Below are 56651 nucleotides of genomic sequence, written 5' to 3'. Positions count from 1 at the left end.
ATGCGGAAATTTCGATATATTCGCGGTCATGGTGATATCCGAAGGGAAATTCATCGAGTCCGGGAAAGTAGCGTTGTGGACCGAGCGGTTCGGCGACCCGGAGGACCCGGCGGTGCTGCTCGTCATGGGCACCTCCACCCCGGGCCTCGGCTGGCCGGACGAGCTGGTCGACACCCTCGTGACCGGCGGCAGGCAGGTGATCCGCTTCGACCACCGCGACACCGGCCGCTCCGGCTGCGTCGACTTCGCCACCGACCCGTACACGCTCGCGGACCTGGCCGCCGACGCCCTCGCCGTGCTCGACGCGTACGGCGTGCGCACCGCCCACCTCGCGGGCGCCTCGCTCGGCGGCGCGGTCGTCCAGTGGCTGGCCGTGCACCGCCCGGAACGCGTGACCACGCTGACCGTGATCATGTCGGGCCCGATGGGCGCGGACGCCGGCCCGGCCTGGGCACGCGCCCTGTCGGGCCAGGAGCCGGACCCGGACGACCTGCCCCCGCCCGCACCGCGCTTCCTGGAGCACGTCATGCGCATGGCGAGCGTGCCGCGCGGCACCCGCGAGGAGGCCGTCGCGGCGAACCTGGAGACCTGGCGGGTGCTGAGCGGCGAGGCGCTGCCGTTCGACGAGCAGGCGGCGCGGCGGCTGGTCGAGCAGTCCTACGACCTCGCGGCGGATCCGGCGGCGGCGCTCAACCACGACCTGGCCGGGCGGGTGATGACCGCCGACCGCCAGGTCCCGCTGTCCTCGATCAAGGTCCCCACGCTGGTCGTGCACGGCACGGAGGACCCGCTGCGCCCGCTGCCGCACGGCGAGGCAGTGGCCGCGCAGATCCCGGGCGCCCGGCTGGAGGCGATCCCGGGCATGGGCCATTCGCTCCTGTCGCCGGGCCTGCCGCAGCGGGTGGCCGGGCTGGTGCTCCGGCACACGGCCGGCTGACCCTACGATGGGGCGTTTATGGGCAAGATGCACGCCGACGAGGCGGATATCGACGTTTCTCTGGTACGCCGCCTGCTGGCCGCACAATTCCCGCAATGGGCGGAGCTGCCTATCGAGCCGTTCCCGTCCTCCGGGACGGTCAACGCGGTCTACCGGCTGGGCGACCACCTGTCCGTACGCCTGCCGCGCATCGAGAACGGCGTCGGCGACATCGAGAAGGAGCACCGCTGGCTGCCGCGGCTGGCCCCGCTGCTGCCCGTGGCCATCCCCGACGTGCTCGGCAGGGGCGCGCCGGCCGAGGGCTTCCCCTGGCCGTGGTCGGTCAGCCGGTGGATCGACGGCGAGAACCCGCGCGAGGGTCACGAGGACGGGCTGCTCGCCAAGGACCTGGCCGCATTCGCCGGGGCGTTCCGGCGGATCGACCTGCCGGGCGGGCCCGCGGCGTACCGGGCGGGGCCCCTGTCGGAGGTGGACGCGGCGACCAGGCACGCGATCGGCGAGCTGGACGGCCTGATCGACACCGGCGCGGCCACCGCCGCGTGGGACGCGGCCGTCCGCGCGCCCGAGTGGGCGGGACGGCCCGTGTGGGTGCACTCCGACCTGATGCCGGGCAACCTCCTGGTCCAGGACGGCCGGCTCACCGGAGTGATCGACTTCGCGACCATGGGCGTGGGCGACCCGGCCATCGACCTGATCCCGGCCTGGAACCTGCTCACCCCCGCCTCCCGCGAGGTCTTCCGCGCCACGCTCGGCGCCGACGACGCGACGTGGGCGCGCGGCAGGGGCTGGGCGCTGTCGATGGCGCTCATCCAGCTCCCCTACTACCTGTACACGAACCCGGCCATCGCGGCCAACGCCCGGTTCGTGATCGGCCAGGTGCTGGCCGATGGGATCGGCGATCGCTCCCTGGGGTAACGTCCCTCCCGTCGCGCCGTCCGCACGAGGAGAGACCATGATCCGCAAGGCCGTGATCCCGGTGGCCGGGCTGGGCACCCGGCTGCTGCCCCTGACGAAGGCGCTGCCCAAGGAGATGTTGCCGATCGGCGACAAGCCGGTCATCGAGCACACCATCCGCGAGCTCGTGGACTCCGGCATCGACGAGATCACCATCGTGACCTCGGCCCGCAAGGAGCTCGTCCAGCGGCACTTCGCCCCGGACGGCGACCTGGAGCGGGAGCTGCGCGCGGCCGGCAAGGACGACCTGGCCGGCGCGGTGGCCGAGCTGTCGTCGCTGGCCCACATCACGTACCTGTACCAGCGCGGCCCGTACGGCAACGGCACGCCGGTGCTGAACGCCGCCCGGGTCATCGGCGACGAGCCGTTCATGGTGTTGTGGGCCGACGACGTGTTCGTGGCCGAGGTGCCCCGCGCCAGGCAGCTCAAGTCCGCCTACGAGGCCACCGGCGCGCCGGTGCTGGCGCTGATGCCGATGGAGGTCGAGGACGCCGCCAAGTACGGCGTGCCGATCGTCGAGGAGGACCTCGGCGGCGGCCGCCTGCGCATCTCCGGGCTGGTGGAGAAGCCGCGCCCGGAGGAGGCCCCCTCGCGCTACGCCGCCATCGGCGGTTACGTCGTCACCCCCGGGGTGGTCGCCGAGCTGGAGGCGGCCACGCGCCGCTGGTACGAGCGTCCCGAGGGCGAGATCTACCTCACCGACGCCCTGCACCGCCACGCCGCGGCCAACCCGGTGTACGGCCAGGTCATCGACGGCACCTGGTGGGACACCGGCTCGCCGCTCAACTACCTGCGGGCACAGTTCGCCGCCGCGCTGGCCGATCCGGTCCACGGGCCGGAGCTGCGCAAACTGGCGCGGGAGAGCTAGCGTCTACGAAAGAACTTACGAGGAGGGCACCGGTGAGCCGACAAATCGTTTCCATCGTGGGCGGCAAGGACGTGGCGGCCGCGAGCACGTACGAGTCGATCAATCCCGCCCGCACGGGCGAGGTCGTGGCGCGGGTCGGCCTGGCGGACGCGGAGACGTTCGCCGCGGCCTGCCGCACCGCCAGGGAGGCGCAGCGCGAGTGGGCGAAGGTGCCCGCGCCGGTGCGCGGCCGGGTGATCGCCTCGATCGGGCGGCTGGTGGAGGCCAACACCGAGCGGCTGGCCAGGCTGGTGACCGAGGAGATCGGCAAGCCGTACGCCGAGGCGCTGGGCGAGGTCAGGGAGATCGTGGACACCTGCGACTTCTTCCTCGGCGAGGGCCGCAGGCTGTACGGGCAGACCGTCCCGTCGGAGATGCCGGACAAGAACCTGTTCACCTTCCGCAACCCGATCGGCGTGGCGGCGGTCGTGACAGCGGGCAACTTCCCGGTGGCGGTCCCGTCGTGGTACCTGGTCCCGGCGCTGCTGTGCGGCAACGCCGTGGTGTGGAAGCCCGCCGAGTACGCCGCCGCCTCCGCGCACGCCCTGTTCACCCTGTTCACGGCGGCGGGCCTGCCCGACGGCGTGCTGAACATCGTCTTCGCCGACGGCGCGGCCACGTTCGGGGGCCTGGAGCGGGCCCTGGACGAGGGCACCGTGCAGAAGGTGGGCTTCACCGGCTCCAGCGAGGTGGGCAGGAAGATCGGCGAGCTGACGGGCCGCCACCTGCAGTCGGCCTGCCTGGAGCTGGGCGGCAAGAACCCGATGGTGATCATGCCGGACGCCGATCTGGACCTGGCCGTCGAGGGCGCGCTGTTCTCCGGCTTCGGCACCGCCGGCCAGCGCTGCACCAGCCTGGGCACGGTGATCGTGCACGAGAGCGTGCACGACGCGTTCGTGGAGCGGTTCGCGCGCGCGGTGGAGACGGCCAGGATCGGCGACCCCGGGCAGGACGTGCTGGCGGGGCCCCTGCTGGACGGCAAGTTCGCCGACCGGTACGAGGAGTACCTGACCTGGATCGAGCCGCACCACCGGGTCGTCACCGGCGCGACCGGCCGGATCACGAAGGACAACCCGCGCGACGGCTTCGACGGCGGCGACGGGCTCTACTACCACCCGGTCGTGGTGGACGGCGTGCGGCCGGGCGACCGGCTGTTCATGGAGGAGACGTTCGGCCCGATCGTGGGCGTGACCGCGTTCTCCACCATGGAGGAGGCGCTCGACCTGGCCAACCTGCCCGGTTACGGCCTGTCGAGCTCCATCTACACCACGAACCCGCAGCACGCCTTCCGCTTCAGGGAGGGCATCTCGGCGGGCATGGTCAGCGTCAACAACTCCACCTCGGGCGCCGAGGCGCACCTGCCGTTCGGCGGCAACGGCAAGTCGGGCAACGGCAGCCGCCAGTCGGGCATGTGGGTGCTCGACCAGTTCACCCGCTGGCAGGCGATGAACTGGGACCACTCGGGGCGCCTGCAGAAGGCGCAGATGGACGTCGCGGACATCGTCCCCGACCTGGACTTCCGCCTGGCATGAGAAAGCGGGCCCCCTTCCTGCGAAGGGGGCCCGCTCACTTTCGCACGATCAGACCTGGCCGGCCTTCTCCAGGGCCGCGCAGCAGGTGTTCACCAGCAGGCGGGTGACCACGTACGGGTCCACGTTGGCGTTCGGGCGGCGGTCCTCGATGTAGCCCTTCTTGTCCACCTCGACCTGCCACGGGATGCGCACGGAGGCGCCGCGGTTGGAGACGCCGTAGCTGTACTTGTTCCACGGGGCGGTCTCGTGGTGGCCGGTGAGGCGCAGCTCGATGTCGGCGCCGTACTGGGTGACGTGCTCCATCGGCTTGTCACCCTCGCCGAGCGCCTCGCAGGCGGTGATGATGGCCTCGTAGCTCTCGCGCATGGCCTTGGTGGAGAAGTTGGTGTGGGCGCCGGCGCCGTTCCAGTCGCCGCGGGCGGGCTTGGGGTCGAGGGTGGCCTCGACGCCGTACTCCTCGGCGGTCCGGTAGAGCAGGTAGCGGGCGACCCACATGTGGTCGGAGACCTCGAGCGGGCCCGCCGGGCCGACCTGGAACTCCCACTGGCCGGGCATGACCTCGGCGTTGATGCCGGAGATCGCGAGGCCGGCGGCGAGGCAGCGGTCGAGGTGCAGCTCGACGATCTCGCGGCCGAACACGGCCTCGGCGCCGACACCGCAGTAGTAGTGACCCTGCGGGGCGGGGAAGCCGCCCTCGGGGAAGCCTAGCGGGCGGCTGCCCTTGAAGAAGGTGTACTCCTGCTCGATGCCGAACCAGGACTCCTGGGCGGCGTACTGCTCGGCGACCGGGCGCAGCAGGGCGCGGGTGTTGCTGACGTGCGGGTCGCCGTTGATCTCCTCGACCTCGCACAGGACGAGCTTGTTGTCGCCGCCGCGGATCGGGTCCGGGCAGACGAACACGGGGCGGAGCACGCGGTCCGACGAGTGGCCTTCGGCCTGGTTGGTGCTGGAGCCGTCGAAGCCCCAGACCGGAGGCTCGGCTCCGTCGGCAAGGATCTTGGTCTTCGAGCGCATCAGAGCCGTGGGCTCGGTGCCGTCGATCCAGATGTACTCAGCCTTGTAGCTCACGGCGGTCCTTTCGGGGTTTCTCTCAGCCACGCCGAGTCTTACGGATGGCCGTTTCCCAGTTTTTGCCCGAATGTGAACGCCGTGTTAATCGGGAAGCTTTACCAGCCGCGAGGTCAGCCCTCTCTCACGGTGCCGTCGGCCGCCACGGTGAGCTTCACCTGGGGAGCGCCCTCGCCACAGTCGGGCCCGTTGGGGAAGGTGGCCTTCGGCGTCACCCTGATCGTACGGGCCGGCACCGGCTCCGAGCCGCCGGCGCCTGAGAGCGTCAGCCGCACCTCGACCGGCCGCTTCGGCAGCCCGCTGACCGTGCCGAACCCGAACTTCGCGCCCGTGCGGACCGCCGTCACCGAGCAGGTGTCACCGGAGCAGGTCTGCTCGCCCTGCCGCGTGGCCGGCATCAGCTCGCCGCTCGACCGCCGGCACGCGCCGTCCCAGCACACCTCGATCGCCAGGTGCTCGGCCCGGGCCGCGACCGCCTGGTCGACGTCGACGTGCACGCCCTCCAGGCTGGCCATCATCGTGCAGGGCCGCTCGCCGGACGAGCAGGCGGTCAGGGTGGCGAGCAGGAGGAGGGTGAGTCTGAGCACACCCCTAAGACGCGGCGCGCCAGTCTCCGGTTCAGGCGGTTCAGGCGGTTCAGGGGGCGAACGCGGCCAGTTCGGGCACCGTCGTCCCGTCCAGGATCGAGCGGGCCAGCGCGTCGCCCGTGAACGGCGCCATCGTCAGCCCCGCCGCGCCGAACCCCGTCACCACGTGCAGCCCTTCCTCCCCCGGCAGCGGCCCGGCGATCGGCACCTGCTCCGACGGCAGCGGCCGCAGCCCGACGCGCGTCTCGATGAGCGTCGCGTCCGCCAGCCCCGGCGCGATCCGCAGCGCGTCGGACAGCACCTCCCACTGCCCGCGAGCCGTCACCCTCGCGTCGAACCCGCTGCCCGTCTCCCTGGTCGCGCCCACCGCCACCCGCGAGTCGTCGAAGGCCACCATGTAGTGGTGCGACAGCGGGTGCACCGACGGCCAGCCGCTGGTGTCGACGCCGTCGAGGCGCAGGTGGGAGATCTGGCCGCGCTGCGGCTCGACCGCCAGGCGCAGCCCGCGCGGCTCCAGCAGCTCGTTGGCCCACGCACCCGAGGCCACGAGTACGGCGTCGGCCTCCAGCAGGTCCGGGCCCACCTCCACCGCCGGCGTGCCCTGGGGGCGCAGCCTGGCCCGCCCGCGCACCTGCCGGGCGCCGTGGTGCGCCGCGCCCTGGAGCAGCGCGTCGCGCATGGTGCGCCCGTCCACCCGGCCGCCGCCGGAGACGAACACGCCCTCCAGGGTCTCGGCCAGCACCGGGAACAGCGCGCGTACCTCGTCGTTGCCGATGCGCCGCACCTCGCCGACGATCGCGCCGGCGTCGCGGGCGCGGGCCTCGACGAGGGCCTGCGCCGCGTCCAGCCGCGCCGGGTCCTCGTGCACGAGCAGCTCGCCGTTGCGGCGGTAGTCGGTACGCTCCACGCCCGCCTCCGCCAGCAGCCCGATGACCTCGGGGTAGTAGGCGGCGCCCGCCGCGTACAGGTCGTAGAAGGGGCCCTCCACGGCGGAGGCCCACGGCGCGATGATGCCGGCGCTGGCCGCCGTGGCCTGCCCGGCCTCGCCCGAGTCGACGACCGTGACGGCCGCGCCCCTGCGCGCCAGCGCGAACGCGGCGCTCGCGCCCGCGATCCCGCCGCCGATGACGATCACATGCATGATCTCCTTCCTACCGTACGGCGCATGGCCTCCTGCCCACCGGGTAGCACCAGCGACGACACGCGTTCACATGCGCCTCCCCCACGACAGACGGCACACAGGGAGCATTGGTGCACGTTTCCGCCGCGGTGTGGTGGCTGACGATCCTGGGGATCGTCGGGTTGCTGCTGTTCGACTTCTTCTTCCACGTCCGCAAGTCGCACGTGCCCACGCTGCGCGAGGCGTCGGTCTGGTCGGCCCTGTACGTCGGCATCGCCCTGCTGTTCGGCGCCGGGATCTGGATCTTCGGCGGCTCGGATCCCGGGGCGGAGTACTTCGCCGGTTACGTGACCGAGAAGGCGCTGTCGGTCGACAACCTGTTCGTCTTCCTCGTCATCATGTCGAGCTTCAAGGTGCCGCGCGCCGATCAGCAGAAGGCTCTGCTGTTCGGCATCGTCTTCTCGCTGCTGGCCAGGAGCGGGTTCATCCTGGTCGGGGCGGCGCTGATCAACATTTTCGCCTGGGTGTTCTACCTGTTCGGGCTCATCCTGCTGCTCACGGCGGGCAACCTGCTCAGGCCGGAGGGCGAGGAGAGCCACTCCCCCGACAACCTCATGGTGCGCGTGGCCCGGCGGGTGCTGCGTACCAGTGACACCTACGACGGCGACAGGCTGTTCACCGTCCAGGACGGCAGGCGGGTCATGACGCCGATGTTGCTCGTCATGATCGCCATCGGCGGGACCGACATCCTGTTCGCGCTGGACTCGATCCCGGCCATCTTCGGCCTCACCCAGAACGTCTACCTCGTCTTCACCGCCACCGCCTTCTCCCTGCTGGGGCTGCGGCAGCTCTACTTCCTCATCGACGGGCTGCTGGACCGGCTGATCTACCTCTCCTACGGCCTGGCCTTCATCCTCGCCTTCATCGGCGTGAAGCTGGTCCTGCACGCGCTGCACGAGAACAACGTGCCGTTCATCAACGACGGCGAGCCGGTGCCGGTGGCGGAGATCAGCACGGGGCTGTCCCTGTCGGTGATCATCGGCGTGCTGGCGATCACCGTGATCGCCTCGCTGGCCAGCGCCAAGGGCCGGGCGCAGAACACGGTGTCGATGGTGCGCAGGCACGCCCAGCAGTACCTGGACGTCGAGCACGACCCCGAGCTGCGCGCGGAGCTGTTCGCCAAGCTGCTGGCCGAGGAGGAGCAGCTCAGGCGGCTGCCGGAGAAGTTCAGGCGGCAGATCCGCGACGAGGACAAGCTGATGGCGCTGCTGCGCCGCGCCCACGAGGAACACGACCGCCGATGAGGCGCGCCGGCCGAGCGGGCCGGGGCGCTCGCTGGAACGCCCCGGCCCGCACGCGGCCCTTCCGGTCAGGCACGGCGGTCAGGTACGGCGGTCACGGTGGGTCACGTACGGCCGGACACGTACGCGGTCAGGGGCGGCGATCCGTGCCGTTGCCGTCGTAACCCAGCAGGCGCATGGCCGTGTCCGGGTCCATGGCCGCGGCCAGGAGCTGGGCGCGGGCGTGGGCCTGGTCACGTTCCTGCTCCGCCTTGGCCTGCGCCTTGCGGATGCCCTTGATCGCGACGAAGGCCAGCCCCGCGCCCACGATGCCCGCGACGACCACCACGAACAGCAGGAGCAGCAGCCCCGGCGAGGCCACGCCGGACGCCGCGTTGCCCGAGCCGTTGCCGCCCGCCACCGTACCCGTCACCGCGAGCGCCGCGATGATCGACAGCACCACGAGCCCGAGCAGGCTGGCGACGACCAGCCAGATCCGGCCTGCGGCCCGCCGCTGCGGGGGCGGCGGGGTGGCGGGGGTGCCCACGACGACGGGCACCGGCTGCGCCGCCGGCGCCGGCGGCTGGGCGGTGCCGGCCCACGGCACGAACTCCGGCCGTTCGGACTGCTCGCCGGACGCGCCGGAAGCGGCGGCGGGATCCGACCCGGCCACCGAACCCGACCCGGCTGGCGGACCCGAGGCGGCAGGCGGGCCCGAGCCTGCGGGCGGTTGCTGCACGAAGGGCATGGGCGGCCCCACAGGCGGGGCCATGGACAGCGGCGTGCCCGCGGGAGGTGATGCGGGCGCCTGCGCCACCGCCGACGAACCCGGCGCGGGCGCCTGCATCACGGGCGGCGAGCCGGGCGGAGGCGCCTGCATCACGGGCGGCGAGCCGGGCGGAGGCGCCTGGAGGAGCGGGGCCGTCCCGGGCGGGCCGGTCTGGACGATCACGGCGCCGAAGGCGGCTGGCACGGCCTCGACCGGCTCCTGGTGCCCGGGCAGGTCGCGGTCGATCCGGCTGTGCTCCTTGTGCGCCCTGACCGCGTCCCTGTGGTACTCCTCCAGCTCCTGGTAGAGCTCCTCGGAGGCGTAGATGCTGCCGTCGAGCAGCGGCCCCGGCTCCCTGCGGATGATCGCGACCACGTCGTCGCCGTTGAGCGTCTTGTGCGTCTCCAGCGCGTGCGCCAGGCAGAGCACCTCCCTGCGGTGCTCCTGCAGCAGCTCCTCGGTCATCTCCAGCAGCCGCACCAGGTTGAACTCGATGCGCTCGCCCAGCACGTCGGGTGTCAGGTCCTGCTGCCGCCTGGTCGGCTCCCTGTCGGTGATGCCGATGGAGCCGCCGCCCCCGGCCTTGCGCACGGCCTTGCCGCCCATGATCTCCAGCTCCTGGAGCGCGGGCAGCGACGTGACGCCCGAGCCCATGCCCCAGTACGACTCCATCATCGCCGTCAGGTACGTCGCCGAGTACAGGTCGCCGGAGACGCCCGAGGAGTTGTCCTCGCCGAAGAACATGCGCTCGCCCGCCAGCGAGGCCAGGGAGACCATGATGTCCGCCTCGTGCTCGGACTTCCATCGGGTGAACTGGTCCTCGGGCTTGATCGAGGCGACCATGCCCAGGTAGTCGGCGCCCTTCTCGATGGTGGCGATGTCGATCTCGAGGTGGAAGCGGGTGACGTACGCGACGACGGCGTGGCAGGCCTCGTGCACGGCCACGGCGTGCCGCTCGCGCTCGATGTACTCGACGTCCTCGGGCGGGCCGAGCTGCTTGAGCCGCTTGGCGCGCAGCACGTCCGACCAGGTGATGACCTCGCGCCCGTCCCTGATGGCGGTGATGAGCGACTCGTTGACCAGGTCCTTGATGGTGGCGCCGGTCGCGTACGGGGTGATGGTGGCGAGCTTGTCGACCTGCTCGGCGGTCAGCTCGTGCGAGACCTTGTCGAAGTAGCCCTGGTAGGTGCGCACGCGCCCGGCCTTGGACGGGTAGCCGACCTTGTAGATGCGGTCGATGCGGCCCGGCCGCAGCAGCGCCTCGTCCAGCGCGTCGGGCCGGTTGGTGGCCATCATGACGAGGATGCGGTACTTGGGCGGCGGTTTGGGCCGCATGCCGAGCAGCCGGCGCACCAGCCGGTTGAAGAACCCGCGCGGCTTCTTGAGCCCGGACAGCTCGGTGAGCAGCGCCTGCAGCGTGCCGGGGTCGCCGCTGTTCATCATGCCGCCGCCCATCATGAAGCGGTTGCGGCGGCCCGGCTCGTCCTCCTCGCCGCGCCCGCCGCGGAAGGCGAGCAGCTGCCGGGTGGCCTCGGACATGTAGTTCATGCCGTGGCAGCCGTCGAAGCCGGACGAGTGCCCGGCGAAGCCGCCGCCCTGTCCGGGCGGTCCCTGCTGGGCCAGCCTGCCGCGCTTGCCGAGGGAGTCGGCCTCGTCGAAGAAGACGATCACGCCGCCGTACCGGAGCGCCAGCTTGCGCAGCTTCCTGAACAGCGACTTGACCTTGAGGATGCCGATGCCCATGAACATGTTCGTGAACGCGCCCGGATCCACGAACACGTACGGCTTGCCGGTCTCACCGGCCACGGCCTCGGCCATCAGGGTCTTGCCGGTCCCGGGTGGCCCCCACAGCAGCAGGCCGCTGGGGACGTACCCGCCGCGCCGCTCGATCTCGTCGGGCCGCTCCAGGAAGACGATGTTCTCCTGGACGCGCTCGACCACGTGGTCCTGCCCCCACACGTCGTGGAAGCGGGTCTTGATGTCGTCGGGGAAGTACGTCTCGACGCCGCCCCTGGACAGGAACCAGAACAGGCCGACGAACTGGATGATGACGAAGAAGAACAGGAAGACGATCTGCAGGAAGAACGGCAGCGCCTGCCAGATCAGCGCCGGCGCCTGGAGCAGCGCGGTGAACGGGCTGACGTCCAGCACCGCCCCCAGCACCAGGGCGATCAGCGTGATGAAGAAGAGGATCTTCAGCGCGCGGGCGAGCCGGAAGCGCGTCCAGTCGTCGAAGCGGCGGTGCGTCCAGCGCTCGAACCCGCCGAAGACCTTCTGGCTCCAGAAGCGGTGGTAGGCCGACCAGTGCTCGCTGACGAAGAAGTGCAGCTGCCTGGTGATCTCCACGCCGAGAAGCCAGAAGATCCACTGGTAGTCGATCGCGATCTGCTGCGCGCCCTCGTAGAAACTCATGATGCCCTCGTGGTCCGCCATCACCTTCCAGGTGAGGACGAGATAGGCGAGCACGAGGGCGATGAGGAACTTGCTCCGGTCCCAGAACTGCATCTTCTTCCTGGTCACGGATTCGGGATCGATGGGCCCGCTGCCGGGGGCGCGCAGCCCTTCATGGTGAATGGTCAATGATGCTCCCTCATCCGGGCAGCCGGAGCAGCTTGAAAGAACTCGCGATCTTGTCGAACTCCGCGGCGCGCTTGGCGTAGCAGACCGACTGGCAGCCGATGAGCATGACGGAGACCTTGGTGCCCTTCGCGTCGAGCAGGGCGGTGTGGTCGAAGGTCTGGATCTCGTTGCCGATCTGGTAGTTGAAGCGGACGCGAACTCCCTTCGCGCCGCCGTCCAGGGCCAGCACCTCATCCTTGATCAGCTCGAAGCGGCCGAACATGGGCGGCTGGTTCGACTGGATGGCCTGCTGCAGATACGCCGTGCGCATCTCCTCCGTCACCGGCAGGATGAAGTCCCGCAGCCTGTTCAGGGAGACGGCGTCCCGTTGCTCCTCGGTGAGCTGGTGCACGGTGGCGTAGACGAACGGCTCCGTCGAGCCGAGCAGGTGATTGACCGACGGATCGGCTGACTGGTCGAAGGCCGTCGACCAGACCCGCTGCGCCCGCAGGACCGCCGCCTGCGAGCCGGGGTGGTCGCCCGACAGGTACAGCTCGATGGGGTAGGCGTCGAGCTGGGTGAAGGAGGCGGGCACCTTGAAGTAGGTGGTCCCGTCCTTGTCACGTACGTAGGTGAACTCCGGCTGCCCGCAGGCGGACAGCGTCAGGACCGCGACCATGAGCGCGATCAAAGCCCGTGTCTTTTTCACCAGGGCTTACCTCCGCATGACGGACCAACGGAGTTGTTGTGCCCGCTTTGGAGTGAAATCAGCTCACCGAGCGGTGAGAAATCTTGACCAAATCTTGGCTGTCCATTGGCTTTACTTGTTACAGAGCCAAGCAGCCCTCCGCACTGGTCCCGCGGCGCCGCGCTACAACGTTCATGCAACCCCCATTGGTTCATCCCGGTAAGTAGCGAAAGATATGAGGATCTCGTATCGACAACCCTGGAGCGGACCATGACAGAACCCGCGATGGAGACCGTCGACTCCTTCGGCATGACCGCCGAGCGTCAGTTCGCCGACCTGTGGTCACGGACGGTGCTGACGGTACGGGAGCGCCGCCTGCTCCTCCTCGGGCTGCTCGTCGGCCAGGGGCTGCACGAGATGACCGACGTCCAGCTCGACGTGGCGCTACGGGCCGGCGAGCTGAGCGACACGGAGCTGCGGGAGGTGGCGGTCTTCCTCACCCACTACGCGGGCTGGGCCAGGGGCGCCAAGCTGAACGACCAGGTGGAGTCGCTGATCGAGCGGGTCACGCGGGCTCGATCCGATAGATCGGACCCTGCAGGCTGAGCGCGTACAGCTCGCCGTCGGGGCCCTGCCCGAACGACGACAGCTGCTCCACCCTCCCCACCTCGGCCGAGTCCGCGGGATCTGCGGCGGGCGCGGCCCTGACCCATCCGGCGCAGAAGTCGCCGTACAGGAACTGCCCCTTCAGCCACGGGATCTTCTCGCCGCGGTAGACGTACCCGGCGATCAACGAGCAGTTGCCGCCCTCGTTCAGCGGGTAGACGATCACCGGCTCGACCAGGTCGCGGGCCTGGCCGTCGCGGAAGCGCGCCTTGCCCTCGCGCAGGTTCCAGCCGTAGTTCTCGCCGCCCTTGGAGCTCGCGGGCTGGTGGTCGACCTCCTCCCACGCGTTCTGGCCGACGTCGCCGATCCACAGGTCGCCGGTGCCGCGGTCGAAGCTGAACCGCCAGGGGTTGCGCAGGCCGTAGGCCCAGATCTCGCCGCGCGCGCCCCGCCGGCCGGCGAACGGGTTGTCCTCGGGGATCTCGTACGGGTCACCGCGCGGGTCGATGCGTACGATCTTGCCGAGCAGCGTGCCCAGGTCCTGGCCGTTGCCCTCGGGGTCGCCCGCGCTGCCGCCGTCGCCGAAGGCGATGTAGAGGTGGCCGTCGGGGCCGAAGGCGAGCTGGCCGCCGTTGTGGTTGGCGAACGGCTGGTCCTGCGTGAGCACGTCGCGCCTGCCGGTGGCGCGCTCGCCGTCGTAGGCCCACTCGGTGATGTGGGTGTGGCCCCGCGCGTCGGTCCAGTCGAGGTAGACCCAGCGGCCCGTGGGGTGGAACGCGACGCCGAGCAGCCCCTGCTCGTTGCCCGTGCTCACCTCGCCGGACAGGTCGATCACCGTCTTGCCGTCGGTGGTGCGCAGCCGGCCCGTCTGTTCGGCCACGTAGAGCCGGTCGTCGCCCTCGCGTACGGCGAACGCCACCGGCTGCTCCAGCGTGGCGATCTCGGTGAAGCGCAGCTCGCCCCGCTCGGTCGCGGGCGTGCTCGTCTGCGGCTCGGGCAGGCTGGTGCGCGGCGAGGGGACGGGCGAGGCGCCGGTGGTGGCGGGGGTGCGGGCGGCCGACCCGGCGGGCTGCCCGGGCGTGCAGGCGGTGAGGGCCATGAGGAGGATCCCGGCCACGACGAGGCGCACGTTCCCCATCCTGCCATGACCGTTAAGGTGCAGGCATGCCAACCGCACTGATCACGGGCGCGACCGCCGGCCTCGGCGCCGCCTTCGCCCGCCACCTGGCCGCCGAGGCCTACTCGCTCGTCCTCGTGGCCCGCGACGAGCTCCGCCTCGCCAAGACCGCCGACCAGCTCAAGCTCAGGTACGGCGTGAGCGTCGAGGTGCTGCCCGCCGACCTGTCGACCGAGGAGGGCCTGGCCAGGGTCGAGTCGAGACTGCGTGAGGGCGTCGATCTGCTGGTCAACAACGCCGGCTTCGGCAACGCGGGGCACTTCCCCGACGTGCCGGTCGCCAACGAGGTCCGCATGCTGAAGGTGCACTGCGAGGCGGTGCTGCGGCTGACGCTGGCGGCGCTGCCCGGCATGCGCGAGCGCGACCGGGGCGCGATCGTGAACGTGGCGTCGGTGGCGGCGTTCTTCACGCGCGGCACCTACAGCGCCTCCAAGGCGTGGGTGGTGAACTTCAGCGAGTCGGCCGCGACCACGGTCGGCCCGCGCATCAGGGTCATGGCGCTGTGCCCCGGCTTCGTCCGCACCGAGTTCCACCAGCGGGCCTCGATGGACAGCTCGGGCATCCCCTGGTTCCTGTGGCTGAAGGCCGACGACGTGGTGCGCGCGGCGATGCGGGACCTGGCGGTGGGGCGGCGGGTCTCGATCCCCGGCCTGCGCTACAAGCTCATCGTGGCGATCGGGCGGCTCGTCCCGCGTGGCCTGCAGGCCATGGTGTCGCAGCGGATCGGCCGCTGACCGCCGTACGGAAAAGAGACGGGCCCCCGCCGCGGGAGGGGGTCGCGGTGGGGGCCCAGGCGGTCGCGGGCTACGCCCGCGGCCGGGAATGTGGGGTCAGCGGTTGGCCTCGTGGCCGATCGACAGGCCGGAGGCCGGGTCGAAGAAGTGCAGGTTGTGCGTGTCGACGACCAGGTCGATGCTCTGGCCGGGGCGCACGTGGCTGCGGGCGTTGACGCGGGCGGTCCACAGGGACTTGTCGCCCGACAGCGGCAGCGTGGCGTCCTCGTCGTCACCCGCGTCGGCGGCGGCGACGGTGTCCTTGTGCTCGACCGGCGGGGCGTCGATCAGGAACAGCACGTTGATCTCGGAGCCCAGCTCCTCGGTGACCTCCGCCTTGACGGGCAGCGTGGCCCAGCCGTTGGCGTGGTTGCCGGCGGAGGCGGCGTCCTCGAAGTCGGAGGGGCGGATGCCGAGGATGATCTTCTTGCCGATGTACTGGTCGAGGCCCGGCTTCTCGGAGAAGGTCGCCTCGGGGATCGACAGCCTGATGTCGGCGAAGGTCACGGCGGCGCCGCCGTCGCCGCGGACCAGCTCGGCGGTGACGAAGTTCATCGACGGCGAGCCCATGAAGCCGGCGACGAACAGGTTGACCGGCTTGTCGAACAGGTTCTGCGGGGTGTCGACCTGCTGCAGCAGACCGTCGCGCAGCACGCACACGCGGTCGCCGAGGGTCATGGCCTCGACCTGGTCGTGCGTGACGTAGACGGTGGTGACGCCGAGGCGCTCGTGCATCTGGTTGAGCGAGGCGCGCATGGAGACGCGGAGCTTGGCGTCCAGGTTGGACAGCGGCTCGTCCATGAGGAAGGCCTGCGGCTCACGGACGATGGCGCGGCCCATGGCGACACGCTGGCGCTGACCACCGGACAGGGCGGCCGGCTTGCGCTTGAGGTAGGTCTCCAGGCCGAGCATCTTGGCGGCCTCGTTGACCCGCTTCTGGATCTCCGGCTTGGGCATCTTGCGGAGCTTGAGGCCGAAGGCGAGGTTCTCCTCGACCGTCATGTGCGGGTAGAGGGCGTAGTTCTGGAAGACCATCGCGATGTCGCGGTCCTTCGGCGGCAGGTGGTTGACCACCTTGTCGCCGATGGCGATCTCGCCACCACTGATGTCCTCCAGGCCGGCGATCATCCGGAGCGCGGTCGACTTACCGCAACCGGACGGGCCGACCAGCACCATGAACTCGCCATCCTTGATCTCAAGGTTGAGCCCGTTCACGGCCTTAACGCCACCGGCGTAGATCTTGTCGACGTTCGTCAGAACGATGGATGCCATGACATTCCTTCGCGCTCCAGGGCGGATGGCCCGGATGGTCCCGTCAGATTCGCTCGCGCGGAGCGAATCCCCCACTCGGCGTGGATACGTTTTCAAGCATCTCACCCGAAACGGACATCGGTGTCAAGGGTTACGGTGTGACCAGCCTTTGCGCTCACGGGTACTTCCGGTTTGCGGGAAACCATGATGGAATCGTTTCCATGGAGAAGCGGGCGACGATCAAGGATGTGGCCGAGGCGGCCGGCGTGGGCGTCGCCACCGTCTCCCGGGTGCTGTCGGGCGGCTCGGCCAGCCCGCAGACCAGGGAGCGGGTCCTGGCCGTGGCCGCCCAGCTCGACTACCGCCCCAGCGCCCTCGGCCGCAACCTGCGCCAGCGCCGCACCGGCGGCATCGGCCTGCTCGTCCCCGACCTGACCGACACCTTCTTCGCGCAGTTCGCCGAGGGCGTGCTCGCCTGCGCCCGCTCGGCCGGCGAGCCCGTCGTGCTCGGCTCCACGGCCGGCGACCCCGAGCAGGAGGCCGAGCTGATCGGCATGCTGCTGGAGCAGAGCGTCGACCGCCTCATCGCCGTCCCCTCGGGCGAGGAGGACACCTGGGCCCCGGCCATCCGCGCGGGCATGACGGTGGTCTTCGCCGACCGCCTCCCGGCCCGGCCGTCCCCCGAGGAGGAGGACCCCGCCGCCGCGGCCGTCGGCGACCTCATGCTCCTGGACGGGGTCGCCGCTCCCCTGCCCGCTCATGGGCGGGCGCCCGAGCTGCCCGCGGCGCCGTCCGTGCTGGCCGACGACCGGGCGGGCATCCGCACGGCGGTGCGCTACCTGCGCGGCCTGGGCCACAGGCGCATCGCCTTCCTCGGCGGGCCGGGCCACGACCGGCGCGTGTCGGCGTTCAGGGAGGCGGTGGGCTCGCCGGTGGACGAGGAACTGGTCGTGTTCGGCACGGGCAGCCGCGACTCGGCCTACGCCGCCGCCTCGGGCCTGTTCCAGAGCCGCCCAGACCTGTCGGCGGTGGTCGCCGGGGGGAACGTGCTCGGCGAGGCCGCGGTGCTGGCGGCCAGGGAGCTGGACCTGCGGGTGCCGCGCGACGTGTCCCTCGTCATGTACGACGACGTGCCGTGGGCCGAGCTGTGCTCCCCGCCGCTGACCGTGATCGCCCAGCCGGGCCGCGACATGGGCTACCGGGCGGCCGAGCTGGTGCTGCGCTCCGGCGGCCGCAGGCCGCGCTCCGTCGTGCTGCCCACGGAGCTCATCGTCAGGGGAAGCTGCGGCCCCCACCGCTAGCCGGCCATCCGGAGAAGCCGCGGTCCCGCTAATCGAGGTCCAGGATCGCGCCCGCACCCCGGAGGAGCTCGGCCCGCAGGTCGGCGGCCGGGACGTCGGGAAGCTGCCCGATGGGGTCGGCGACGGCGGCCAGCGCCTGGGCGGCGCGCACCCGCCGCCGCCAGTCCGGGTCCGGCCCCGCCAGCAGGTCCACGGCCCGGTTGATCACCCCCACCACCCGCGACATGATCCCGGCCGTCTCGTCCCCGTAGACGGAGGCGTCGCGCAGCAGCAGGGCCATGGTCGCCCGGTGCGCCAACATCACGTCGAGGCAGCCCTCCAGCACCGCCCGCCGCGCCGCCGCCGGCTCCGCGCCGGCCGAGGCGCGCTCGACCACCGCCTCCAGCTCGCCGATCGGCGGCCCCACCAGGCTCGCCAGCAGCTCGCTCTTGCTGCGGAAGTGGTGGTACAGCGACGGCTTGGTGATCCCGACGCGCTCGGCGATGTCCCGCATGGAGGCGGCCCGGTACGTCTGCGCGGTGAACAGCTCCCGCGCCGTCTCGATGATCCGCGACCTGGTGTCGTCCCCGGCCAAGAGTGCCCCTTCCGCTCGCGAGAGCCGTCAGCTTAGCAGCGGTTGCCTACCTTCCGGTCGGTAGGCTACGGTCGGGCCTGCCCTACCGACCGGAAGGTAGGGAGAAGGGAGAACGGGAAAGTGACGACCATCGACGGCACGGTGGCGCCCGGCTTCGAGCCGGTGCGCGAGGCGTTCGAGCGCAACTTCACCGGCGGCGGCGAGGTGGGCGCGGGGCTCACCGTCTACCGGGACGGCGAGCCGGTGGTGGACCTCTGGGGCGGCCTCGCCGACCCCGCCACCCGCCGCCCCTGGCGGCGCGACACCATCGCGCCCCTCGCCTCCACCTGCAAGGTCTTCGCCTCGGGAGCGCTCCTCCTGCTGGCCGAGCGCGGCGAGGTCGACCTGGAGGCGCCGGTGGCGCGTTACTGGCCGGAGTTCGCGCAGCGGGGCAAGGGCGGGATCAGCGTACGCACGCTGCTCGCTCACCGCGCCGGCCTGCCGAGCCTGCACATGCGGCCCCTCACCTGGGAGGACCTGCGGGACTGGACGCCGATCACCGACGCGCTCGCCGCCGCGGCCCCCGAGTGGCCGCCGGGCACCGCGCACGGCTACCACGGGGTCAGCATCGGCCACCTCGCGGGCGAGCTGGTGCGCAGGGTGTCGGGGGTGACGCTGAGCGAGTTCCTGGCGCGGGAGATCACGGGGCCGCTCGGGCTCGACTGCTACGTACGGGTGCCCGCCGCCGCGATGCCGCGCCTGGCCACGGTGGTGGTGCCCGACGCCGAGTCCGTACGCCTGGGCATGGAGGTGCCGGAGCTGGCCGGGTTCGTGGCGGCGCTGAACGACCCCGGGTCGCTGTCGTACCGTGCCCTGTACGGCAGCGTCGCCATCGGCTGGGACGCGGCGAACGAGCGGCGCACGTACGAGGTGGAGAGCCCCTCCATGGACGGCGTCGCCTCCGCCCACTCCCTTGCCCGCTACCTCGCCGCGCTGATCGGCCCGGTCGGCGGCGTGCGGCTGCTGGGCCCCGACCTGCTCGACCGGGTGCGCACGCCCCAGGCCGACGGCCTCGACCAGGTGCTGCGCGTACGCACCGCCTGGGGCATCGGCTTCGCCGTGCCCGGCGGCCCGTTCTGGCCCGCGCCCGGGCACCTCACCGGCCTGTTCGGGCAGAGCGGCGCGACCGGCTCGTTCGCCTTCGCCGACCCCGCGCGCGGCCTGGCCTTCGCGTACGTGCCCAACCGCGGCTCCGAGCTGCTGGAGGGCGGCGACTTCCGGGTGCGCTCGCTGGCCGAGGCCCTCTACCGGAGCCCGGTGTAACGGCGGGGCAGGATCATCACGGGGTTGTCGTCGAGGATCACCTCCGGCGGCCCGTACCGCGCCGCCACCTCCCTGATCTCCGGCTCGTCGAGCAGCAGCAGCCGCCCCCGCTCCACGAACGTCTCCCCGTCCACGACCACGGTCGGCCGGTCCACCTGGCAGTCGCAGTGCGCGAAGCCCGGCCCCGTGGTGACCGGCACGCCGTCGGTCAGGCCGTCGAGGCCGCAGTAGAAGGCTCCGGCGTGTTTCTCCCGCTCGAACTGCGTGCCGCCCGCGACGCGCACCTTCGGGTTCAGCCCGAACAGGGCGTGGCGCATGTAGAAGCCGCCGGGCGCGTAGCGGCGCAGCTGCCCGGCGGCGGCCCCGCCCTCGATCTTGCGGACCAGGTTGCCCTCCAGCGTGACGCGCAGCGGCTCCTCCGGCACGCCGGTGACGGTGCTGTCCTCGACGACGAGCACGCCCTCGGTCTCGGCGGGCCAGAAGTTGACGCCGCCGTACGGGAACGGCCGCCAGTCGCCCGGCCGCAGCCCCCCGGGCCCCGGGTCCTCGAAGGTGAGGCCCGAGAACGTCAGGTCCGTGCCCCGCGCCGAGGTCACCCTGATCGAGGAGGCCGTGCGGAGCTGGCGCAGCGCCCTGGCCACCAGCGCGTGGAAGACCTCCACGGGCAGCCGCGCGCCGGTCAGCAGCGCGCCTGCCGTGGCCGTCATGTGCAGGGACAGGAACCGCGCCGAGCGGGCCCTGATCTGGTCGAAGAACAGCGGCGCCGTGTGCACCTCGCCCCACCAGGTACCGCTGATCACGACGTCCGCCTCGTGGAAGGCGGCCGTCTCGATCGGCAGCGGCGCCTCACGGTCCCACCCGCCCGCGCTGAACGGCGGCACCGACAGGATGCGCACGTCCGCGTCGCGCAGCGCCGCCGCCGCGGCGATGGCCTGCACGACGACCGGGTCCACGGTGTGCTCCATCATCAGCAGCACCCGGTCGCCCGCGGCCAGCCGGACGTACTCGCACAGGTTGCGCACGCCGGGCATCAGCTCGACGATCGAGTACGGGGCCGCGGCCGGCTCGGCGACATAGCTGAAGGGTGAGGTCGCGTACGGATTGGTGGTCATGCCCGGGACTCCTTCGGCCTTGCGCTTCTCGGCCCTTAGATACCCATCGTGACTACTCACGTACCGTTCGTGTCCGGATGGGCGGTCTTCGTCCCCGGCCCTAAAGTGGGCGTTTGTGCTGTTCGGAAGATCGGCGGAGATCGCCGCCATCGAGGACGTGATCGGCCGGGCCCGCGGCGGGGTGGGTACCGCGCTCGTGCTGCGCGGCGAGGCGGGCGTGGGCAAGACGGCCCTGCTGGACCTGGCGGCCTCCCGGGGCGGGGACATGCGGGTGCTGCGCACGACCGGCGTCGAACCCGAGTCGGACCTGGCCTTCGCCGCCCTGCACCAGCTGCTGCGGCCGGTGGTGGGGCTGCTGGACGCGCTGCCGGAGCCGCAGCGCGACGCCGTGCGCGGGGTGCTCGGGCTGGGCGGGGGCGCCTCGGGGGATCGGTTCCTGCTGGCGGCGGGGGTTTTGTCGCTGCTGGCCGAGGCCGGTGCGGAGAGCGGGCTGGTGTGCGTGGTGGACGACTTCCAGTGGATGGACCGGGCCTCGGCGGACGCCCTGCTCTTCGCCGCCCGGCGGCTCGGCCCGGAGCGGATCGCGATGTTGCTGGCGGTGCGCGCGGACGCCCCGCCGGTCAAGGGCGTGCCGTCCCTGCCGGTCACCGGCCTCCCTGAGCCCGCGGCAACCGAACTCCTGGACGCCACCGCCCTGCGGCCCGCCCCCGGGACCTGGGACACCGCCGCGGGGGCCGGCGGCACGATCGTGCCTGGCGTCAAGCGGGCGCTGGTGGCGCTGACCGGGGGCAACCCGCTGGCCCTGCGCGAGACCGTACGGAGGCTGAGTCCCGGGCAGCTCGCCGGCCGCGAGCCGCTGCCCGACCCGCTCCCCGGCGGGACGCACCTGTTCGGCGAGCAGGTGGCGGCGCTGCCCGAGGACGCCCGGCTGGTGGCCCTGCTGGCGTCCGTCGAGGGCGACCTCGCCCTGGTACTGCGCGCCGCCGGCCGGATGGGCGCGGGCCGGGACGCGCTGCACGAGCTGGAGGCGACCGGCCTGGCGCGGATCGAGGGGACGTCCGTACGATTCCGCCACCCCCTCATCCGCTCGGCCGTCCACGAGGCCGCGACCCCGGCGGACCGCCGCGAGGCGCACCGGGTGCTGGCCGGGGAGGCCGACGGGGACCGCCGCGCCTGGCACCTGGCGGCGGCGGCGCTGGGCCAGGACGAGGCCGTCGCCGCCGCGCTCGCCGAGACGGCCGCACGAGCCCGCGACCGCGGCGGCTACGGCGACGCCGCCACCGCCCTGAGCAGGGCCGCCGAGCTGACCCCCGATCCGGCGGCGAGGGCCGCCCGGCTCAAGGACGCCGCGGTGGCCGCCTGGCTGGGCGGCCGTCCCGGGCAGGCGGAGTCGCTGCTGGCGGAGGCCAGGGAGCACGCGGGCGGCGATGCGGTGCTGGGCATGGAGCTGGCCCAGTTGCGCGGCCGGTTCGAGCTGAACTCCGGCAGCGCCACCGAGGCCGTGCGGATCCTGGCCGCGGGTGACAGCCTGGACATGCTGGCCGACGCCGCCGAGGCGGCCTCGTACGCGGGCGACATCGCCGCCATCGTCGAGATCGGCCGCCGCGCGGCGACCCACCCGGAGGGTTTCCTGCGCGATGTCCTGACCGGCATCGGCCTGACCCTCTCCGCCGGCACCTCCGGCGGGCACGCAGACGCCGAGCGCGAGCACACACGGGCCCAGCGCGAGCACGCACAGGCCGAGGGCGCCCACGAGCCCGCACATCCTCCCAGCGCCGCACACGCCCTCCTGAGGCGGGCGCTGGCGAGGACCGGGGAGCTGACGGACGCCGCCGGGTTCCTGTGGGCGACGGCGGCGGCCAGTTACCTGGGCGAGGCCGACCTGTCGGCCGAGCTGGCCGCGCGGGCCGGCCGGGTGGCGAGGGTGTCGGGCATGGTGGGGCAGCTGCCGGTGGTGCTGGAGTTCGTGGCCACCGCCGAACGGGTCGCCGGCCGGCTGGCGGAGAGCCAGGCCGTCTCCGAGGAGGGCCTGGAGCTGGCCCGCGAGGCCGGTTACAGCAACACGGTGGCCGCGCACCTGGCCAACCTGGCGGTGCTGGCGGCGCTGCGCGGCGAGGAGGACGAGTGCCGCCGGCTGGCCCGGGAGGCGCTGGCCATCGCGCTGCCCCACCGCGTGGGACTGCGGGCGGGCGTGGCCGCGTACGCGCTGGCCATGCTGGACCTGGGGGCGGGCCGGTTCGCCGCCGCGCACGACCGGTTCAGCGCGATCGTGGCGGCGGGACCGGGCGCGGGGCATCCGACCGTGGTGTGGCGTTCGACGCCGGACCGGATCGAGGCCGCGGTGGGCGCGGGCGACCTGGAGGCGGCGGGGGCGGCGCTGGAGGCGTACGAGCGCTGGTCGGCGCACGCGGCCACGGCCGAGTCGCGTGCCCTGCTGGCCAGGTGCCGGGCCCAGGTCACGGGCGGTCACGAGGGTTTCGAGGAGGCGCTGCGGCTGCACGCGAACCCGTACGAGGCGGCCAGGACCGCGCTGCTGCTGGGTGAGCGGCTGCGCCGGGCGCACCGTCCGGGCGAGGCGCGCCCGCACCTGCGCGCGGCGCTGGAGACGTTCCAGCGCTCGGGCGCGCACCCGTGGGCCCGCCGCGCGCACGGCGAACTCCGCGCGGCGGGCGAGGGCTGGACAGGTCAGAGCGGGACGGACGAGAACAGCGGGCCTGCCCCCGGCCCGGAGCTGGACGTGCTGACCCCGCAGGAGCTGCGCATCGCCGGCCTGGTCGCCGACGGCCTGTCCAGCAAGGAGATCGCCGCGCAGCTCTTCCTCAGCGCGCGTACGGTCGAGTACCACCTGTACAAGATCTACCCGAAGCTCGGCATCGGCACCCGTACTGAACTGGCGCGGCTAGTAGTTCTACGGAAGGCACCCGCAACCGGGCAGGACATGCTTTGAGCATGCAAAACGACATCTGGAGTGAAGAGTTCGGCGACACCGCCGACGAGCCGATCCTGCTGGTCATGGGTTCGATGTCGCAGGGGATCCTGTGGCCGGACGAGTTCGTGGGCAGGCTGACCGCCGGCGGGCGGCGGGTGATCCGGTACGACCACCGCGACACGGGCCGCTCCCGCACCGTGGACTTCGAGCAGGAGCCGTACACCTGGGAGGACATCAAGGACGACGTCCTGCGGGTGATGGACGCGCACGGCCTGGAGAGCGCCCACCTGGTCTGCCATTCGGCGGGCGGCCTGCTCGGCCAGCTGATCGCGGTGGAGCGGCCCGAGCGGGTGCGTACGCTCACCGTAATCGGCTCCTCGCCGCTGGGCGAGCGCGAGGGCATGGTGATCATGCGGGCGCTGATGGGCGAGCCGCAGCCGGAGGGCAGCCTGCCGGAGCCCGCGCCGGAGTTCGTGGCCTTCTACCGCGAGCTCATCACGGCCCCGCCGCCCGCGGGCCGGCGCGAGCGGATCGAGTCGATGATCGCCGAGCAGCGGGTGCTGCACGGCACGGCGCTGCCGTTCGACGAGGACGCGGCCCGCCGCCTGCAGGAGCGCGTCTACGACCGGGCCCGCGACCTGGACGCCGTGGTCAACCACCGGCTGGCGGCGGCGGCCGGCCCCGACTTCGAGCCGGTGGGCGTGCTGCACCGGGTCAAGGCGCCGACCCTGGTCGTCGAGGGCACCCACGAGCCGGCCAAGCCCGGCCACGGCGCGATCATCGCCGACCGGATCCCGGGCGCGCGGCTGCTGATGATCGAGGGCATGGGGCACACGCTGCCGCCTGAGGTGCACGAGGAGCTGGCGCGGGCCGTCCTCGCGCACACGTCGGCGGCGAACGGCTAGAGCAGCTGCTCGATCGCCGAGGTGATCGCCGGGTCCTCCGGGGCGGTGCGGGGGCGGAAGCGGGCCACGACGCGGCCCTGGCCGTCCACGAGGAACTTCTCGAAGTTCCACTGGACGTCGCCCGCCTCTCCCTGCTCGTCGGGCGTCCGGGTGAGCTCGGCGTACAGTGGGTGGCGGCCGGGGCCGTTCACCTCGGACTTCTCCAGCAGCGGGAAGTCCACGCCGTAGGTGGTGGAGCAGAAGTGCTGGATCTCCTTGGCGGTGCCGGGCTCCTGACCGGCGAACTGGTTGCACGGCATGCCGATCACGGTGAAGCCGCGCGGGCCGTAGTCCTCCTGAAGTTTCACCAGGCCGATGTACTGCGGGGTGAGCCCGCATCTCGAGGCCACGTTGACGATGAGGGCGGGCCTGCCCGCGGCCAGCTCTGCCAGCGTGGTCGGCTCGTCCGTAAGAGTGCGAAGCGGGATGTCGCTGAGGCTCATGGTTCGACCCTACAGAACGAGTCAGGCCGAAATTGTGACGCAGTCCTCATTTTTCCGACAAACACGCATGAAAAGGTATATATCGAGATCTTTACTGACGATCTACATTTCCATGGTCAATTCGCTGTAAAGGGAGCCCATCGGGGAGGGTGGCGCGGTCCACGAACCCCCTCGAAAGGGAATCCGCATGCCCATGCTCCGCCGTACCGGCGTCCTGGTCCTGACCGCCACCCTGGTGGCGGCGGGCGGCGCCCCGGCCGCACAGGCGCAGAGCTCCCAGACCAGCGGCAGGAACAAGGCCATCGCCAAGGCCATGGTGGCCTCGCGCGGCTGGGACGCCGCCCAGTTCAGGTGCCTGGTGAAGCTGTGGCACCGCGAGAGCGGCTGGAACCACCGCGCCGGCAACGGCTCGGGCGCCTACGGCATCCCGCAGGCGCTCCCCGGCCACAAGATGGCCTCGTCAGGACGTGACTGGCGGACCAACCCGCGCACGCAGATCAAGTGGGGCCTCGGCTACATCAAGCAGCGATACGGCACTCCGTGTCGCGCGTGGGGCCACTTCCAATCCCACGGTTGGTACTGAGCCAAACCCCAGGCTTGCCCGCTGATTCCGGCAAGGGCCGCCCAACCGGGCGGCGGACCGGGCAATCCCGGCCCAGCGAGCAGCCCTTTTATCCGCAACGGTCACACAAACACCTGTCCTTCGCGTGTCTTGGTGTATGACCCGAGGTGACGGCGCGTAATAGGAATCGTGCTAGAGGACACGTCGCGGTGCCCTCCGGGCCGCCCAGCACGACCGGGCGGAGGCAAGATGCGTCCCGGAGGGCCGCGCGGACCCTCTGCGTCCGAGCCACGGACGCGGACGGCGGGGCGCCTGCTCAGGGCGCCCGTCCGCACGCGACCCGACAGCAAGGATCGCCTTGGACAGCAAACGCGCGCTCAGCGGCACACTCGTCACCGTCACCGCCTTCACGGCACTCAGCGCAACGGCCGCCCTGGCCGAGTCGAAGCCGCCGATCAGGACCGGCATCTGGACCACGTCGGCACAACCGAAGATGGCGGCCGTCAGGCCCGCCGGCAGGAACAAGAAGATCGCCCTGGACCACGTCGTGCAGCGGGCCTGGAACTACCGGGAGTTCCGCTGCCTGGACAACCTGTGGACCAGGGAGAGCAACTGGAACCACCGGGCGCTCAACCACTCGTCCGGCGCGTACGGCATCCCGCAGGCCCTGCCTGCCGGCAAGATGAGCGGCGCGGGCCGGGACTGGAAGTCCAACCCGGAGACCCAGATCCGCTGGGGTCTGGCCTACATCAAGGGGAGGTACGGCAGGCCTTGCGGCGCCTGGGGGCACTGGAAATCGCACAACTGGTACTAGCCGGCTCAGGAGGGCATCCGGAGCGGCTCACCGGGTGCCCTCCCGACGCCCCGCGTACGCCTCGATCGCCGTGATCAGCAGCTCGAGCCCGAACTCGAACTCCTCCTCGTGGTCGCACTGCCCCAGCTGCTCGGACAGCGAGCCGACCTCGGGGAACAGCGCGGGATCGACCCCGTCGGCCCTGATCGTCCTGGTCTGCACGGGCGCGAACGTCGGCGTCACCCCGACCTCCCGCAGCAGCGAGCCCACGATGTAGGCGATGAACATCCGCAGCACCCGCACCGCGTCCGCGCCGTCGAACCCGGCGCTGCGCAGCGTCGCCAGCGCCCGCTCGACGGGCAGCAGCCCGGCGGCCGAGTGCAGCTGCCGGCTGACCACGAGCATGGTGGAGCGCGGGTAGTGGTGGGCGATCTGCCGGAACGCCCTGGCCTGCATGCGTACCCGGTCGGTCCAGTGCGCGTCGGGGTCGTCGGTGAACTCGATCTGGCTCAGCACCGCCTCGGCCACCCCGTTGAGCAGGGCGTCCTTGCCGGGCACGTGGTTGTACAGCGACATGACGCCCACGCCCAGCCCGGCCGCGACGCGCCGCATGGAGATCGCGTCGGCGCCCTCCCGCTCGATGAGGTCGATGGCCGCGGCGACGATGCGGGCCCGGGAGAGGGGCTCGGTGCTCATAGCTCATTCTATGGACGGGCCCGGGCCGGTAAGAGCGGGTAACGGGGCCCGCGAGGCCGCTCGTTTTCGGCAGACTTGGAACCGTGCGGCAGATCATCACCTACCAGGACGCCGTGGCCCTGCTGGGCGGGCCGGCCGGAGTCTCGAGCCTCCTGGACAAGGCGTCGTCCCTGGTGCTGTTCGGGACGGGCGGGATCGACCTGTTCGACGCCCGCGCCGAGGCCGTGCGGCTGGGCGACGCCTTCCTGCGCGGGCTGCGCGACAAGGTCAAGGGCCTGAGCCGGTACGACTCGACGCAGCGCCTGGCGGCGGCCCATTCGGTGATCGTGGTCACCGCCTTCCTCGACGCGCTGGGCGAGATGGACGTGCTGCGCGAGCTCACCCCGGACGAGCAGCGCCGGATCACCGGCGCCGACGGCTTCGGCAGGCACCTGATCGAGTACGGCACGCCGATGCCGACTCCGGCCCTGCCGTTCGAGGAGCTGCTGGACGAGCTCGCGATCGACTACCAGGGCCGGGCCCGGACACTGATCCACTTCCTGTCCGGGCTCCGCTGCTGGGACACCTGGGACGAGACCGCCCGGGCCAGGCTGGGCACGGAGCTCCCCGCACGGGCGGTCCGCCGTTACCAGGAGCTGTTCCGCCGCCTGGTCGCCGACTTCCCCGAGGTGGCCTGCTGGGCCGGCCAGGTCGAGCACCAGGCCACCCGTGCGGAGCTCAGCCGCCTGGCGCACGGGCTGGCGGGCATCCAGGAGCAGCTCGCCAGGATCCCCTCGACCCGGAGCCCGTCCGACCGGCTGGCGGTGCTGATCCGGTCGAACGCGGCCGCGCTCAAGCGCCCGATCGTGAGCGCCCCGCGCACGCCGAGCGGGATGGCCATCCCGTCGCTGGACCAGGGCTACATCGACCCGGCCTACCGCGTGCTGCCCGCCCGGCAGCACCAGATCACCTCGGAGGAGACCTGGGCGCGCCTCCCCCGGCGCCGCGACCTCGACACCTTCCTGACCGGCCACCTCACGCTCCCGCAGGCCACCGCCTCGCCCCTGCTGGTGCTCGGCCAGCCGGGCGCGGGCAAGTCCGTGCTGACGCGCATGCTCGCGGCCCGGCTGCCCGCCGCCGAGTTCCTGCCGCTCAGGGTCGAGCTGCGCGGGGTCCCGGCCGACGGCGACGTGCTGGCGCAGATCGAGCACGGCATCAGGGCCGCGCTGGACGAGCAGCTGTCGTGGCCGGAGTTCGTCCACGCCGCCGAGGGCGCGCTGCCCGTCGTCATGCTGGACGGCTTCGACGAGCTGCTGCAGGCGACGGGCGTGAACCAGACCGACTACCTGGAGCGGGTCGCCCGCTTCCAGCGCGACCAGGCGGAGAAGGGCCGCGCGCTGGCCGTCGTCGTCACCTCCAGGACCGCGGTCGCGGACCGGGCCCGGCTTCCCGCGGACTCGTTCGTCATCCGCCTGGAGCCGTTCGACGACGACCAGATCCGCCGGTGGGCCGGCACCTGGAACCGCGGCAACGGCGCCTACCTGCGCGAACGCGGCCTGGAGCCGCTTCCGGTGGACAAGGTGCTGGCTGTCCGGCAGCTCGCCGAGCAGCCCCTGCTCCTGCTCATGCTCGCCCTGTACGACGCCGACGCGAACGCCCTGCGGAACATGCCCGAGGACCTCCACGAGGCGGAGCTGTACGAGCGGCTGCTGCACGACTTCGCCGTCCGCGAGATCGGCAGGACGCGCCCGCACCTGACGGACGCGGACCTGGAGCGGGCCGTGGAGGACGAGCTGCTGCGACTGTCGATCACGGCCTTCGCGATGTTCAACCGCGGCATGCAGTGGATCGCCGAGCCCGACCTGGACGCCGACCTGCGGGCGCTGCTGCCCCAGGAGGGCCACCAGCCGCAGGGGCTGCGCCGCGCCCTGAGCCGGGCCGAGAGCGTCATCGGCGGCTTCTTCTTCGTCCACACCACCCAGGCGCTCAGGGACGACGAGCGGCTGAAGACCTACGAGTTCCTGCACGCCACGTTCGGCGAGTACCTGGTCGCCCGGCTGGTCGTCAGGGAGCTGGCGGACCTGGCCGGGGAGCTGGCGTACGCCGGGTCGTCACGCCGCCGGTTCGCCCGGCCGGACGACGCCTACCTGCACGCGCTGCTGTCGTTCGCGTGCCTGGCCGTCCGTGCCCCCACCGTGGACTTCCTCAGGCACGGCCTCACCTGCGACGTTCCGGCCGACCGGCGTGCCCTGCTGACCTCGCACCTGTGCGAGTTGTTCTCCGAGTCGCTGCTGGCCAGGCCGGGCTCCTCGTACGAGGCGTACCAGCCGGTCCGGGCGGAGCTCACCGCCCGGCACGCGTCCTACAGCGCCAACCTGCTGCTCCTGGCCGTGCTGTCGGCGGACGAGCCGATCGAGGGGGCGCGGTTGTTCCGCGTCCGGGAGCCGGAGCAGGCGAACGAGCGGTGGCGCAGGATCGCCCGGCTGTGGCACTCCCAGCTCACCAGGGCCGAGTGGGACGCGCTCATCCACACGCTGCACGTGCGCCACTTCCTGCGCGACGCGACGCGGAGCATGCGGGTCGCGTTCGACCGGGACCCGGTCTTCGCCCTGCGCGACCTGGTCTTCTTCACCTGGCCGGGCGGCAGCGGCGCCGTCCCGGAGCAGGACCTGTCCGCCACCTCCAAGGCCGCGAGCTGGATGCGGGAGATCTCCTTCCGCGACGACACCTCGCTGGGGCACCTGTTCGTGGACCTGCTTCCCTACTACCGGGAGATCGACGAGAGGCTCGACGCTCATCCGGTGAGCCCGGTCGCCGACCTGCTGGCGATCCTGCTCGGGGATAGCCCTGACCCTGAGCTGTACCGGCGCGCCGTGTTCGAGGGGCCGTCGGACCGGTACGTGCTCCGGCTGCTGCGGCAGCTGGCGGTGGACGCCCATGCGATGCCGGCCGCCGACGTGCTCGACATCCTGCGCACCGCGACCGCGCGCGGCATCGACCCGGTGCATCTCGAGCCCGTCCAGCAGGCGCTAGTCTCTGGGCAGCCGCACGACCAGCCGGGTCTCCGGCCCGTCCTCGATCCGGAGCTCCCCGCCGTGGGCCCGAACGATGTCGCGGGCGATCGGCAGCCCTAGCCCGCTCCCCCCGGTGTCCCGCGACCGGGTGCGATCCAGCCGGGTGAACCGCTCGAACACCTGCTCCCGCATCTCCTCGGGAATGCCGGGCCCGTCGTCGGCCACCTCCAGCACGGCCTCGTCCCCGCTCCCGCGCACCGTCACCCACACCGCCGAGTCCCCGTACCGGTCGGCGTTGGACAGCAGGTTCGTCAGGACCCTGGCCAGCCGCAACGGGCTGCACCGCACGAACACCCCGGGCTCGGCGCGCACGGTCACCGGCAGCCGCGCGGGCCGCCGCGCCACCTCCTCCTCCACCAGCCGCCCGAGGTCGACCCGCTCTCCGGCGATCTCCGCGCCCGCGTCCAGGCGGGCCATCAGCAGCAGGTCCCCCACGATGTCCGACAGCCGCTGGGCGTCAGCCATGGCGGCCCGCCAGTCGGCGTCGCTCCGCTCGTCCAGCCCCGCCTCCAGCCGCACCAGCAGGCCCGCGATCGGGGTGCGCAGCTCGTGGGAGGCGTCGGAGACGAACCGCCGATGCCGCTCCACGGCGTCCTCCAGCCGGCCGAGCGTGTCGTTGACGGTGACGGCCAGCTCGGCTACCTCGTCCTGGCTGGCGGGCACCTCCACCCGGCGGCTGAGGTCCTCCGCGCTGATGCGTTCGAGGCCGCGCCGGATCCGCTCCACGGGCGCCAGCACCTGCCCGACGCCGTACCAGGCGGCCCAGCCCATCAGCGCCAGCAGGGCCGCGGCCGAGCCGTACAGCACCGCGGGCATGAAGGTCGCGTCCAGCAGGAACGGCTCACGGACCGCCGCGTAGGCCACGATCGGCCCGTACACGGTGGCTCGGTTGCTGGTGCCCACGACCACCATGCAGCCTTCGGGGCGGCACACCCGGTCGCTGACGCGCGAGTCCCCGCCGGACGGCCTGGCCGAGGTGATCGGCGGCTGGCCGGCCAGCCCGGCGCTGGCCGCCACGACCCGGCCCTCGTCGTCCACGACCTGGAGCAGGCCGACGCCGGCCTGCGGCGGGATGCGCCCGGTGAAGCGATGCGTGTCGACGATGGTGGTGATGCGGCGGCTGGCCTCGTCGGCCTGCTCCACCAGCGCGGCCCTGGCCCACCGCGGATACGCCAGCGAGATCACGGTCACCCCGCTCATGATCAGGATCCCGAATGAGACCACCGTCGCGATCGTCACCCGGGCCCTGATGGAGCGACCGTGCACCATGCGTCCGACTATGTCACGGAGCGTACAAACTGCAGGTCAAACTGACGTGTAGAAGCGGCGGTGCAGCTCGCGCACCTCCTCGGCCAGCTCGGGCACGGGCCCTTCCACGATCACTCCCGGCGCGATCTCGCCGACCGGCAGCGTGCGCACGGGCGGCGCGGGCACCCCCAATTCGGCCAGCCAGCCGGCGAGCTGGGCCGAGGAGGCGGCATACACGATGCGCCCGAGCCCCACCCAGGCGTGCGCGGCGGCGCACATGGGGCAGTGCTCGCCGGAGGTGTAGACGGTGGCGGCGGCCCGCTCCTCGGGCGTCAGGTGCTCGGCGGACCAGCGGGCGAGGGCGAACTCCGGATGCCGGGTGCGGTCGCCGGAGGCCACCCGGTTGTGGTCCTCGGCGAGCACCGCCCCGTCACCTGAGACCAGCACCGAGCCGAACGGCTCGTCACCCACCTCCAGCGCCCGGGTGGCCAGCTCGACACAGCGCCGCAGGTACGGCAGCTCGGACGGCTCGATCATGACAACTCCAACACAGGTATCGGCCCGCCGAAAGTGCATGAACATTCATGTTTGCGCACGTCATGTACAGAAATCCGACCTTGGGGCCACAGAAAATCGGTTGATCCCACGTATTAGCCTAGAAGGGATGCCTCCCGATACGCAGAAACCTCGCCGTCCCCTGCTGTCTTCCAACTCCCTGTGGCGGATGAAGCACTACCTCCGCCCGTACGTCGCCAGACTGATCGTCATCTGGCTGACCGCGCTCGTCGGTGTCGGTCTCGTCATCGTGTTCCCCCTCATCATCGAGCAGGTCATCGACGGGCCCGTCAGGCACGGCGACTCCGACGCGCTGCTGCCCCTGGGGCTGCTCGCGATCGGCGTCGGCGCCACCGAGGCCCTGCTGATCCTCTTCAGGCGCTACATCCAGGTCAGACCAGTGCTCGGCCTGGAGACCGCCGTCCGCGACGACCTGTACGAGCACCTGCAGCGCCTGCCCATGGGCTTCCACGGAGAGTGGCAGTCCGGGCAGCTGTTATCACGGGCCACCACGGACCTGTCGACGATCCGCCGCTTCCTCGGCTTCGGCGCGCTGTTCCTGGTCATGAACGTGCTGCAGGTCATCGCGGTCACCGTGCTGCTGCTGAACAAGTACTGGCCGCTCGGCCTGCTGGTGATCGCCTCGATCGTGCCGATCGTGTGGACGTCGCAGCGCTTCGAGAAGCGCTACATCAAGATCTCCCGCCAGGTCCAGGACGAGCAGGGCGACCTCGCCACGCTCGTCGAGGAGTCCGCGACCGGCATCCGCACGATCAAGGCGTTCGGCCGCCGCCACCACGTCTACGACCAGTACGACGACGCGGCACTCAAGGTGTACGGCTCCTCGATGGCCAAGGTGCGCCTGTCGGCCAAGTTCTTCTCCTTCCTGGAGATCGTCCCCAACATCACGCTGGCCCTGGTGCTGCTGATCGGCGCGCTGGCGGTCGGCTCCGGCACCCTGACCCTGGGCGCGCTGATCGCCTTCACCACGCTGATGCTGCAGCTCGTCTGGCCGGTGGCCAGCCTGGGCTACCTCCTGGTCATGGCCCAGGAGGCGATGACCTCCGCCGACCGGCTCATGGAGGTCATGGACACCGTCCCGGCCATCGAGGGCGGCACCGGCACGATCGAGCGGCCTCGCGGCCACCTGCGCTTCGAGGGGGTCGGCTTCCACTTCGCCGACTCCGAGGAGCCGGTGCTGCGGGACGTCTGGCTGGAGGTCCAGCCGGGCGAGACGGTCGCCGTGGTGGGCCCGACCGGGGCGGGCAAGACCACGCTGACCGCGCTGGTGCCCCGCCTGATCGACCCCACCTCGGGCCGGGTCACGATCGACGGGCACGACGTGCGCGACCTCGACCTGAAGACCCTGCGCTCGGTGGTGGCCACCGCGTTCGAGGAGCCGACGCTGTTCTCGATGAGCGTGCGCGAGAACCTCATGCTCGGCCGGCCCGACGCCACCGAGGAGGAGCTGGAGCAGGCCGTCCAGACCGCGCAGGCCATGTTCGTGCACGACCTGCCGTGGGGCCTCGACACCCGTATCGGCGAGCAGGGCCTGTCCCTGTCCGGCGGGCAGCGGCAGCGGCTTGCGCTGGCCAGGGCGGTGCTGAGCAAGCCGCGCGTCCTCGTGCTCGACGACACGCTGTCGGCGCTCGACGCCGAGACCGAGGCCCTGGTGGAGGAGGCGTTGCGGCACGTGCTGCGCGACGCGACCGGCATCGTGGTCGCCCACCGCGCCTCCACCGTGCTGCTGGCCGACAAGGTGGCGCTGCTGCGCGACGGCACGATCACGCACGTCGGGCAGCATCGCGAGCTGCTGGCGCGGGTGCCCGAGTACCGGGAGCTGCTGGCCCAGGACGCCGACTTCGACGACGCCGCGGAAGGAGCGCTCCGATGACCGCGACGGTTCAGGAGAAGAGCGGTTCCTGGCGCGGGGTCGCCTCCGAGGATCAGGACGAGCTGCCGGACAAGGTGTCCGTGCTGCTGCGGGCGCGCTCGCGGCGGCTGCTCGGGGAGTTGCTGCGGCCGTACAAGAAGAAGATCGCGCTGCTCATCCTGATCATCGTGGTCTCCAACGCGGCCGGCCTGTCGATCCCCTTCCTCGTCACGGTGGGCATCGACCACGGCATCCCGCCGATCACGAACGGCGCGGGAGCCGGTGTCCTGGTGACCGTGGTCGGGGTGATCCTGGCCGCCGCGGTCACGCAGGCGCTCACCCGGCAGGCGTTCCTGCGCCTGATGGGCGCGGTCGGCCAGAGCATCCTGCTGACGCTGCGCAGGAGGGTGTTCGACCACTTCCAGCGGCTGTCGCTGAGCTTCCACGAGAACTACACCTCGGGTCGGGTGATCTCCCGGCTGACCTCCGACATCGAGGCCATCGCGGAGCTGGTGCAGTCGGGGTTCGACGCGCTGGTCAAGGCCGTGCTGACGCTGGTGGGCACGGCGGTGCTGCTGCTGGTGCTGGACGTGCACCTGGGCCTGGTGGCGCTGATCCCGATCCCGCTGCTGCTGCTGTTCACCAAGTGGTTCCAGCGGCAGTCGGCCGTGGTCTACCGGCGCACCCGCGAGACGGTCGCCTTGGTGATCGTTCACTTCGTGGAGTCGATGATCGGCATCCGCGCGGTGCAGGCCTTCCGCAGGGAGCCGCGCAACCAGGAGATCTTCGAGCAGCTCAACGACGACTACCGGGACGCGAACGCGCGCAGCATGATCCTCGGCGCGACGTTCATGACCGGCGTCAAGCTGATCGGCAACATGACGATCGGCGCGGTGCTGCTCTACGGCGGCTACCTGGCCCTGCGCGGCGAGGTCTCCCCCGGCGTGCTGGCCGGTTTCATGCTGTACCTGCGCGGGTTCTACGAGCCGATGCAGGAGATCAGCCAGTTCTACAACACGCTGCAGTCGGCCGGCGCGGCGCTGGAGAAGCTGTCGGGCGTGCTGGAGGAGGAGCCCTCCGTGCCCGAGCCGCGCGAGCCGGCGGCGCTGCCGCAGGGCAGGGCGCGGGGCAAGGTGCGCTTCGACGGCGTCGAGTTCGCCTACGTCAAGGAGATGCCGATCCTGCCGCGCCTGGACCTGACCATCCCGGCGGGGCAGAGCGTGGCGCTGGTCGGCGCGACGGGCGCGGGCAAGACGACGCTGGCCAAGCTCATCTCCCGCTTCTACGACCCGACGGACGGGCGCGTGCTGCTCGACGGCGTGGACCTGCGCAGGCTCGACGAGCCGGCGCTGCGCCAGGCCGTGGTCATGGTGACGCAGGAGAACTTCCTGTTCAACGGCACGGTCGCCGACAACATCAGGTTCGGCAAACCCGACGCCACCGACCGGCAGGTACGCGAGGCGGCCAAGGCCATCGGCGCGCACGAGTTCATCTCCGGCCTGCCCCAGGGCTACGACACCGAGGTGGGCAAGCACGGCGGCCGGATGTCGGCCGGGCAGCGGCAGCTCGTCGCGTTCGCCCGGGCGTTCCTCGCGGATCCGGCCGTGCTGATCCTCGACGAGGCCACCTCCAGCCTCGACGTGCCGAGCGAGCGGCTGGTGCAGCGGGCGCTGCGCACGATCCTGGCCGAGCGCACGGCGCTGATCATCGCGCACCGGCTGTCGACCGTGGAGATCGCCGACCGGGTGCTGGTGATGGAGCGCGGCCGGATCGTCGAGGACGGGCCGCCTGACCAGCTCATCGCCGCCGCGGGCCGCTTCGCCGGCCTGCACAGGGCGTGGCTGGAGAGCCTCAGCTCCTAGGGGTGCGGGTGCACCGCGGCCACGGCGCTGGCGTACAGCTCGTACCCGACGAGCAGGGCCAGCGGCACGCCCAGCGCGACCAGCAGCCTGGCGGGCAGGTGCGTCCGCTCCGGAAGCGGAGCGGGCGCCCTGTCCGGCGGCGCCGGCGCGAGCACCTGCTCCGGCTCCGGCTCCTGTTCCGGCTCCGGCTCGTGCCCGGGCTCGGGGTGGCGGGTCGGGTGCCCGGAGGGGAACCAGGTCACTCCGTACGCGCCGCAGGCCGGGCAGCAGGTGTTCGACCAGGGCGGCGGCACGGGTACTCCCGAGCTGAGCCAGATGTCACCGGCGTTGCCGTAGGCGTCGCAGAGGTGTCTGACGACGTACTCCTCTTCCCAGACGTGCAGGCAGCGCAGGCATTCGAAGGGCCACGTCTCGCAGGTCTCGAACCCGGGCACGAAGGACCACCCCCGGCTTGTCGGTCGTGTCACCGCGAGTGTGCGCCCGGTAACGATTATCGTTCAAGACCGGCTTCTGACACCGATAGCCACGAAAGCCTTACCGGCTGTCAGATTGTGCTGTCAGTAGAGCGGTCTCGGCACCGGGCTGAGCAGCGGTGTCGCGTCGGGCACGACGGGCTCGGCCGGCGGGATCAGCTCCGGATGGCGGGCCAGGTACCCGTCAGGGAACGTGGTCGCCTGCTCGCAGCCGCAGTGCGGGCAGAGCGCGCCCGACGACGGAGGCGGCACGCGCAGCCCGGCACGCAACCAGACCTCGCCCTCGTTACCGTGATCGTCCTCGCTCCGCCTGACGACGTAGTCCTCCTCCCAGACGTGCCAGCAGCCGCGGCACTCGAAAGGCACATTTCTCGTTTCTTCTTCCACCTTGCGGTCACCCCCTGTTTTCGAGTGTCCGCCTCTTCCGGATAAATCCGCAACCAGGCTCACCGAATGGTGAAGACAAAGGTGAAAGCGCCCGCGACCACGCCCAACGTGCCGAGCCAGGCGAACAGCGCGTCGAGCCCGGCGTCCAGGGGCTTGCCTCCGTGCAGGGCCGCCTGGACCCGCCGGTAACGCAGCCCCGTCCTGATAAGGAGCACGCCGCCGCAGAGGGCGGCCAGGGCGAAGGCGGCGGTGGCGAGCACGGGCAGGCCGTGACGGGCCGCGAGCCCGGCCGCGCCGAGCCCGCCGGTGGCCAGCGCCACGGCGGTGCGCACCCAGGCCATCCGGGTGCGCTCGCTCTGCAGCCCCCGGTCCCAGATCTCCTCTTCGGCCGTCATGCGGTCACGCGGACAGGATGATCAGGACGAGGGCGACGACGGCCACGGCGGCGACGCCGTACCCGAAGACGGCCGCGAGCGCGGGCGGCGGGAGCGGCGCCTGCCGGCGCAGCGCGCGCTGGATGTTGCGCCAGCGGGGGTAGGCCATGCCCGCCGCCAGCGCGGATAGCGAGACCAGCACAATGGCCAGCCCGGTACGGATCCACGGCACGAACACGTCGGACGGCACCGCCGCCATGGCCACCCCACCCGCGCTGAGCGCCAGCGCCGTGCTCAGCCAGGTGAGGAAGGTGCGTTCGTTGGCCAAGGTGAAACGCGGATCGGGTTCCATAGGGAAAACGCTAATTCGTACCCATTTCCCCTAGAGAAGCCGGGATTATCCAAGCAACTCAGCTACAGGCCTGGGCCACCTTCTCCACATAGGCGGCGCCTTCCGTGGTGACCTTCTGCACCGCGTCGACGGCGTCGTTGGCATCCTGGACGGTGATGCCGGTCAACGTGGTGGCCATGCTGTCGGTGGCCTCCTTGAGCGTGGTGTTGGCGGCCTGGTCGGCCACGTTGTTCAGCTTGCCGGCAGCGTCGTCGATGGCCTTGTCCATGGCCTGGGGGTCGTTGGTGAGCTTGCTGATCTCCGCGCCCAGCTCGGTTATGATCTTGGGTGCTTCGAGGCACGCCTGGGCCTTGTCGATGGTGCTGTTGACCTCACTGCACCCGGCAGCCAGGACGCCTGCGGCGAACAGGGCCAGCGGCAGGAACCGGCTCTTCAGATGTCGCATGCCTCGACCCTACCCAAGGGTTCACCCGCCTGCGGTCACTCGGCGCAACCAGTCGATCACCAATCGGTTGACCTCCCCGGGCCGTTCCTGCTGCACCCAGTGGCCGCAGCCCTCCAGCAGGTGCACGCCGGCCAGGCCGGGCATGGTCTCGGGGAACGCCTCGATGGCGCCGGCCATCCAGGTGGTGCTGGCGTCCAGCGCCCCGCCGACGAACAGCGCGGGCTGCGTGATCGGCGCGCCGTCCCAGGCCGCCAGGTCCTCCCAGTCCCGGTCCACGTTGCGGTAGCGGTTCAGCGCGCCGGTCAGGCCGGTCCGCTCGAACTCGCCCGCGTACACGTCCAGGTCGGCCTCCGTCAGCCAGGACGGCAGGGTGTCCCTGGGGAAGCGGTCGCGCAGCCGGCCGCCCTCCGGCACGAAGTAGGCGCCCTTCCCCTCCGCCGACAGGGCGGTGTAGAAGCCGGCCAGCCAGCCGCGCACGTCGGGCTCGATCTCGGCCTCCGCGCGGCCCTCGGCCTGGAAGTAGCCGACGTAGAACTCCTCCTCGCCGCCCATCGCGGCGAAGGCGGCGGTGGGGCGGTGCGGGCCGCGCGGCGCGTACGGCACGCTCAGCAGGCCGACGGCCCGGAACAGGTCGGGCCTGAGCAGGGCGCTGTTCGCGGCGATCGAGGAGCCCCAGTCGTGGCCGACGATCACGGCCGAGCTCTCGCCCAGCCCGCGGACGACGGCGGCGTTGTCGGCGACGTGGGCCAGCATCCGGTAGTCCGCCACGCCGGCGGGCGCGGAGGAGCGGCCGTAGCCGCGCACGTCGATGGCCGCCGCCCGGAACCCGGCCGCGGCCAGGGCGGGCAGCTGGTGGCGCCAGGAGTACCACGACTCGGGAAAACCGTGGACCAGCAGGACCAGCGGCCCGCTGCCCTGCTCGACCACGTGGATCCGGCCTCCCGGCACCGCGACCAGGCGATGGGTCTGCGACATGTACGTGCCTCCGTTCCGTTCCCTCGAACTATCCGGCGCGATGGGCGGGACGGGCGAATCCTGTTGCCGTTTCAGCAAAGATCTGGACATCTCCCATGGCGGCACCGAGGATTCCAGGCATGCCCTCGGAAGATCGCCCCGCCGGGATCCTGGCCCTGATCGGCGGCAACCGCGACTTCCGGCGGCTGCTCACGGCGGGCCTCGTCTCCCAGACCGGCGACTGGGCGATCAGCACCGGCCTGGCCTACCACGTCTACACGCTCACCGGCTCGACCCTGTCCACCGCGATCATGCTGGTCGTCTCGCAGCTCCCCGACGTCGTGCTCGCGCCCATCGCCGGGATGCTCGCCGACCGCTGGGACCGCCGCAGGCTGCTGGTCGTCACGGACCTGCTGCTCGCCGCCGGCCTGCTGCCGCTGCTGGCCGTGCGGGAGCCGGGCCAGGTGTGGATCGTGTACGCGGTCGCGCTGTGGACGGGGGTGCTCAGCACCGTGCTGTTCCCCGCCCAGAAGGCGCTGCTGCCGCAGGTCGTGCCCGAGGAGCAGCTCGTACGCGCCAACGCGCTGCACGGGCAGAGCGGCCAGGCGGCCCGGCTCGTGGGGGCGATGGCCGGCGGGGTCGCGGTCGGGGCGGGCGGGCTGGCGGCCGTCGTGTGGATCGACGTGGCCAGCTTCCTCCTGTCGGCCCTGCTCCTGTCGGGCCTGCGCCCGCCCGCCGGCCGCGCCCTCGCCGCCGCCCGGGCGTGGGCCCTGCGGGTGGAGCCGGGGACCGGGCCGCTGGTGGTCTACATGGTGATCACCGGGCTGGGCGAGGGCGTCTTCTCGACGCTGGCGGCGCCGTTCGTGGCGGACGTGCTGGGCGGGCGCGGGGACGCGTACGGGCTGTTCCTGTCGGTGCAGGCGGTCGGCGGGATCGCCGGCGGGCTGGCCGTGGCGGCCTGGCTGGGGAACGTGCCGCCGCGGGCGCTGCTGGGCTGGGGGACGGTGGTGTTCGGGCTGGCGGACGCGGTGCTGTTCACGTACCCGGTGCTGCTGTACCCGCCGGGCGCGGCGCCGGCGCTGTGGCCCGCGCTCGTGCTGATCGCCGTCGCCGGGGTGCCCGCCGCCGCCTCGATGGCCGGCCTCATGACGCTGGCGCAGACGCGCGCGCCCGCCGGCCGTACGGGGGCCGTCTTCGGCGTGCTCGTCAGCGCCCGCGCCGCCACCGGGCTGCTCGGGATGGCGCTCGCGGGTACGCTCGGCGACCGGGCCGGCATCGTGCCGACCCTGTGCCTGCACGCGGCGGGCCTCGTCGCCGCCGGCCTCCTGGCTTTGCTGCTCACCCGCCGCTGACCTGCACTCATACGGCACTGGATATCGCTCGTTTCGTGATATCGGTATTAGACATGACGTGATCGCATCTGCTTTGCTCCTCACCTCCGGACCCATCGCACGACATCGAGGACCCACGCATGCGACACCTCCGCTCCCGGGCCGCCCTCCAGGCCGCCGCGCTGACCCTCACCCTGGTGGCGGGCGGCACGCTCGCCACCGGCACCGCCTCCGCCGCAGTGACCGACACGGTGACCCGGCACGTGACGTTGCCGGGCGCGGCCCAGGTCAAGAAGGAGCTGCGCGCGCTGGAGGCGTCCTTCAAGGGCCGCATCGGCGCGTACGCCATCGACACCGCGACCGGCAAGACCGTCGGATACCGCTCGGGCGAGCGTTTCCCGCTGCTGTCCACGTTCAAGGCGCCGCTGTGCGCGGCCGCGCTGCACAGGGCCCGCACCTCCGAGCCCGGCCTGATGGAGAGGGTCGTCAAGTGGACGGAGGCGGACCTCAAGCCCAACTCCCCCGTCACGGAGAAGCACGTCGAGGACGGCCTGAGCGTCGCCAAGCTGTGCGAGGCGACCATCACCGAGAGCGACAACACCGCGGCCAACATGATCCTCAAGCAGATCGGCGGGCCCGCGGGGCTGACGAGGTACTTCCGCTCCCTCAAGGACCCGATCTCCCGGCTCGACCGCTACGAGACCGAGCTGAACGACTGGACCCCCAAGGAGAAGCGCGACACCACCACGCCCGCGGCCATCGCCCGTGACCTGCGCCTGCTCACTGCGGGCAACGCGCTGCAGGCCAAGGACCGCGAGCAGCTCAACGCCTGGCTGATCGCGAACAAGACCGGCGACGCCCGCATCCGCAAGGGCCTGCCCACGACCTGGAAGATCGGCGACAAGACCGGCACGAACGCCGAGATCGGCGGCGCCAACGACATCGCCGTCGTCTGGCCGTCCGGCAAGGGCGCCCCCATCATCCTGGCCGTCTACACCCACCGCACGGTCGCCGCCACGGACGACGCGGTCGTCGCCAAGACCGCCACGATCCTGGCCCGCGGGCTCGGCAGGCTCTGATGTCGCGTCGGGGGACGAACATCCTGCGCCTGGCCGCCGCGGGCACGGCGGCGGGCCTGGTGGTGGCCGCGATCGCGGTCCCGGCGGTCGGGGGCGCCGGGCTCGGCTTCGTGACGGCGGCGGGCGAGGTGGACCTCAAGCCGCTCGACCTGACCGAGCCGCCGCCCGCGGAGGTCACCATCGTGCGGGACGCCAAGGGCGGCGAGATCGCCCGCTTCTACGAGGAGTACCGCGAGATCGTCGGCTTCGACGAGATCGCCGCCACGATGAAGACGGCGATCGTCGCGATCGAGGACTTCCGCTTCTACGAGCACGGGGCGATCGACATCGAGGGCACGCTGCGCGCGCTGGCCACGAACCTGCAGTCGGGCAAGGTGAGCCAGGGCGGGTCCAGCATCACCCAGCAGTACGTCAAGCAGGTGCTGCTCAACTCGGCCGACACCGAGGAGGAGCGGAACGCGGCCGTCGAGGCGAGCTACGCGCGCAAGCTCAACGAGCTGCGGTACGCGATGGGCATCGAGGAGAAATACACCAAGGACGAGATTCTCGCCAAATATCTGAACATCGCGTACTTCGGCGCCAGCGCGTACGGCGTGGAGGCGGCGGCCAGGCGCTTCTTCGGCGTCTCCGCGGCCGACCTCACCCTCCCCCAGGCCGCCACCCTGGCCGGCGCCGTCCAGGACCCGAACGCCACGGACCCGAACCTGGGCAGGCAGCAGCGCGAACGCCTGCTCCAACGCCGCAACGTCGTCCTGGACCGGATGGCCGAGCTGGGCAGGATCACCGAGGCCGAGGCGGCCAAGGCGAAGGCCACCAAGCTCGGCTACAAGGGCACCCGCATCCCGGGCGGCTGCGAGAGCAACGAGCACCCGTACTTCTGCCTCTACGTCCGCCACGAGATCCTCGGCAACCCGGACTTCGGCCGCACCGCCAAGGCCAGGCTCGCGATGCTCAACCGCGGCGGCCTGACGATCACGACCACGCTCGACCCGGCCATGCAGGCGGCGGCCGACCGGGCGCTCAAGCGGTACGTGCACCCGTCGGACGCCCCCGTCGCCTCCCAGGCCCTGGTCCAACCCGGCACCGGCGCGATCAAGGCGATGGCGGCCAGCAGGCGCTACGGCACGAACGCGGCGAAGAACGAGATCTCCTACAACGTCGTGGCGAACACCGCCCACGGCGGCGGCATCGGCTTCCAGCCCGGCTCCACGTTCAAGACGTTCACCCTGATCACGGCCCTGCAGCAGGGCATGAAGCTGGACGACGGCCTCGCGGCGGGCGCCGGCTACCGGGCGCCCGCGTACTCGACGTTCAAGACCTGCAAGGGCCAGAACATCGGCGACCCGACCCACACCGTCACCAACGACGAGGGCTCCCCCGGCTGGAAGACCCTCAGGACCGGCACGTGGGACTCGGTGAACACGTTCTTCATGGAGCTGGAGGAGCGGGTCGGCCTCTGCGAGACGGTCAAGACGGCCAAGTCGCTCGGCATCCGGCGCGCGGACGGCAAGAAGCTGCAGGAGTACGAGACGTTCACGCTCGGCATCAACGAGGCCGACCCCGTCACGGTCGCCACCGCGTACGCGGCGATCGCGGCCCGCGGCACGTACTGCGCCCCGCTGGCGATCAGCCGGATCACCGACCGCGACGGCAGGACCACCCGCTACCGCCCGAAATGCCGTCAGGCCCTGGACCCGGGCATCGCGGACGCGACCGCCGAGGTCCTGTCGGGCGTCTTCACCGAGGGCACGATGAGCGGCGTCGGCGGCCTCGACCGCGACGCGGCCGGCAAGACGGGCACCACGGACGACTACGCCTCGGCCTGGTTCGCCGGCTTCACCCCCGACCTGGCCGGCGCGGTGAGCCTGGGCGACCCGCGCGGCTCCCAGCGGCACAAGCTGACGGGGGTCACGATCGGCGGGCGCTACTACGGGTCGGTCCAGGGGGCCAGCATCCCCGGCCCCATCTGGCGCGACACGATGATGTCAGCCCTGCGCGGCGTGCCCGCCACGCCGTTCACGGCCGTCGACGAGGCCCGCTTCGGGGGCTGCTCGGAGAACTGCCGCCCCGACGAGAAGCCGGAGGAAGGCGAGGCCACCCCGGAGGTGACCCTGCCGCCCGAGGACGTCCTGGAGTAGGCGGATCACGGCCCGCCCTCTCTCATAGGCGGCGGGCCGTTTCGCCATGCCGTGACGTAGAGGTGGCGATGCGCGTAGAGCAGGCTCTCGTCCGCTTCCCCGGCCACCCCGAAGGGGTCCTCCGGGCTGTCATGCAGGCCGGTGGGCATCGCCTCGCGCGTACTCAGGAACCAGATCAGCCCGGCGATCGGCTTGGCGGCGGGGAAGGGAAGGGGCGGCTGATCGTCGTTGGCGTGCAGGATCTCGTACAGGGCCCTGCTCACGTCCGGCACCTCCGCACGCACCTCGTCCTCCCCGGCGTCAGGGTGGATCATGCGGTACGCCGCCCGGCCCGCCTCGACGAGCTGCCCGAAGTCCTCGACGTGATGGTCGGTGCGGGTCAGGATGGAGAGCACGCCGCCGTCGCTCTCCTCCGGGGGTTCCGGGGTCGTCTGGGTCTCGCCCGTGACGGCGTCCTGGTACGACTCCAGAGCGCGCAGCAAGGTCTCCTGCTCGGTGGAAGGGTCCGCGCCCTCCGTCACCGCGGCGAGATGCTCTTCTACGGCCGTGATCAGCGCACTGGCGGCGAGCCGTAACGTCTCGACATCGCTCATCTCCGGACACCCATCCCTTTCTTGATCATCCGCCACCGTACAGAATGATCGTGTGACAACACAGGGCGTCAATGTCCACCCCATGCCGGTCACCGCGCACATCGCCAGGTTCATCCTGACCCTCCAACTGGGCGTCGGCTTCGGGGTGATCGCCCTCGGGATCTTCGCCTCCATCGGATCCGGCTTCACCGGCCCCTACCTGCTGCTCCTGCTCGCTTCCGCCGCCGGCACGGCGCTCCTGTGGCTGCTGCTGGCCCACTGGCCGTCCCGCAAGAAGTCGGTGCGATGGGGAGCCATCGCCATCCAGGCGGCCTCATTCGCCCTGCTCCTCGCGCTGCCCCCGCTCGACGGCGGCATCGACTCGTACAGCAGGCTCATCGGGAGCGTCGTCCCGGTCGCGACGATCATCCTGCTCGCCGTCCCCTCCACGGGCCGCTGGTTCGACCGCTGACCTCCCGTTCCCGATCCCGCCGTCCGGGTAGCGCTCGCACATGCGCGTCGCCACACTCAACCTCTGGGCCCGCCACGGCTCCTGGAGCAGGCGCAGGCAACTGCTGATCGACGGGTTGCGCGACCTGGACCCCGACCTCGTCGCCCTGCAGGAATCCGTCGTCACGGACGACTACGACCAGGTCATCGACCTGCTGGGCCCCGGCTACCACGTACTCCATCAGGAAGGCGGCGAGGCCGACGGCACCCGGGCCTCGATCGCCAGCCGCTGGCCCCCGCACCGGACCTGGCAGACGAGGCTGGACGTCACCGCCCGGGTGGACCCGTCGGAGTTCGCGGGATGGGTCGGGCTCGCCGAGGTACCGGTTCCCGGGTCGGGCGGAGTTCCGCTGCTGTTCGTCAACCACAAGCCCTCCTTCCGGCTCGGTCACGAGCACGAGCGCGAACTGCAGGCCGTCCGGGCGGCCAGGCTGATCGAAGAAGCCATCGGAGACCGGAACGCCGTGCACGTGGTGGTGGCGGGGGACTTCGACGCGCCGCCCGAGTCCGCCGGCGTGCGGTTCTGGGCGGGGCTGCAGTCCCTGGAGGGGATGAGCGTGGCCTACCGCGACGTGTGGCGATGGGCGCACCCGAACGCGCCCGGGCACACGTTCACGCCGGTCAACCCGCTGGTGCGGAGCGGGAACTGGCCCCTGGAGACGGGCCGCCGCATCGACTACCTCTTCGTACGGTGCCACGGCAACGGCCCGACGCTGCGGCTGGTGAACTGCCGCCAGATCTTCGACCGTCCGGTGGACGGCGTCTGGGCCAGCGACCACTTCGGCCTCATGGCCGACCTGGAGGCGCTGCCCTGACCCGGCGAAGCGCCCGCTCAGCGAGGTCCGGCGGCGCGTAGCAGCCGCAGCTGACCGATCTCCGTGACGTTCTTCATCAGCTCGGCATTCACCCAGGCGACCATCTGCGCCGCGGTGTGCCCCGACTCCTCCGGCCACGGGAACGCGGCCGCGGCATCCAGATCCGCGTCGCCGAGCCGCCCCAGCACCGCCAGCCACTCCTCACGCAGACCGCGCAACCACGCGACGGCACTCTCCCCGTCACCCGGCCACCTGACCTCGGACCTCTCCCGCGGAACCCGCCCCCGCGCATGATCGATGGTCACGCTCCACCACCACCCGATGTGCCAGCTCACCCAGGCGATCGTCGGCACGGGAACGGGATCGGGCTCGCTCTCCGCCCAGTCCGGCTCCCACACCCCCTCGGCGTCACGGCGCACGGTCCAGCAGTTCGCGGAGGGTTCCCACAGGAAATCCTCCGGCTCCAGCCGCTCCAGGTGGTACTCGAACAGTGACCAGGTGAACTCGAACTGCCAGCGCAGCAACTCACATCGCGATCCGGACATCGGCCGATGCTCGCACGCCTGAGCCCCGCCCGTAAAACCGTTTACGGCCGTACCTCAGAACTCGTCGTGACCCGGGACCTGTGCGATGGAGAAGACGTGCCGGCTCGCGGCGCAGATCGTCTCGAGGACGTGAACAGGGGTGTCCGTAGTGGAATAGCTCGCCCGCAGCACCTGAACGACCCACTCCCCCGGATCGAGCTCCAGCGTCTCCCGCTCGAACCCCGTCGGCGGCCGGGCGATCAGGCTCTCCTCCGCACGCCCGAACGCGTGCCCGAGGTCGACGATCGCGGCCTGGAGCGACGGCCGCACGAACCCGGGCTCGCCGAGCCGCGTCCCGCCGAACAGGTCGGCGCGGAAGTAACTCGTCGCGATGCGCACGGGAACGTCGTTCGCGGTCATCATCTTGCGCCGCGCCACGACGTCCGCCCCCACCTCGACCCGCAGGCAGGCCGCGACCTGCTCACTGGCCGCCTCCAGCCCCACGTACAACATCCGGCGTCCGGCCTTGAGCCCCTGACGCTGCGCCTCCGACAGGAACAACGACGCCGACCCCCGGACGGCGGGCTCCGTCGGCAACATCCGCCGCACGAGCACGCGCGGCCCGCCCGGTGCAAGCCCCTCGATCGGTCGTTCCGCAGGGTCTCCATCCCGCCTCACCGTCTCACCGCCCATGCGGACGTCGCCTCCTCCCGAATCCGGCACGCTGAGGCACTCTAGTCCCCGGCAGGACGCCCCGTGCCCGCCCCCTCGGGAGGCACGTCAGCCGGTACAACGCGCGACGGTGAGCACGGCCGACCAGTGGCGCGTGAGCCGCCCGTCCGGGCGTGCGGCAAGGCGGCGGCGGATCTCGCTGGGGAGCGTGGCCTTGCCCGGGCCGCAGCCGACTTCGAGCAGGCGCGCGGGGGGCTCGAGCGCGGTCGTCGCGAGGAGGTCGGCGTACAGGCCGGGCGGGTAGTCGGGGCGGGCGTCCTGGTAGGTGTCGGCCGCGCGGTTGAAGGTGGCTCGCAAAGGAAGGCCGTGGGACATGATCTGATTCTGGCAGTGCGCCACATCAAGATCACGCCAATTGCCACTTCAGGGGATTGGCCGGGGGGTTGGATCGAGGTTGCTCACACCGTCGCTCCGGCCCGGCGAGATCATGTCAAAGGAGAGAAGGCGGGATACCCTGCCTGCGGTGCCTCGAACCACCTGACCGGAGGAGTCGATGCTGGGATGACGGCAAGGCGACCGATGCCCACACAGGACGACGTGCTCGCGTACTTCGACACGCTGTCGAACTGGGGACGGTGGGGCGACGACGACGAGCTCGGCACTCTGAACCACATCACCGACGACGTCCGCCTGGCGGCGGCGCGCGCCGTGCGCCACGGCAGGAGCGTGTCGTGCGCGTGGGAGGTCGCCGTACCGGAGGACATGGAACGGTCGACGACGTCCTGCCCGTGCGCCGCCGACATGCCGGGTGCCGAGAACATGCCGGTGGCCACGTTCCACAACGACCGGCGCTGGGGATTCTCGTCCGAACGGCTCGGCCTCACCTTCCACGGCAACACCCTCACCCACCTCGACTCGCCCTGCCACATCTTCTGGGACGGCACGATGTACAACGGGCGGTCGCACTCGCTGGTCGACCCGGCGACGGGATCGGCGTGGGGTGCCGTCACGGCGGCGGCGAACGGGATCGTCACGCGCGGTGTCCTGCTGGACATCGCGAGCGTCCGCGACGTGCCGTGGCTGGAGCCGGGGCAGGGCGTGTTCCCCGACGACCTTGAGGAGGCCGAGCGTCGCCAGGGTGTGCGGGTGCGCCGCGGCGATGCGGTACTCCTGCGGACCGGCTACGGCCGCGTCCGGCACGAGGCCGGCGCGGCCGGCGGTTTCACGCAGGCCGGCTGGCACGCGTCCTGCCTGCCGTGGCTGCACGAACGGGGGGTCGCGCTGATCGGCGCCGACACCCCGCAGGACGTTCAGCCGTCGGGGTACGAGGACGTGTTGATGCCGGTCCACGCCGTGAGCCTCGTCGCGATGGGTCTGTGGATGCTGGACAACTGCGACCTGGAGGCGTGCGCGGCGACGGCCGCCGAGCTCGGCCAGTGGGACTTCCACCTCGCGGTCGCACCGGTCCGCTTCGCCGGCACGTCCGGCAGCCCGGTCAACCCGATCGCCACCTTCTGAGCCCGGTTCACGCGGTGCCATGAAGGGCCCGGCCGACACCTGGAACACGGGCGTGGCCGGTGAGGACATGCCGTGCTGGTCGGAACCAGGCGGCACGGGCCCCTCGAGGCGGGGTGTTGCGGCATGCGACAGCTGCCTGCCGAACTGACGTTGGAAGGGATCAGCGCAGCCACACGGGCGCGAGCGTCGAGTCGCGGCGCAGGCGCCGAGGTGCGCCGCAGGCGCCCGATCAAAGCGCCTGAGCCCCACGGCACGAAGCGCCCTCATGCGAAGCCCTTCCGGGGCGGGCTCCAACGGCCCACCCCGCGAACGGGCAACGGGTGGGTGGCTAGAGCTTGGAGAAGCAGGGGCCGTCGAAGGTGTAGGCCTGGGCCGTCGGTCCCGTGAAGAAGTCCTTGACCATGGTGACACCCGTCGTCGCCTTCTCATCCACCTTGTTGATCAAGGTCTGCCGGAAGACCGCCGACGGGTCAGCGAAGTTGCCCGCCTCCGCCGGCAGCATGCCCTCGTAGTCCACCGTCCTCAGTGTCTTCACCGCCGCCAGCAGGCCGCTCCTGCTCACGTTCCCGCCGGCCACCATCGCGTCCAGGGCCGCCTTCATGGGGTACGCCCACGCCCACCCCGACGTGTAGCCGTCGTTCGGGGTGACGCCGGGCAGCGCGTCCCGCATGGCCTTGTGGCCGGGGGTGTCGGCGTCCCAGGGCTTGCCGGGGGCCGACTGCTCGTACAGCGCCTTCAGGGCGGGGGCGGCGGGCGACTGCAGCAGGGCGGGGTTCCAGGTCGGGCCGGTACCGATGAAGCGGCCCTTGTACCCGGCCGCGGCCGACTGGCCGACGATCGTGGCGGCGTCCGCGGGGCCGGTGGTCAGGATGACGAGGTCGGGCTTGTTCTTGGTGATCTCGGTGATGGCGCGGCCCTGCTCGGTGGCGCCTGTCGGGGTTTCGACGTTGGTGAAGGTCAGGCCGCTGCGCTCCGCGGCCGCCTTGGCGCCGGCCGCGGCGTCCGCGCCGTAGTCGCCTGCCAGGTGGACGGCCATGACGGATTTCACCTGGTACGTGTCCACCGCGTAGTCGACCGAGTTCATCGCCTCCACGCAGTAGTTCGACCCGGTCTCGATGATGACGTCCTCGAACTCCCAGGCCGAGGTCCACGACGCCGGGGCGGCGACGATGTTGTTGGCCTTGAGGTCGCCGATGATGGCGGCGGTCGTGGGCGAGCCGAGGGTCTGGGCGAGTCCGAGCACCTGGTCCTTGATCTCGTTGTAGACCTGCCGGTGCACCTCCGGGTTGTACTTGTTGTCCTTGACGTACCGGGTGACGTCCACCTCGTACTTGCCGCCGATGCCGCCCGCCTTGTTGACGCGGGCCCAGAAGGCCTTCTGGGCGTCGGTGATGGGGACGGCGAGCGCGGCGAAGGGGCCGGCGGTGAGGTCGGAGATGGTGCCGAGGTAGATGCAGCCCTTGTTGCTGTCCACGGCGGACGGGCAGGGCTCGGTGGTGACACCTGGAGCCTGGGCGGCGGCGCCGCCTCCACTGCCTTGGTCGTCCCCCCGGAAGACGCCGCATGCGGACAGAAGGGCCGCTATGGCGACAACGGTTACGGCATAGCGACTCTTCATGGAGAACCCCTCCTAGAACGAGCTAGTACGAGAAAGGCCACGACTTCCAGTAGTTGCGGACCCTGATCCACAGGCCGAACAGGCCCCGTGGCTCGAAGATGAGGAACAGCACGATCAGCAGCCCGTACAGGACGGTCTCGACCTGGAACACGTTCGGCGTCTGCGTGGTGTCCCCGCTGATGAACGGCACGAGCGCCGGCAGCGACCTGGTCACGGGCTGCAGCAGCGAGATGAACAGCGCCCCCGCGATGGCCCCCGACACCGTCGCCACCCCGCCGATCAGCACCATCGCGATGAACTGCACCGACAGCAGCAGGTTGAACGACCCCGGCTCGACGTACCCGGAGATGGTGTAGAGCAGCCCGCCCGCGCATCCGGCGTAGAACGAGGAGATGCCGAACGCGAGCACCTTGTAGCGGGTGAGCGGCACCCCGATGACGGCGGCGGCGATGTCGCGGTCGCGGATGGCGGCGAAGGCGCGGCCGATGCGGGAGCGCGCCAGGTTGCGGGCGGCCACGGCGAAGCCGATGAGCAGCGCCAGCATGAGCGTGTAGAGGAGCTGCTCCTTGGTGCCGAGCGGCCCGTCCTGGTCCAGCCGTACGCCGAAGAGCTGCGGGATCGCCGCTTCCCTGCCGACTCCCGGCCCGCCGGTCAGCTCCTGCCACTCCTTGAAGACGTGCTCGCCCAGGAAGACCAGCCCGAGCGTGACGACGGCCAGGTAGAGGCCGCGCAGCCGGGTGGCCAGCGGCGCGACCAGCACCCCGGCCGCGGCGGCGACCAGGCCGGCGGCGGGCAGCCAGATCCACAGCTCGGCGACGCCGTAGCCGAGGTTTTCACCGTCCACAGGGCCGGAGAGCGCCGCGGCCGTGTACGCGCCGATCGCGACGAAGAACGCGTGCCCGAGCGACACCTGCCCGGCGTACCCGGTGACGATGTTGAGCCCGATCGCCCCGATGGCCAGCACGTACGCCCCCGCCAGCACCTCCAGCGACCGGTCCTGCAGCAGCACCGCCAGCGCGAACGCGACCAGCACCAGCAGCCCCGTCGAGACCTTCTTGGCGGGCGTGTCGAGCAGCGCCATGTCCTGGGCGTAGGAGGTGTAGAGCAGCGGCCGGCCGCGCACCCGCCGGGACCGGCCGGTCGGTATGTCGGGAGGAGCCCCGGCCGAGGTTCGCGTCTCGGTCATACCCGCTCGACCTCCCGCGTCCCGAACAGCCCGTACGGCCGCACCAGCAGCACGATCAGCATCACCACGTACGGCGACACGACCGCGAAGTTCTGCCCCAGCCACGGCGCGAACTCCCCCTGGTACGACTGGAACAGCGACTCCACCACCCCCACGACCAGCCCGCCCGCCACGGCCCCGCCCAGCGAGTCGAGCCCGCCCACGATGATCGCCGGCAGCGCCTTCAGCGCGATCACCCAGGTCATCTGCTCGATCCCCTGCCCGGTGCCGACGAACATCCCGGCGATCGCCGCCAGGAACCCGGCCAGCCCCCACGACAGCGCGAACACCGCACCCACGGAGACCCCCTGGGCCAGCGCGATCTCCTGGTCGAAGGCCGCCGCCCGCATCGCCAGCCCGTAGCGCGTGTAGCGGAAGAAGGCGAACAGCAGCGCCACCAGCACGGCGGTGACCAGCATCATGGCCAGCCAGCGCGACTGCACGACCAGCGGCCCGAGCGTGACCTGCGTGAACCCCCACGGGTCCCCGACCTGCCGCACGTCCCGGCCGATGAAGGCGTTCACCACCACCCGCAGCACCACGTCGATGCCGAGCGTGATGATCGCCACCACGAACACCGGCCGGCCCACCATCGGCCTGATCGCCACCCGCTCGATCGCCAGCGCCACGCCCGCGATGAGCAGCGCCGCCAGCAGCACGGCCGGGTAGAACCCGGTCACCCCGGCCAGGTAGCTGACCGCGACGGCCCCGGCCAGCATGAGGGCGGGCTGGGCGAAGCTGATCACCCGCGTGGCCTTGTAGATGATCACGAAGCCGAGCGCGAGCAGCGCGTACACCGACCCGTTCCCCAGGCCCCTGATCACCGACTCCAGCAGCCCCTTCACCGGGCGTACATCCCTTCGACCAGGTCCTCGAAGAGCTTGGCGATGGCCGAGCGCTTGACCTTCTGGGTGGCGGTCAGCTCGCCGTCCTCGTGGTCGAGCTCCTTGGGCAGGAACGCGAACCGCTTGATCTGCTCCACGTACGCGAACCGCTCGTTCACCCCGTTCACGATCTCCTGGACGAGCTCGCGCACCTGCGGCTTGTCCGACAGATCCCGATAGGTGGTGTACGGCAGGCCGCGCCGCCGCGCCCACTCCCCCACCGTGTCCGGCTCGATCCCGATCAGCGCCACCAGGTACGGCCGCTGGTCCCCGACCACCACGGCCTCCTTCACGTACGGCGACGCCTTCAGCGCGTTCTCGATCTCGCTGGGCGCGATGTTCTTGCCACCGGCCGTGATGATGATGTCCTTCATGCGGTCGGTGATCCGCACGTGCGTGCCGTCCACCCATTCGCCCACGTCGCCGGTGTGCAGCCAGCCGTCGCCGTCCAGGACGTCGGCCGTGGCGCGCGGGTTGCGCCAGTAGCCGGCGAAGTTCCCCGGGTGCCTGGTCATGATCTCGCCGGTGGCCTCGTCGATCTTCAGCTCGACGGCGGGGTGCGGCTCGCCGACCGTGCCCAGGCGCACCCGTCCGGGGCGGTTGGCGGTGGCGATGGCGGTGTTCTCGCTCATGCCGTACACCTCGTGCATGGGCACGCCGATCCCCATGTAGAACTTGAGCACGTCCGGCGCGATCGGCGCGGCGCCGGAGGCGGCGTAGCGGACCCGGCGCATGCCGAGCCGCTCGCGCAGCGAGCGGTAGCAGAACACCCAGCCCGCCGCGTACGCCGCCCGCGTCCAGGCGGTGTGCCGGCCGCCGGTGCGCACCAGCGTGTCGCCGACCCGGTCGGCCACCCGCAGCCAGAGCCTGGTGAGCGCCCGCTTGACCGGCGAGGCCGACTCCAGCCTGATGTTGACCTGCGCCAGCACCTTCTCCCAGATGCGCGGCACCCCGAACAGGATCGTCGGCTGCACCTCCCGCAGGTTCGCCTGGACGGTGTCGATGGACTCGGCGAAGTTCACCTGCACCCCGGCCGCCGAGTTGAACCACACGGTGAACGCCCGCTCGGCGACGTGGCACAGCGGCAGGTACGACAGCGCGAGATCGTGTTCCGACGGCGGCGGGGAGGTGAAGCCGCCGCCCTCGACCAGCGTGCGCACGGCGAACTCGACGTTCGCGACGGTGAGCATCACGCCCTTGGGCGGCCCGGTGGTGCCGGAGGTGTAGATGAGCGTGATCACGTCGCCGGGCTCCGCCTCGGCCATGCTGCGCTCCACGGCGCCGGGGTGCGCGGCGCCGTGCTCGGCCCCGAGCGCGAGCAGTTCGGGCCAGGACATGAGCACGTCGTCGTCATAGCGGCCGCGGATGCCGCGCGGCTCCAGGTAGATGATGCGCCGCAGCTCGGGGCACTCGCCGAGGACGGCCAGCGCCTTGTCCACCTGCTCCTGGTCCTCCGCGACGAGGATCTTCGCGCCGGAGTCGGCCAGCAGGTAGGCGACCTCGGCGGGCGGGTTCGTCGGGTAGAGACCGACCGTGATGCCGCGGGCGGCGACCGTGCCGAGGTCGGTGTAGAGCCACTCCGGCCTGTTCTCCGCGTGCACGGCCACCCGGTCGCCCGGCTCGACGCCGAGCGCGAGCAGGGCGTGGGCGACCAGCTCGACCTGCGTCCAGTACGCGGCCCAGGTGACCTCCTGCCAGATGCCGAAGTCCTTGTGCCGCATGGCGACGGCCTCGGGCGTCCTCCTGGCTCGCTCGCGCACCCTCGTGACGATGGTGGCGGTCCCCACGGCGGTGCCGGTAGTCATGCCGTTCCTCCCAGGTACGCCTCGATGACCGCGGGGTCCTGCTGCACCTCGGCCGGGACGCCGAGCGCGACGGGGCGGCCGAAGTCGAGCACGAGCACCCGGTCGGCCAGGTCCATGACCAGGGCCATGTCGTGGTCCACGAGCACGACGGGAATGCCCAGCTCGTCCCGGATGTCCATCACGAACCTGGCCATGTCCTCGGTCTCCTCCAGGTTCATGCCGGCCACGGGCTCGTCCAGCAGGAGCAGCCGGGGCTCCATGGCCAGCGCCCGGCCCAGCTCCACCCGCTTCTGGATCCCGTACGGCAGCAGCCGCACGGGGTGCCGGCGCCACGCCTCCAGCTCCAGGAAGTCGATGATGTCCTCGATCCTGGCGCGGGCGGCCAGCTCGGCCCGCCTGGCGCGGCCGTACCAGGCGAGCGCCGACAGCGCGCCGTAGCGGAAGTGGTGGTGGCGGCCGAGCATGAGGTTGTCCAGGACGGTCAGGTTGTGGAAGAGCTCCACGTTCTGGAACGTCCGCGCCAGGCCCATGGCGGCGATCTCGTGCGGGCGGCGGGCCAGCAGGTCCTCGCCGAGGAAGGTGACCCGGCCGCGCTGCGGCCGGTAGACGCCGGACAGCACGTTGAAGATCGAGGTCTTGCCGGCGCCGTTCGGGCCGATGACGGCCAGCAGCTCCGCCTGCCGCACCTCGAAGGAGACGCCGTCGATGGCCTTCACCCCGGCGAAGCTCAGATGCACGTCCTCGAACGTCAGGAGAGCCATCTTTTTCTCCGCTTGTAGTGCTTGACCTCGCGGAACGACCGGACCGCCCCCAGGTAGAACTCCTTGATGTCCTCGTCGGCGAGCAGCTCGCGCGACGGCTTGTCCATCACGATCTTCCCGGTCTCCATGACGTAGCCGTGCGAGGCGATGGACAGGGCCATCGTGGCGTTCTGCTCGACCAGCAGGACCGTGGTGCCCTGGCGGTTGATCTCCACGATGAGGTCGCGGACCTGGCCCACCAGCGACGGCGCCAGGCCCAGGCTGGGCTCGTCCAGCAGCAGGTACTTCGGGCCGGCCATGAGGGCGCGGCCGACGGCCAGCATCTGCTGCTCGCCGCCCGACAGGTAACCCGACACGGCCCTGCGCCGCTCCCGCAGCACCGGGAACAGGCCGTAGACGCGGTCCAGGTGGGACCGGTCGGCCGTGTGGCCGCCGACCTTGAGGTTCTCCTCGACGGTCAGCTCGGCCAGGATGCGCCGGCCCTCCATCACCTGGCTGACGCCACGCCGGACGATCTGGGCGGGCCGCAGGTGGTGGATGGGCTCGCCCTCCAGCGTGACCTCGCCCTTGGTGATCTCGCCGTCGTGCACGTCGAGCAGCCCCGACAGGGCCCGCAGCAGGGTGGTCTTGCCCGCGCCGTTCGCGCCGAGCAGCGCCACGATCGAGCCGGGCGGCACGCGGATGCTCACGCCGCGCAGCACGAGCATCACGTCGTCGTAGACGACCTCGAGGTTGCGTACCTCAAGCACGCGCGGCTCCTCGGGATTGTGTGGCCTACATCACTCCCCCGTTGAGGCCAATGTCCACGCTTGCTCAGCGCCCCACAAGAGGCCCGGCCGAAATTCGACCGGCACGGAGCACCTAGGATTTCTGGTATGGCAATTTGTGAGCATCTTTCCAAGGCCGACGACCCCGCCGCGAAGACGCCGGAGGGCTGCGAGGAGTGCCTGGCCGTGGGGGGCCGCTGGGTGCACCTGCGGCGGTGCCTGGAGTGCGGCCACATCGGCTGCTGCGACTCCTCCCCCGCCAAGCACGCCACGGCGCACTTCCACGAGACGGGTCACCCGGTCATGCAGTCGTTCGAGCGGGGCGAGAACTGGCGGTGGTGCTTCGAGGACAGCCAGATGGGGTGAGGATCACCGTTCCAGGATCGCCTCCTCGAAGTCGAGCTGCGCCATCACCTCGCGCAGCACCTCGTCGTCGAGGCGGCGCTCGTCACGCAGCCGGACGAACACCTGCCGCTCGGCCTGCAGCATGTCACGGCGCAGGCGGCGGTAGAGAGCGCTCGGCGTCTCCGCGCCGCCCGCGCCGGTGCCGCCGCCCAGGCGCTCCCACGCCGACAGCGAGCGGCGCCACGACTTCTCCCTGAGCTGCTCGATGACCTGGCGCTGGATCTCGTCGGGCTCGCCGTCCAGCTCCCCGACCAGCCGCTCCAGCTCCGCCAGGCCCGACTCCAGCGCGGCCTGCTGCGCCGCCGCCTCCGCCAGGCGGTCCTCGTACTGCTCCTGCTCGCTCGACACGCCCAGCCGCCTGATCAGCGCGGGGAACGTGGTGCCCTGGATGAGCAGGGTGCCGATCACGGTCGTGAACGTCAGGAACAGCAGCAGCGCCCGGTCCCGCTCGGCCACCCCCGAGATCGAGAACGCCGCCGCCAGCGACACCACGCCCCGCATGCCCGCCCAGCCGAGGATCACCGACTCCGCGGCCGAGGGCCCGGCACCCTTGCGCCACACCTTGACCACGGTCGTCACCGCGAACACCCACACGAACCTGCTGACGATCGTCACCACCAGCACCGCCGCCGCGTACCCCGCGACCGCCCAGGGGCTGTAGCCGGTGATGCCCTCGATCACGGTCACGAGCTGCAGCCCGATGAGCGCGAACACGATCGCCTCGAGGAAGAAGTCGGTGACCTTCCACACCGAGTCGGACACCAGCCGGGTGCCGAACCCCTGCAGATGCATGCGGTGGCCCAGGTAGAGGCCGACGATCACGACCGCGATCACGCCCGAGGCGTGCACGCTCTCCGCCGCCAGGTAGGCGCCGAACGGGATCAGCAGCATCAGCGTGTTCTCGACCAGCGAGTCACGGGTGTGCCGGAAGATCCAGGCGAAGACGAACGCCAGCGCCAGCCCGATCGCCACCCCGCCCGCGGCGGCGAACAGGAACTCGCCCAGCCCCTCCCACAGGCTGACGGCCCCGCCCACGGCCGCCCCGATGGCCACGCGGTAGAGGGTGAGCGCGGTGGCGTCGTTGAACAGGCTCTCGCCGATGAGGATGGTCAGCGACCGGCGCGGCAGCCCCAGCCGGCGGCCGACCGCGACGGCCGCCACCGCGTCGGGCGGGGCGATGATGGCGCCCAGCGCGAACGCCAGCGCCAGCGGCAGGTCGGGCAGCATGAGGTGCACGACCAGCCCCACGACGGCCGTGGTGAACAGCACCAGCCCGACCGACAGCAGCCCCACGGCCCGCTTGGCGTCACGCAGGCGCAGGTAGGAGCTGTCGAGCGCGGCCGAGTAGAGCAGCGGCGGCAGGAACACGTACAGCACCAGCTGCGGCTGCAACGGCACCGCCGGCACCAGCGGCGAGACCAGCAGCCCGGCCGCCACCAGCAGCAGCGGGGCAGGCCAGCCCCTGCGCCGCGCGATCGCCGCCACGCCGACCGCGCCCCCGGCGAGCAGCAACAGCTGAAAACCCATGCTCGGATCCACCGGCGCCCCTCCAGCCCCCACCCGGGCGGTCGCGAGCAGGCGACCGCC

Annotated in this window: 53 protein-coding genes; 23 read left to right on the top strand and 30 right to left on the bottom strand. The window is 71.5% G+C overall.

Annotated elements, in window-relative coordinates; all coding sequences use genetic code 11:
* Positions 1-28: 28 nt before the first annotated feature.
* The 4 genes from HD593_RS15100 to HD593_RS15085 are packed head-to-tail and all read left to right on the top strand — an operon-like array spanning position 29 to position 4330.
* Complete coding sequence (locus tag HD593_RS15100; protein ID WP_185102774.1) at positions 29-937, top strand: alpha/beta fold hydrolase; 909 nt, start codon at positions 29-31, stop codon at positions 935-937.
* A gap of 18 nt (positions 938-955) precedes the next feature.
* On the top strand, positions 956-1852 hold the full coding sequence (locus HD593_RS15095; RefSeq protein ID WP_221524768.1) for an aminoglycoside phosphotransferase family protein: 897 nt from the start codon (positions 956-958) through the stop codon (positions 1850-1852).
* A 37-nt stretch (positions 1853-1889) separates the two neighbouring features.
* Positions 1890-2759, top strand: a complete 870-nt coding sequence (locus tag HD593_RS15090) for a UTP--glucose-1-phosphate uridylyltransferase (protein ID WP_185102773.1) — start codon at positions 1890-1892, stop codon at positions 2757-2759.
* 32 nt (positions 2760-2791) lie between these two features.
* On the top strand, positions 2792-4330 hold the full coding sequence (locus HD593_RS15085) for an aldehyde dehydrogenase family protein (RefSeq protein ID WP_185102772.1): 1539 nt from the start codon (positions 2792-2794) through the stop codon (positions 4328-4330).
* A gap of 48 nt (positions 4331-4378) precedes the next feature.
* On the opposite strand, the gene glnII is transcribed toward HD593_RS15085, so the two are convergent.
* From glnII to HD593_RS15070, 3 genes are all read right to left on the bottom strand, one after another.
* Positions 4379-5398: a glutamine synthetase gene (glnII, locus tag HD593_RS15080; RefSeq protein WP_185102771.1), complete on the bottom strand. Its 1020-nt coding sequence runs from the start codon at positions 5396-5398 to the stop codon at positions 4379-4381.
* 113 nt (positions 5399-5511) lie between these two features.
* A complete protein-coding gene (locus tag HD593_RS15075; RefSeq protein WP_185102770.1) occupies positions 5512-5985 on the bottom strand; it encodes a hypothetical protein in 474 nt (157 codons plus the stop codon).
* A gap of 49 nt (positions 5986-6034) precedes the next feature.
* A complete protein-coding gene (locus HD593_RS15070) occupies positions 6035-7126 on the bottom strand; it encodes an NAD(P)/FAD-dependent oxidoreductase (RefSeq protein ID WP_185102769.1) in 1092 nt (363 codons plus the stop codon).
* 110 nt (positions 7127-7236) lie between these two features.
* Between HD593_RS15070 and HD593_RS15065 the strand changes: the two genes are divergently transcribed.
* Positions 7237-8409 carry a TerC family protein gene (locus tag HD593_RS15065; RefSeq protein ID WP_185102768.1) on the top strand — a complete coding sequence of 391 codons (1173 nt, stop codon included), beginning with the start codon at positions 7237-7239 and terminating at the stop codon, positions 8407-8409.
* Positions 8410-8536: 127 nt separating this feature from the next.
* Here HD593_RS15065 and HD593_RS15060 read toward each other — a convergent pair whose 3' ends face one another.
* Positions 8537-11734: an AAA family ATPase gene (locus HD593_RS15060; RefSeq protein ID WP_246546538.1), complete on the bottom strand. Its 3198-nt coding sequence runs from the start codon at positions 11732-11734 to the stop codon at positions 8537-8539.
* 10 nt (positions 11735-11744) lie between these two features.
* Positions 11745-12422 carry an LptM family lipoprotein gene (locus HD593_RS15055; RefSeq protein ID WP_185102767.1) on the bottom strand — a complete coding sequence of 226 codons (678 nt, stop codon included), beginning with the start codon at positions 12420-12422 and terminating at the stop codon, positions 11745-11747.
* A 249-nt stretch (positions 12423-12671) separates the two neighbouring features.
* On the opposite strand from HD593_RS15055, the gene HD593_RS15050 reads away from it, so the two are divergent.
* A complete protein-coding gene (locus HD593_RS15050) occupies positions 12672-13007 on the top strand; it encodes a carboxymuconolactone decarboxylase family protein (RefSeq protein WP_185102766.1) in 336 nt (111 codons plus the stop codon).
* Here HD593_RS15050 and HD593_RS15045 read toward each other — a convergent pair.
* The gene (locus tag HD593_RS15045; protein WP_312903475.1) at positions 12967-14136 is read right to left on the bottom strand and encodes a PQQ-dependent sugar dehydrogenase; all 1170 of its coding nucleotides are present in this window, start codon (positions 14134-14136) and stop codon (positions 12967-12969) included. The genes HD593_RS15050 and HD593_RS15045 overlap by 41 nt on opposite strands.
* A 35-nt stretch (positions 14137-14171) precedes the next feature.
* On the opposite strand from HD593_RS15045, the gene HD593_RS15040 reads away from it, so the two are divergent.
* On the top strand, positions 14172-14918 hold the full coding sequence (locus HD593_RS15040) for an SDR family NAD(P)-dependent oxidoreductase (protein ID WP_185102764.1): 747 nt from the start codon (positions 14172-14174) through the stop codon (positions 14916-14918).
* 96 nt (positions 14919-15014) lie between these two features.
* Here HD593_RS15040 and HD593_RS15035 read toward each other — a convergent pair whose 3' ends face one another.
* Positions 15015-16229, bottom strand: coding sequence for an ABC transporter ATP-binding protein (locus tag HD593_RS15035; protein ID WP_185102763.1), 1215 nt, complete (start codon positions 16227-16229; stop codon positions 15015-15017).
* 200 nt (positions 16230-16429) lie between these two features.
* Here HD593_RS15035 and HD593_RS15030 point away from each other — a divergent pair, with 200 nt between their 5' ends.
* The gene (locus tag HD593_RS15030) at positions 16430-17509 is read left to right on the top strand and encodes a LacI family DNA-binding transcriptional regulator (RefSeq protein WP_185102762.1); all 1080 of its coding nucleotides are present in this window, start codon (positions 16430-16432) and stop codon (positions 17507-17509) included.
* A 28-nt stretch (positions 17510-17537) separates the two neighbouring features.
* Here HD593_RS15030 and HD593_RS15025 read toward each other — a convergent pair whose 3' ends face one another.
* Positions 17538-18083: a TetR/AcrR family transcriptional regulator gene (locus HD593_RS15025; RefSeq protein ID WP_185102761.1), complete on the bottom strand. Its 546-nt coding sequence runs from the start codon at positions 18081-18083 to the stop codon at positions 17538-17540.
* Positions 18084-18203: 120 nt separating this feature from the next.
* On the opposite strand from HD593_RS15025, the gene HD593_RS15020 reads away from it, so the two are divergent.
* Complete coding sequence (locus HD593_RS15020) at positions 18204-19385, top strand: serine hydrolase domain-containing protein (protein ID WP_185102760.1); 1182 nt, start codon at positions 18204-18206, stop codon at positions 19383-19385.
* Here the strand turns inward: HD593_RS15020 and HD593_RS15015 are convergent.
* Positions 19367-20497, bottom strand: a complete 1131-nt coding sequence (locus HD593_RS15015; protein WP_185102759.1) for a 2,5-dihydroxypyridine 5,6-dioxygenase NicX family protein — start codon at positions 20495-20497, stop codon at positions 19367-19369. The two genes, HD593_RS15020 and HD593_RS15015, sit on opposite strands and share 19 nt — an antisense overlap.
* 115 nt (positions 20498-20612) lie before the next feature.
* Here HD593_RS15015 and HD593_RS15010 point away from each other — a divergent pair, with 115 nt between their 5' ends.
* On the top strand, positions 20613-23444 hold the full coding sequence (locus HD593_RS15010) for a helix-turn-helix transcriptional regulator (protein WP_185102758.1): 2832 nt from the start codon (positions 20613-20615) through the stop codon (positions 23442-23444).
* A gap of 2 nt (positions 23445-23446) precedes the next feature.
* Positions 23447-24331 (top strand): alpha/beta fold hydrolase, encoded by an 885-nt coding sequence (locus HD593_RS15005; RefSeq protein WP_185102757.1) that lies wholly within the window; start codon positions 23447-23449, stop codon positions 24329-24331.
* Here the strand turns inward: HD593_RS15005 and HD593_RS15000 are convergent.
* Entirely contained in the window at positions 24328-24813 is a 486-nt protein-coding gene (locus tag HD593_RS15000) for a glutathione peroxidase (RefSeq protein WP_185102756.1), read from the bottom strand. The two genes, HD593_RS15005 and HD593_RS15000, sit on opposite strands and share 4 nt — an antisense overlap.
* A gap of 187 nt (positions 24814-25000) precedes the next feature.
* Here HD593_RS15000 and HD593_RS14995 point away from each other — a divergent pair, with 187 nt between their 5' ends.
* Positions 25001-25396, top strand: coding sequence for an aggregation-promoting factor C-terminal-like domain-containing protein (locus HD593_RS14995; protein WP_246546531.1), 396 nt, complete (start codon positions 25001-25003; stop codon positions 25394-25396).
* Between the two features lie 337 nt (positions 25397-25733).
* Positions 25734-26189 carry an aggregation-promoting factor C-terminal-like domain-containing protein gene (locus HD593_RS61325; protein ID WP_246546528.1) on the top strand — a complete coding sequence of 152 codons (456 nt, stop codon included), beginning with the start codon at positions 25734-25736 and terminating at the stop codon, positions 26187-26189.
* 27 nt (positions 26190-26216) lie between these two features.
* On the opposite strand, the gene HD593_RS14985 is transcribed toward HD593_RS61325, so the two are convergent.
* Positions 26217-26864: a TetR/AcrR family transcriptional regulator gene (locus HD593_RS14985; protein WP_185102755.1), complete on the bottom strand. Its 648-nt coding sequence runs from the start codon at positions 26862-26864 to the stop codon at positions 26217-26219.
* An 83-nt stretch (positions 26865-26947) separates the two neighbouring features.
* Between HD593_RS14985 and HD593_RS14980 the strand changes: the two genes are divergently transcribed.
* A complete protein-coding gene (locus HD593_RS14980; protein WP_185102754.1) occupies positions 26948-29977 on the top strand; it encodes an NACHT domain-containing protein in 3030 nt (1009 codons plus the stop codon).
* Here the strand turns inward: HD593_RS14980 and HD593_RS14975 are convergent.
* A complete protein-coding gene (locus HD593_RS14975; RefSeq protein ID WP_185102753.1) occupies positions 29873-31186 on the bottom strand; it encodes a sensor histidine kinase in 1314 nt (437 codons plus the stop codon). The two genes, HD593_RS14980 and HD593_RS14975, sit on opposite strands and share 105 nt — an antisense overlap.
* Positions 31187-31222: 36 nt before the next feature.
* Positions 31223-31702, bottom strand: coding sequence for a nucleoside deaminase (locus tag HD593_RS14970; protein WP_185102752.1), 480 nt, complete (start codon positions 31700-31702; stop codon positions 31223-31225).
* 187 nt (positions 31703-31889) lie between these two features.
* Here HD593_RS14970 and HD593_RS14965 point away from each other — a divergent pair, with 187 nt between their 5' ends.
* Entirely contained in the window at positions 31890-33614 is a 1725-nt protein-coding gene (locus tag HD593_RS14965) for an ABC transporter ATP-binding protein (RefSeq protein ID WP_185102751.1), read from the top strand.
* On the top strand, positions 33611-35455 hold the full coding sequence (locus tag HD593_RS14960; protein WP_185102750.1) for an ABC transporter ATP-binding protein: 1845 nt from the start codon (positions 33611-33613) through the stop codon (positions 35453-35455). Before HD593_RS14965 ends, HD593_RS14960 begins: the two co-directional genes overlap by 4 nt.
* Here HD593_RS14960 and HD593_RS14955 read toward each other — a convergent pair.
* From HD593_RS14955 to HD593_RS14930, 6 genes are all read right to left on the bottom strand, one after another.
* A complete protein-coding gene (locus HD593_RS14955; RefSeq protein WP_185102749.1) occupies positions 35452-35889 on the bottom strand; it encodes a hypothetical protein in 438 nt (145 codons plus the stop codon). The two genes, HD593_RS14960 and HD593_RS14955, sit on opposite strands and share 4 nt — an antisense overlap.
* Before the next feature lie 123 nt (positions 35890-36012).
* Positions 36013-36294 (bottom strand): hypothetical protein, encoded by a 282-nt coding sequence (locus tag HD593_RS14950; protein ID WP_185102748.1) that lies wholly within the window; start codon positions 36292-36294, stop codon positions 36013-36015.
* A gap of 80 nt (positions 36295-36374) precedes the next feature.
* Entirely contained in the window at positions 36375-36710 is a 336-nt protein-coding gene (locus HD593_RS14945) for a DUF202 domain-containing protein (protein WP_185102747.1), read from the bottom strand.
* Between the two features lie 4 nt (positions 36711-36714).
* Entirely contained in the window at positions 36715-37041 is a 327-nt protein-coding gene (locus HD593_RS14940) for a YidH family protein (protein ID WP_185102746.1), read from the bottom strand.
* Between the two features lie 58 nt (positions 37042-37099).
* A complete protein-coding gene (locus tag HD593_RS14935; protein WP_185102745.1) occupies positions 37100-37486 on the bottom strand; it encodes a hypothetical protein in 387 nt (128 codons plus the stop codon).
* Between the two features lie 21 nt (positions 37487-37507).
* On the bottom strand, positions 37508-38461 hold the full coding sequence (locus HD593_RS14930; protein ID WP_185102744.1) for an alpha/beta fold hydrolase: 954 nt from the start codon (positions 38459-38461) through the stop codon (positions 37508-37510).
* Positions 38462-38580: 119 nt separating this feature from the next.
* On the opposite strand from HD593_RS14930, the gene HD593_RS14925 reads away from it, so the two are divergent.
* The 3 genes from HD593_RS14925 to HD593_RS14915 all read left to right on the top strand — a co-directional run bounded on the left by HD593_RS14925 (position 38581) and on the right by HD593_RS14915 (position 42988).
* Entirely contained in the window at positions 38581-39792 is a 1212-nt protein-coding gene (locus tag HD593_RS14925; protein WP_185102743.1) for an MFS transporter, read from the top strand.
* Between the two features lie 119 nt (positions 39793-39911).
* Complete coding sequence (bla, locus tag HD593_RS14920; protein ID WP_185102742.1) at positions 39912-40850, top strand: class A beta-lactamase; 939 nt, start codon at positions 39912-39914, stop codon at positions 40848-40850.
* The gene (locus tag HD593_RS14915) at positions 40850-42988 is read left to right on the top strand and encodes a transglycosylase domain-containing protein (RefSeq protein WP_185102741.1); all 2139 of its coding nucleotides are present in this window, start codon (positions 40850-40852) and stop codon (positions 42986-42988) included. Before bla ends, HD593_RS14915 begins: the two co-directional genes overlap by 1 nt.
* A 5-nt stretch (positions 42989-42993) precedes the next feature.
* Here HD593_RS14915 and HD593_RS14910 read toward each other — a convergent pair whose 3' ends face one another.
* Positions 42994-43581 (bottom strand): hypothetical protein, encoded by a 588-nt coding sequence (locus tag HD593_RS14910; protein ID WP_185102740.1) that lies wholly within the window; start codon positions 43579-43581, stop codon positions 42994-42996.
* A 52-nt stretch (positions 43582-43633) separates the two neighbouring features.
* Between HD593_RS14910 and HD593_RS14905 the strand changes: the two genes are divergently transcribed.
* The gene (locus HD593_RS14905) at positions 43634-44032 is read left to right on the top strand and encodes a hypothetical protein (protein ID WP_185102739.1); all 399 of its coding nucleotides are present in this window, start codon (positions 43634-43636) and stop codon (positions 44030-44032) included.
* A 40-nt stretch (positions 44033-44072) separates the two neighbouring features.
* Complete coding sequence (locus tag HD593_RS14900; RefSeq protein WP_185102738.1) at positions 44073-44885, top strand: endonuclease/exonuclease/phosphatase family protein; 813 nt, start codon at positions 44073-44075, stop codon at positions 44883-44885.
* Positions 44886-44902: 17 nt separating this feature from the next.
* Here HD593_RS14900 and HD593_RS14895 read toward each other — a convergent pair whose 3' ends face one another.
* From HD593_RS14895 to HD593_RS60295, 3 genes are all read right to left on the bottom strand, one after another.
* Positions 44903-45430, bottom strand: coding sequence for a DinB family protein (locus tag HD593_RS14895; RefSeq protein WP_185102737.1), 528 nt, complete (start codon positions 45428-45430; stop codon positions 44903-44905).
* A 54-nt stretch (positions 45431-45484) separates the two neighbouring features.
* Complete coding sequence (locus tag HD593_RS14890) at positions 45485-46009, bottom strand: GntR family transcriptional regulator (RefSeq protein WP_246546523.1); 525 nt, start codon at positions 46007-46009, stop codon at positions 45485-45487.
* A gap of 180 nt (positions 46010-46189) precedes the next feature.
* The gene (locus HD593_RS60295) at positions 46190-46438 is read right to left on the bottom strand and encodes a class I SAM-dependent methyltransferase (protein WP_221524766.1); all 249 of its coding nucleotides are present in this window, start codon (positions 46436-46438) and stop codon (positions 46190-46192) included.
* A gap of 222 nt (positions 46439-46660) precedes the next feature.
* On the opposite strand from HD593_RS60295, the gene HD593_RS14880 reads away from it, so the two are divergent.
* Entirely contained in the window at positions 46661-47599 is a 939-nt protein-coding gene (locus HD593_RS14880; RefSeq protein ID WP_185102735.1) for a cyclase family protein, read from the top strand.
* A 328-nt stretch (positions 47600-47927) separates the two neighbouring features.
* Here HD593_RS14880 and HD593_RS14875 read toward each other — a convergent pair whose 3' ends face one another.
* Genes HD593_RS14875 through HD593_RS14850 form a run of 6 tightly spaced genes read right to left on the bottom strand, consistent with a single transcriptional unit; the run spans position 47928 to position 54641 of the window.
* The gene (locus HD593_RS14875; RefSeq protein WP_185102734.1) at positions 47928-49217 is read right to left on the bottom strand and encodes an ABC transporter substrate-binding protein; all 1290 of its coding nucleotides are present in this window, start codon (positions 49215-49217) and stop codon (positions 47928-47930) included.
* Positions 49218-49239: 22 nt separating this feature from the next.
* Positions 49240-50403 carry a branched-chain amino acid ABC transporter permease gene (locus tag HD593_RS14870; RefSeq protein ID WP_221524765.1) on the bottom strand — a complete coding sequence of 388 codons (1164 nt, stop codon included), beginning with the start codon at positions 50401-50403 and terminating at the stop codon, positions 49240-49242.
* The gene (locus HD593_RS14865) at positions 50400-51287 is read right to left on the bottom strand and encodes a branched-chain amino acid ABC transporter permease (protein WP_185102733.1); all 888 of its coding nucleotides are present in this window, start codon (positions 51285-51287) and stop codon (positions 50400-50402) included. Before HD593_RS14865 ends, HD593_RS14870 begins: the two co-directional genes overlap by 4 nt.
* Positions 51284-53131 carry an AMP-dependent synthetase/ligase gene (locus HD593_RS14860; RefSeq protein WP_185102732.1) on the bottom strand — a complete coding sequence of 616 codons (1848 nt, stop codon included), beginning with the start codon at positions 53129-53131 and terminating at the stop codon, positions 51284-51286. The genes HD593_RS14865 and HD593_RS14860 overlap by 4 nt, the downstream gene beginning before the upstream one ends.
* Positions 53128-53892 carry an ABC transporter ATP-binding protein gene (locus HD593_RS14855; RefSeq protein ID WP_185102731.1) on the bottom strand — a complete coding sequence of 255 codons (765 nt, stop codon included), beginning with the start codon at positions 53890-53892 and terminating at the stop codon, positions 53128-53130. Before HD593_RS14855 ends, HD593_RS14860 begins: the two co-directional genes overlap by 4 nt.
* The gene (locus HD593_RS14850; protein WP_185102730.1) at positions 53880-54641 is read right to left on the bottom strand and encodes an ABC transporter ATP-binding protein; all 762 of its coding nucleotides are present in this window, start codon (positions 54639-54641) and stop codon (positions 53880-53882) included. Before HD593_RS14850 ends, HD593_RS14855 begins: the two co-directional genes overlap by 13 nt.
* A gap of 126 nt (positions 54642-54767) precedes the next feature.
* On the opposite strand from HD593_RS14850, the gene HD593_RS14845 reads away from it, so the two are divergent.
* A complete protein-coding gene (locus HD593_RS14845) occupies positions 54768-55025 on the top strand; it encodes a UBP-type zinc finger domain-containing protein (protein ID WP_185102729.1) in 258 nt (85 codons plus the stop codon).
* A 3-nt stretch (positions 55026-55028) separates the two neighbouring features.
* On the opposite strand, the gene HD593_RS14840 is transcribed toward HD593_RS14845, so the two are convergent.
* Positions 55029-56591, bottom strand: coding sequence for a Na+/H+ antiporter (locus HD593_RS14840; protein ID WP_185102728.1), 1563 nt, complete (start codon positions 56589-56591; stop codon positions 55029-55031).
* Between the last annotated feature and the right edge of the window lie 60 nt (positions 56592-56651).

The organism is Nonomuraea rubra (assembly GCF_014207985.1).
In the GTDB taxonomy this organism is placed as follows: Bacteria; Actinomycetota; Actinomycetes; order Streptosporangiales; family Streptosporangiaceae; genus Nonomuraea; species Nonomuraea rubra.
The sequence above is the reverse complement of the archived record's forward strand: the minus strand, read 5'-3'. Positions and strand labels throughout refer to the sequence as shown.

Bases quoted from the DNA above. Each gene is read 5' to 3' on its own strand.
- HD593_RS15100 (WP_185102774.1), top strand. From the start codon at position 29: ATGGTGATATCCGAAGGGAAATTCATCGAGTCCGGGAAAGTAGCGTTG.
- HD593_RS15095 (WP_221524768.1), top strand. From the start codon at position 956: ATGGGCAAGATGCACGCCGACGAGGCGGATATCGACGTTTCTCTGGTA.
- HD593_RS15090 (WP_185102773.1), top strand. From the start codon at position 1,890: ATGATCCGCAAGGCCGTGATCCCGGTGGCCGGGCTGGGCACCCGGCTG.
- HD593_RS15070 (WP_185102769.1), bottom strand. From the start codon at position 7,126: ATGCATGTGATCGTCATCGGCGGCGGGATCGCGGGCGCGAGCGCCGCG.
- HD593_RS15050 (WP_185102766.1), top strand. From the start codon at position 12,672: ATGACAGAACCCGCGATGGAGACCGTCGACTCCTTCGGCATGACCGCC.
- HD593_RS15040 (WP_185102764.1), top strand. From the start codon at position 14,172: ATGCCAACCGCACTGATCACGGGCGCGACCGCCGGCCTCGGCGCCGCC.
- HD593_RS15035 (WP_185102763.1), bottom strand. From the start codon at position 16,229: ATGGCATCCATCGTTCTGACGAACGTCGACAAGATCTACGCCGGTGGC.
- HD593_RS15030 (WP_185102762.1), top strand. From the start codon at position 16,430: ATGGAGAAGCGGGCGACGATCAAGGATGTGGCCGAGGCGGCCGGCGTG.
- HD593_RS15015 (WP_185102759.1), bottom strand. From the start codon at position 20,497: ATGACCACCAATCCGTACGCGACCTCACCCTTCAGCTATGTCGCCGAG.
- HD593_RS15005 (WP_185102757.1), top strand. From the start codon at position 23,447: ATGCAAAACGACATCTGGAGTGAAGAGTTCGGCGACACCGCCGACGAG.
- HD593_RS15000 (WP_185102756.1), bottom strand. From the start codon at position 24,813: ATGAGCCTCAGCGACATCCCGCTTCGCACTCTTACGGACGAGCCGACC.
- HD593_RS14995 (WP_246546531.1), top strand. From the start codon at position 25,001: ATGCCCATGCTCCGCCGTACCGGCGTCCTGGTCCTGACCGCCACCCTG.
- HD593_RS14985 (WP_185102755.1), bottom strand. From the start codon at position 26,864: ATGAGCACCGAGCCCCTCTCCCGGGCCCGCATCGTCGCCGCGGCCATC.
- HD593_RS14975 (WP_185102753.1), bottom strand. From the start codon at position 31,186: ATGGTGCACGGTCGCTCCATCAGGGCCCGGGTGACGATCGCGACGGTG.
- HD593_RS14970 (WP_185102752.1), bottom strand. From the start codon at position 31,702: ATGATCGAGCCGTCCGAGCTGCCGTACCTGCGGCGCTGTGTCGAGCTG.
- HD593_RS14965 (WP_185102751.1), top strand. From the start codon at position 31,890: ATGAAGCACTACCTCCGCCCGTACGTCGCCAGACTGATCGTCATCTGG.
- HD593_RS14960 (WP_185102750.1), top strand. From the start codon at position 33,611: ATGACCGCGACGGTTCAGGAGAAGAGCGGTTCCTGGCGCGGGGTCGCC.
- HD593_RS14945 (WP_185102747.1), bottom strand. From the start codon at position 36,710: ATGACGGCCGAAGAGGAGATCTGGGACCGGGGGCTGCAGAGCGAGCGC.
- HD593_RS14940 (WP_185102746.1), bottom strand. From the start codon at position 37,041: ATGGAACCCGATCCGCGTTTCACCTTGGCCAACGAACGCACCTTCCTC.
- HD593_RS14935 (WP_185102745.1), bottom strand. From the start codon at position 37,486: ATGCGACATCTGAAGAGCCGGTTCCTGCCGCTGGCCCTGTTCGCCGCA.
- HD593_RS14930 (WP_185102744.1), bottom strand. From the start codon at position 38,461: ATGTCGCAGACCCATCGCCTGGTCGCGGTGCCGGGAGGCCGGATCCAC.
- HD593_RS14925 (WP_185102743.1), top strand. From the start codon at position 38,581: ATGCCCTCGGAAGATCGCCCCGCCGGGATCCTGGCCCTGATCGGCGGC.
- bla (WP_185102742.1), top strand. From the start codon at position 39,912: ATGCGACACCTCCGCTCCCGGGCCGCCCTCCAGGCCGCCGCGCTGACC.
- HD593_RS14915 (WP_185102741.1), top strand. From the start codon at position 40,850: ATGTCGCGTCGGGGGACGAACATCCTGCGCCTGGCCGCCGCGGGCACG.
- HD593_RS14910 (WP_185102740.1), bottom strand. From the start codon at position 43,581: ATGAGCGATGTCGAGACGTTACGGCTCGCCGCCAGTGCGCTGATCACG.
- HD593_RS14900 (WP_185102738.1), top strand. From the start codon at position 44,073: ATGCGCGTCGCCACACTCAACCTCTGGGCCCGCCACGGCTCCTGGAGC.
- HD593_RS14895 (WP_185102737.1), bottom strand. From the start codon at position 45,430: ATGTCCGGATCGCGATGTGAGTTGCTGCGCTGGCAGTTCGAGTTCACC.
- HD593_RS14890 (WP_246546523.1), bottom strand. From the start codon at position 46,009: ATGTTGCCGACGGAGCCCGCCGTCCGGGGGTCGGCGTCGTTGTTCCTG.
- HD593_RS14880 (WP_185102735.1), top strand. From the start codon at position 46,661: ATGCCCACACAGGACGACGTGCTCGCGTACTTCGACACGCTGTCGAAC.
- HD593_RS14875 (WP_185102734.1), bottom strand. From the start codon at position 49,217: ATGAAGAGTCGCTATGCCGTAACCGTTGTCGCCATAGCGGCCCTTCTG.
- HD593_RS14870 (WP_221524765.1), bottom strand. From the start codon at position 50,403: ATGACCGAGACGCGAACCTCGGCCGGGGCTCCTCCCGACATACCGACC.
- HD593_RS14860 (WP_185102732.1), bottom strand. From the start codon at position 53,131: ATGACTACCGGCACCGCCGTGGGGACCGCCACCATCGTCACGAGGGTG.
- HD593_RS14855 (WP_185102731.1), bottom strand. From the start codon at position 53,892: ATGGCTCTCCTGACGTTCGAGGACGTGCATCTGAGCTTCGCCGGGGTG.
- HD593_RS14845 (WP_185102729.1), top strand. From the start codon at position 54,768: ATGGCAATTTGTGAGCATCTTTCCAAGGCCGACGACCCCGCCGCGAAG.
- HD593_RS14840 (WP_185102728.1), bottom strand. From the start codon at position 56,591: ATGGGTTTTCAGCTGTTGCTGCTCGCCGGGGGCGCGGTCGGCGTGGCG.